Here is a 55098-nt window from a genome sequence, read left to right as displayed (position 1 = left end):
CCAGCACATCGCCGCGCTGGAGCGCGGCCTCGGCCACCCGGTGGCGGAGCGCAGCACCCGCGGGGTCACCCTCACCGAGGCGGGCCGCCTGCTGGTGGAGACGGCCGAGACCATCACGGCCGAGCTGGACCTGGTCCGCGCGCGGATCGACCGGCTGGCCGCCGGCCGCCCGCGCCTGACGGTCGCCACCTTCACCAGCGGGGGCCGCCACCTGCTGCCGGCGGCGCTGGCCGCTTTCGTCGCCGCGCATCCCGAGGTGGAGCTGACGGTCCTGGAGGCCGAGCCCGAGGCCTCGCTGCCGATGGTCCGGGCCGGGGCCGCGGACCTGGCGCTGGCCTACCACTTCGACGGCCCGCTCCCCTGGGGGGCCGGGCTGTCCTGGCTCCCGCTGCTGGAGGACCCCCTGTACGCGGTTCTGCCGGCCGGACACCGGCTGGCCGGGCGGGCGGCGGTCGAACCGGCCGAGCTGGCGGCCGACCGCTGGGTCATGGGGTGCCTCAAGACGCAGGCCTTCCTGCGCCGCTACGCGGACCGGGCCGGGTTCGAGCTGCGCACCGCCGCGTCCACCACCGACTACTTCTTCGCACAGACCCTGGTCGGCGCCGGTGTCGGCGTCGCGCTCGTCCCGCACATCGCCCTGGCCCCGCCGCCCGGCACCGCCGTGGTCCCACTCGCACCGCCCCGTCCGGCCCGCCACCTCGGCGTCGCCGCTCCCCTGCGCTCCCCGCAGCCGTACGCGACCGCCCTCGTGGAGGCCCTGCGGACCTCGGTGGCCGAGGGCGCCGAACACGGGACAGAGGGCCCCGCCGCGTAGGAGCATGGAGCCGGCGGCCGGGGCGGCGGCGGAGGGGGCCGGGGTGTTCGTCGAATACGTGGTCGGCGAGGGGCGCTGGGCGCTGTGGCTGGTCTGCGCCTGCTACCTCGTGGTCGTCTACATCACCAGTCGCGGGCTGATCGCGGCCCCTCGCTACCGGATGCTCCAGGCGCGCCTGCATGGCTGCCGGGCACGGGCGGCGGTGTGCGCGGCGTCCGCTGCCCGGGACGGGGCGGACGCGGCCGTCACGACCGCCGCGCTGAAGACGGTCACCGACCGGCTGGACCGCCTGGAACGCAACGGGCAGGTCGCCTGGCGGCTGCTGCCCCGGCGCTGGGTGGTGGCCATCCCGCTGTCCAAACTGGCCGCGGCCTGGAGGGTGTTGCACGAGGCCGAGGCACAGCTGATGCGCCTGGAGGGCCCGGAGGAGACCGCCCTGCGCGCCCGGGCGCTGCGACTGCGGCTGGAGGAGGGCGGGGAGCCCGACGGCGCGGCCCTCGCGAAGGAGCTCGCCGCGCACACCGGCGGGCCGGCCGACGCGCGGGCCGCGCTGATCGCCGTCACCGAGCGGCTGGCCGAGCGCGAGGACGCCGCCTTCGAGCGTGAGTACGAGCTCCAGCGCATCGCGCTGTGGCTGGCGCTCATCGGCATCGGGGCGGTGCTGCTGATCGGGCTGGTCCTCGACCACCGTCTCTCGCTGCTGCTGGGCGGCCTGGGCGGGTTCCTGTCCCCGCTGATCGGCGTCCTGCGCGCCCAGCGGCCCGCCTCCTGGGGCGTCCTCGTGCTGGCGCCGGTCGGCGGGGCGCTGGCGGCGCCGGGCGGGCTGCTGCTCGTGAGGATGCTCGCGGACCCCGAACTGAACCTGCTGGGCCAGGTGTTCCTGGACAACTCCTGGGGCTCCCCCGCCCAGCCCATCTCCCTGGCCATCGCCCTCCTCTTCGGCTTCTCGGGAACCCTGTTCTCCCGCCTCGCGCTGGCCGCCACCGGCCAGCTGATGCCCGCGGGCCGGGGCACCGGGCGCCCGGAACCGGCCACCCGGCCGCCCACCGGCCCGTGACACACCGTGACCCCGGTCGGCGAACAGCGGGAGACCGTCGAGCGCGTCATGTCGCCGTCGGCGTGCGGGACGCCGCCCGGGTCTGACCGGCTCCGGCCATCGGGCGGGGCGGTCGGCGGATCCGCCCCGCCGAAGGCGGGTCCGCGGACGGCGGTCGCGGACGAGGGGTGTCGCGACTAGGTTCTGACCTCATGCAACGACGACCGCTCGCACTGGTTCTCGACGTCCTCCTCATGCTGGTCGGCGCCCTGCTCGGGATCGCGACCAACTACGCCACCAGTGTGGAGGGCGAGGTGCCGCTCCCGCTGCGGCTGCTGCGCCAGTGGTCGATACCCCTCGTGGGGGTCGGGCTCCTCGCCCTGGTCGGCGGCCAGTTGTGGCTGCGCTGGCTGGAGCGGCGGCCGGTGACGGCCCCCGTGGCGTGGACGGCCGGGCAGCCGCCGTACCCGGGACTGGAGGCCTTCGGGGAGGAGGACGCGGCCGTGTTCTTCGGGCGGGAGCGGGAGACCGCCGCGCTCGTGGCCCGGCTGCACCCGGCGGCGCCGGCCCGGGCGCACCGGTTCGTGACGGTGGTCGGGCCCTCCGGCTCCGGCAAGTCCTCACTGGTCCGTGCCGGGCTGCTGCCCGCGCTGACCGGGCGCCGCACGCGCTGGACCGCGTACCCGCCCCTCACCCCCGGCACCGACCCGGTCGGCGCGCTGCGGCGGGCCCTGGACGGCCCGGCGGCCGACGGGCGGCCGCGGGTGCTGGTGGTGGACCAACTGGAGGAGCTGCTGATCCTGTCGGGGCCGCGCGAGCGGGCCGCGTTCGCCGCCGCCGTGCGGGAGGAGCTGGCACGGCAGCCGAGGCTGTGGCTGGTGGGCACCCTGCGCTCGGACTTCCTGACCGGGTTCCTGGAGGCCGAACTGGCTTTCCTCGTACGGGACCCGGTGGTGATCGGCACCCTGGAGCGGGAGGCGCTGCACGAGGTCGTGGCCCGGCCGGGCGCGGCCGCCGGGGTCTCCTTCGAGGCGGGCCTGGTGTCCCGGATCGTCGACGACTGCGGGGGCGGCGACGCGCTGCCCCTGCTCGCCTACACCCTCCAGGAGCTGTACCGGCTTGCGGGCGGCCCCGGATCGGTGATCGGGTACGCCCACTACCGGCAGGTCGGCGGGGTCTCGGGGGCGCTCGTCGGGCAGGCCGACCGGATCCGCGCCGAGCTGCTGGGCGCCGGCGGGGGCGGGACGCAGGATCCGGACCCGGTGGTGCGGACCCTGCTGCGGCTGGTCACCGTGCAGCGCGAGGAACCCGTCCGCAGGCGCGTGGCCCGGTCCGAACTGGCGCCCGCCGAAAGGGAGATCGCCGACGCCTTCGTCGCCGGCCGGCTCCTGACCTCCGACGCGGGGGTCCTCGACCTGGCCCACGAGGCGCTGCTGCGCCGCTGGCCGCCCCTGCGGCGGGCCGTCGAGGAGCACGTGGAACAGCTGCGGCGGCGCGGCACGTGGGAACGCTGGGCCCAGGAGTGGGAGTTCGCGGGCCGGGGCGAGGCCTTCCTGCTGACCGGGGAGCGGCTGGCGGCAGCCCTTGCCTGGCAGGAGCACGCCCCCGCCGGGCTGGAGGTGTCGGCGCTGGTGGCGGAGTACGTGGAGCGCAGCGCCCGGGCGGACGGGGCGGCCCGGGCACGGACGGCGGACGCGGTGGCGGCGCGGGTGCTGGAGAGCCGCGAGCCGGAGACGGCCGTCGCGGTCGCCCTCGCGGCGGTCACCGAGTGGGCTCCGACCCCGGCCGCCCTCCAGGCGCTGCGGACCGCGCTGGACGGGTCCCTGCTGCGGGCGGTGCGCGGCGGCTTCGGCGCGGCGGTGACCGGCGCGGCCTGGTCGCCCGACGGGGCGCGGCTCGCCGCCTGTTCGGGGGACGGCCGGGTGCGGGTCTGGACGGCGCACGGCCTGGAGGAGGGTCCGCAGGACGCGGACGGGCCCGGGGAGGCGGCGCCGGTCGTCCTCGACGTGCCGGGCGAGGCGCCCCGTACGGTGGCCTGGTCGCCCGACGGCGCCCTGCTGGCCTGCGTCGGCCGGGACGCCCGGCTCACCGTCTGGGACACCGCCGCCTGGCGGCCGGTGGCCGTGCTGCGGCAGCCCGGCGCCGAGGGCGGGCGCTGCGAGGGGCCCGCCGCGCTGGCGTTCTCCCCGGACGGCCGCCGGCTGGTGTCGGCCGGGTCCGGCGGGGGGCTGCGGCTGTGGGACACCGCCCCGTTCGCCCCGGCCGGCACGCTGGAGGCCCCGCCGGGGGCACTGGGGAGCGCGGCCTGGTCGCCCGACGGCGCGCGGATCGCCGCCGCCGGGGAGGACGGGGCCGTACGGATCTGGACGGCGGCCGGTGGCGGGCCCGTGACGGCCGGCGCCGCCCATGGGGGTGCCGTGACGTCCCTGTGCTGGTCCCCCGACGGCGCCCTGCTGGCCTCCGCTGCCGCGGACCGCACCGTGGTGCTGCGGGACGCGGCCACGGGCCGGGCGGTGCGCGTCCTGTCGAGCATGGACGGGGTCGACTGCCTGGCGTGGTCCCCGGACGGGACCCGGCTCGCCGCAGGCGACCGGCACCGCAACGTCCGGATCTGGGACCTGGAGGCCGCGGCCGGAACCGGCGGGGAGGGCCCGGCCCTCTGGCTCACCGGGCACCTGGACACCGTGCACGCGATCGACTGGACCCCCGACGGGCGTCGGCTGGCCACCGCGTCCGAGGACGGGATGCTGGCCGTCTGGGAGCCGGCCGCGCCGCCCACCGTGCTGCACGGGCACACCGAATCGGTGTGGCAGACGGCCTGGTCTCCGGACGGCGGCTGCGTGGCCAGCGCCTCGGAGGACGGGACCGTACGGCTGTGGCACGCCCCGGAGTTCGGGCCCGCGCAGGTGCTGGAGACCGGGCAGTGCGGGGACCTCTCCTGGGCCCCGGACGGGTCGCGGCTCGCGGTGGGCCGCCGCGACGGCATGGCCGCGCTGTGGCTGCGCGACGGGACCCCCGCGGCCGAACTGCCGGGCGGACACGGCGCGGAGGTGTCGGCGGTGTGCTGGTCCCCGGACGGCACCCGGCTGGCGACGGCCGCGCGCGACGGCCTCGTCCACATCAGGGACGCGGACGGCCGGGGGCCCACCCGGGTGCTGCGCGGCCACGGGGACTGGGTCACGGGGGCCGACTGGTCGCCGGACGGCAGGCTGCTGGCCACCTGCGGGACGGACCGGACGGTCATCGTCTGGGACGCCCGGACGGGCGAGCGGCTGCGGACCCTGGAGGGACACGACGACCAGGTGTGGGAGGTGGCGTGGTCGCCGGACGGGCACCGGCTGGCGACCGGGTCCCGGGACCGCACCGTCCGCCTGTGGGACCCCGAGGCCGGCGGGCCGACCGGGGCGCTCGCCGTGCTGGCCGGGCACGACGACCGGGTCCAGTGCGTCGCCTGGTCCCCGGACGGCACCCGGCTCGCGTCCGTCTCCCGCGACCGGACGGTGCGGCTGTGGGACCCGGTCGCGGCCGGGCCCGTCGCCGTCGTCGGGCTGCACGCCGACTGGGTCAACGGGCTGACCTGGTCCCCCGACGGCAGCCGCATCGCCACCTCCTCGCGTGACCGCACCGTCCGCCTGTGGACCCCGGCCGCCCCGGACGGCGCCGGGCCGCTGCTGCGCCTGGCGGCGGGGCGCGTCCTGCACCCACCGACGCCGGAGCAGCGCCGCAGCCACCAGCTTCCGCCGGGCCGGACGGTTCCGCCGCCACGCGGGTGAAGTGCGCCCCCGCACCGGTTCCCGGCCGGGGGACGGCCCGTTGGAGGGGCGTGAACACCCCCATAGACCCGATAGACGGCCCCCTGCCGCTCCTGGCCGGCACCCCCCTCCGGGCCCTGCGGGCCCTCCCGCCCCGGGGTTTCCCGGCTGCCCCGCCCCCACCCGGCCTCCCGACGGAGCCGGCCGGTCCGCCGGCTCCCCGCATCCTCTCCTGCCTCGACGGCGGGGTCCTCTCCGTCGGCCTGGCCGGGGAGTTCGACCACCACGGCTGTCTCCCCCTGCGGGCCCTCCTCGACGACGGCGCCGCCCTCGGCGCCCGCCGCCTCGTGCTCGAAGCGGCCCGCGTCACCTTCTGCGACTCCGCCCTGGCGCGCCTCCTGGACCGGTGGTCCGGCACCGGCCGCTCCTGGGAGCTCGCCTCCGCCTCGCGCGCCGTCCGGCTCCTGCTGGACCTCTGGGCCCGGCTGGGGAGGGCCGCCGGGCCGCCCTGACCGGCCGCCGGACCGTGCCGCGGAGGGGAGCGGGGGCGAGGGCGTCACTTCCGCGGTCCGGGTGTCGTTAGGCGCTCGGGGCTGATTCGGGGGACGAAGGGATGGCGTGAATGCGGCAGTTTCCGCTGGAGATGCACCACGTGGCACCGGGGCGCCTGGTCGAGTGGCGGTTGCGCTCCACGACCGCTCCGGGCGCGGCGGACCGGAGGGCTTCGTTCAACCAGGACAAGCACTTCACCGTCGCCGAGGAGAGCCGCGCCGACGGCGACCGGGTCGCCTCGTGGGTGGCCGTCACCTTCGAGGTCGAGGGCGCCCTGGACGAACCGGCGCTGGCACGGGCCCTGCTGGGCTTCGTCCAGCGGCACGAGGTGCTGCGGTGCGAGTTCCTGCGGCTGGCCGGGGAGGTGTCCTGCGCTCCCCTGTCGGCGGACGAACTCGCCCTGGAGGCCGAGGAGGTCGCCGCGCACGGATCGGCCGACCGGCTGGGGGCGTTCCTCTCGGAGCGGTTCCAGCGGAGCATCGACACCCTGTCCTGGCCGCTGTTCGTGATGGGTGCCGTGGTCCGCCCCGACTCCGCGACCGTGTACCTCGCGTTCGACCACATCGTCTGCGACGGCATGTCGATGCCGGTCGTCGCCCACCAGGTGCTCACCTCGTACGAGGCGCTGCTGCGCGGCGAGGAGCCCGAACTGCCGCCGGCGCCGAGCTATCTCGACTTCGCCGACGAGCAGCGCCGCCGCTACCTCTCCTTCGGCGCGGACGACGAGCGCCTCGGCTACTGGAAGTCGTTCATCGAGCGCAACGGGGAGTTCTTCCCCCGCTGCCCGCTGGACCTGGGCGTCGAGCCGGGGCGCATGTACCCGATCGTCAACGAGGCGTCCTGGCTGCTGGACGCCGCGGAGGCCGAGGTGTTCGAGAAGGTGTGCCGGGAGACGGGCGGCAAGCCCTTCATGGGGCTGCTGGCCTCCGTCGCCGTGTGCCTGCGCGAGGCCGGCGGTCCCGGGGTCTACCGGGGGTTCATGCCGGTCAGCGAGCGCGGCCGCGAGACGTGGGCCAACTCGGTGGGGTGGTTCGTCAACACGCTGCCGATCGAGTTCGACGCCTCTCCCGGCAAGGACTTCGCCCAGGTGGTGGCCGGGGTCGGGGAGGGGTTCCGGGAGATGATGCGGCACCTGGACGTGCCGTTCGTCCGGGCCTGGGAGCTGCTGGCCCCGGAGGAGTTCGCCCTGCGCTCCTGGCCGTACGCGGTGAACTTCTTCTCGTACATCGACATGCGCCGCTGTCCGGGTGCCGAGCGGCACGAGGAGTGGCGGCCGACCACGCACGTGTGGTCGGCGACGGGCAACGGGACCTGCTCGTGGTTCCAGCGGGACGCGGACGGGCTGCACATGAACTCCCTGTACGTGGACACCCCGGCGGCGCGGCGCACGATGGACGACTTCCAGGAGGCGCTGCGCCGGACGGTGCAGAGCGTGGCCCGCACGGGCGGGTTCCGCAGGCCCGTCGGGCTGACGGCCCCCCGGCGGCCCGAGCCCGACCGGGCGCGGGCCGCGGGGGTCAGGGGCTGACGCCGGGGAGGGCGGCGGCCCGGGCGAGCAGCAGGTCCCGTTCGCGGGCGTTGCGGGTGAGGGAGGCCGCCCTCCCGAACTCGGCGCGGGCCTCCTCCGCGCGCCCGAGCCGCTCCAGCAGGTCCCCCCGTACGCTCGGCAGCAGGTGGTAGGAGCGCAGGGCGGGCTCCCCCGCCAGGGCGTCGACCAGCGGCAGGGCCACCTCGGGGCCCTCGGCCATGGAGACGGCGACGGCCCGGTTCAGTTCGACCACAGGTGAGGGGACCAGCTGTACGAGGCGCCCGTAGAGGGCGGCGATGGCCGCCCAGTCGGTGTCCTCGTAGCGGACGGCCGCCGCGTGGCAGCCGGCGATGGCGGCCTGGAGGGAATAGGGCCCGGTGCCGGCGCGCCGCAGGGCGTCGACTCCGCGGTGGATCAGGAGCCGGTTCCACCGGGACCGGTTCTGGTCGGCGAGCAGGACCGGTTCGCCGTCGGGGCCGGTGCGGGCGGCGGTGCGGGAGGCCTGGAACTCCAGCAGGGCGGCGAGGCCGTGCACCTCGGGCTCGTCCGGCATCAGCGCGGTGAGCTGCCGGGCCAGGCGCAGGGCGTCCTCGCAGAGGGCGGGGCGCAGGAGGTCGTCGCCGGCGGTGGCGGAGTAGCCCTCGTTGAAGATCAGGTAGATGACCTCCAGGACGGAGGCCAGGCGCTGCTCGCGGTCGGCACCGTACGGGACCTCGAAGGGGACACCGGCCTTGGCCAGGGCCCGCTTGGCCCGGACGACGCGCTGGGCGACGGTGGGTTCGGAGGCCAGGAAGGCGCGGGCGATCTCCCCGGTGGTGAGCCCGCCCACCAGGCGCAGGGTCAGCGCGATCCTGGCCTCGGTCGCGAGGACCGGGTGGCAGGCGGTGAACACGAGCCGGAGCAGGTCGTCGTCGATGTCGTCCGGCTCGGCGGGCTCGGGCGGCGGCGGTACGTCCTCCAGGGCGCGGCCGACCTCGGCGAGCTTGCGGGCGTACGTCTCCTTGCGGCGCACGAGGTCGACGGCCCGGTGCCTGGCGGTGGCCATGAGCCAGGCACCGGGCCGGTCGGGGATCCCGGAGGCGGGCCACTGTTCGAGGGCGGCCACCAGGGCGTCCTGGGCGAGCTCTTCGGCGATGGCGACGTCCCGCACGATCCGGGCGACACCGGCGATGATCCGCGCGGACTCCATCCTGAACACCGTCTCGACCGCACGGGCCGTGGTCACTGCCGTCACGGGCACCCATCAGAGCAGCCGCTCCCCGGCGGTGCAAACGCGGCACGGGAGGCGGCCGGAGCCGCCTCCCGCCCCCGGTCACATCTCCTGGATCTCACGGACCTCGGCGCCGACGTGCCAGGACGTCGGGTGGGTCTCCAGGAACCGCTTGGTCCACTCCAGGGCCTCGGCCTTGTCCTTGCACTGGAGGAGGGCGTATCCGCCGACGACCTCCTTGGTCTCGGTGAAGGGGCCGTCGGTGACGCTGATCGCCCCCGCGGACCAGTCGAGGCGGGTGGCCTGGGCGGTGGGGAGCAGTCCGGCGGTGTCCAACATGACCCCGGCCTTGGTGACCTCCTCCAGGAGGGCGCCCATGCGCTGCTCGAACTCCGGCGGGAAGTCCTTCGGGGGGAGGTCCTGCTCGTTGATACGGATGAGCGTCAGGAAGCGCGGCATGGTGACTCCTCGGTCGGGAGGGCGGGGGCTTTCCCCGCCTCTCACCCCTGCGTCGAACGGGGCGGGCCCGGATCGACGCCTCCCGGAAGAATTCCTCGAGGAATTTTTCCGGGAGGCCGCCGGACGGGCGCGGGACCCGGCCGCCGGGCGGGCAGGAGGCGGCCGACGGAAGGCAGGAGGCGGGCCGTCAGGCGCACCAGAAGAACATCGTGTCCTGCTGGGCACGCCGGTCCTCCCGGGCGGCCGCCCATTCCTCGGCCTCCAGGCGGACGGCCTTGAGGAAGACCTCGACGGTCTCCCGGACCTCCGGGTCCACCCGGTCCAGCACCGCCTCGTGCGCGGCGACGAACTCGGCGGCCAGCTCGGTCGGGAAGGTCCCCATCCAGGGGGTGGTGTCGCCGGCGGGCGGCAGCCGGACGGGCGGGCCGGACATGAGGATCTGGGAGATGGCGAGGCGGGCCGGGAGGCCGACGCGCGCCAGCTCCTCGTCCACCGTCCAGAACCAGGACTGGCGCGGCCAGTCCCCGAGGTCGTGGGTGTCGGAGAAGTACGAGGAGATCAGCGCATGCAGGGCGTAGTGGTAGGCGGGGCCCTCCGTCGCGCTGACGGCGCCGTCCAGAAGCTCCTCCAGGGCCTGGGCCACGGAGACGTCGAGGTCGATGCCCTGGCCGTGCAGCCGCCCGTCCACGGTCCGGCATTTCTCACGGACGGTGACGAGCGTCCGCTCCTGTTCGGGGGTGCGCTCCACGGCGGTGAGCAGCCGCATCGCTTCGCGCATGCTGCCGGTGCTCATGACTAGGTGCCCCACGGCCACTTCCTTCCCCAGGCGATGTCTCATGATCTCCGAACCGGGCGATTCGCGCGAAACCGGCGGGCTGGCCCCTACCGGCTGTCCCCCGACCAGTCCCAGCGGTCCGGGTCGGCGGCGCGGCGCCGGTAGTGGGCGCGACCGCCGGGCCCGTAGCGGCCTATCTCGGTGGGCAGGCGGGCTTCCTCGGCGAGCCGGGCGGGGCTCCAGCCGGTGACGTCGAGGAGCAGCCCGTCCAGGGGGCCGCCGACGAGCTCGCCGTAGGCGTGGCCGGGGCGCGGGCCCGGATCGGGATCGTCGTGGTCGGCGCCGTAGACCCTCCGGCGCGGTGTGCTGAGGTCCATGCCCACAGGATCACAGGCGCCACTGACAACGGGCCCCGGTGCCGCGCCGCTTAGGCTGGGCGGCGAACAGAATCGCGAGGAGGAGAACACCGCCCATGACCCGTGGGGTACACCGGCCCCTGGAGGACCGGGAATTCGACTTCATCACCGGCATGGCAGAGGGGATCCCGGTGCTGGCCTACTTCACCGGCACCTGGCCGAAGGCCGTCGAGGCCTCCCGGGCGATGGACGCCGTCGTCGCGGAGGTGGCACGGGAGTACGGCGCCCGGCTGACGGCCGTCCGCACCGACATCACCCGCTGCCCGGCCACGACCCGGCGCTACGGGGTGACGGGCGCGCCGACCGTGGTCCTGCTGCGCTCGGGCGAGGCGGTGGCGACCCACGCCGGCCCGCTGACGGCGTCCGGACTGCGGGGCCTCCTGGAGGAGGCGGGAGTCTAGGACGGTGCGCGGGCGGGGCGCCGCGCCCGCCCGAGTGTGAACTCGGGCAGACTGGCCGAAAGTGACATGGGTAAGATAGGTGCCTGAGGCATGTAATGGATGCGGTGCACGACGGAACCATCCCTTGCGAGGTGTTGTTCTCCATGTCCGAAACCCTCTCCGGCGCCCCGTCCGGCGCTCTCGCCTTCCCGCAGGACCGCACCTGCCCCTACCACCCGCCGGCCGCCTACCAGCCCCTGCGGGACACCCGGCCGCTGAGCCGGGTCACCCTCTTCGACGGCCGCCCCGTCTGGGTGGTGACCGGCCACCCCGAGGCCCGGTCCCTCCTCGCGGACGGGCGGCTGTCCACCGACCGGACCCACGAGGCGTTCCCCCTCCCCAGCGCGCGCTTCAAGGGGATCACCCGGCAGCGGACCGCGCTCCTCGGGGAGGACGACCCCGTCCACAACACCCAGCGCCGGATGCTGATCCCCAGCTTCTCGGTCAAACGGGCCGCCGCCCTGCGGCCCCGGATCCAGGAGACCGTCGACCGGCTGATCGACGCGATGGTGGCGAAGGGCCCGCGGGCCGAGCTGGTCGGCGCCTTCGCCCTGCCGGTGCCGTCCATGGTCATCTGTGCCCTGCTGGGGGTCCCCTACGAGGACCACGAGTTCTTCGAGGCCCAGTCGCGCAGGCTGCTGCGCGGCCCCGCGCCCGCCGACGTCGACGACGCCCGCAAACGGCTCCAGGACTACCTGCGGGAGCTGATCCTGCGCAAGCGCACCGAACCGGGCGAGGGCCTGCTGGACGAGCTGGTCCACACCCGGCTGGAGACCGGGGAGACCGATGTCGACGAGCTGGTCTCGCTGGCGGCGATCCTGCTGATCGCCGGGCACGAGACCACGGCCAACATGATCTCCCTCGGCACCTTCACCCTGCTGCGCCACCCCGAGCAGCTGGCGGAGCTGCGGGCCGACCCCTCGCTGCTGTCCGGGGCGGTGGAGGAGCTGATGCGGTTCCTGTCGATCGCGGACGCGATGCTGCGGTTCGCCACCGAGGAGATCGAGGTCGGCGGGGTCACGATCCGGCCGGGCGACGGGGTGGTCTTCTCCACCTCCGTGATCAACCGCGACGACGCCGTGTTCCCGGCCCCCGACGTGCTGGACTGGCACCGGCCGGCCAACCGCCACCTGGCCTTCGGCTTCGGCATCCACCAGTGCCTGGGACAGAACCTGGCCCGGGCCGAGATGGAGATCGCGCTCGGCACCCTGTTCGACCGGCTGCCCGGGCTGCGCCTGGACGCCGACCCGGACACGATCCCGTTCAAACCCGGGGACACCGTCCAGGGCATGGTCGAACTCCCCGTGGCGTGGTGAGCGCCGTACGGATCTCCGTGGACCGGGACGTCTGCATCGGCGCCGGCCAGTGCGTACTGGCCGCGCCCCAGGTGTTCACCCAGGACGACGACGGGCTCAGCGAGGTGCTGCCCGGCCGCGAGGACGGCCACAGCCCGATGGTCCGGGAGGCTGCCCGCGCCTGCCCGGTGTCGGCGATCACCGTCCGGGAGACGGCGGAGCGGGAGTGACGCGGCGGCCCCCGCCGGCCGGACCTGCTGGGGGCCGCTGCCACACACGCGCACGGGGTGCGCGGAGGGCGGTCAGATGGGCCGCACCATCTCCGCCTGGGGGCCCTTGGTCCCCTGGGTGACCTCGTACTCGACCAGGGCGTTCTCGTCGAGGGACTTGTAGCCCTGCGCCTGAATGGCGGAGAAGTGCACGAACACGTCGGGGCCGCCGTCGTCCTGCTGGATGAACCCGAACCCCTTTTCCGCGTTGAACCACTTCACGGTGCCAGTTGCCATCGGTACTGATCCTTACTCGACGTTCCACTCGGGCCGCCTGCGCGGCCGTCTCGATACTGCCCACCCGTCCCGCACGCCACACTCGGAGCACCGCCAACCGGGCGCTTCGAACATCCGACCGACCCGGCGCAGCGCCCGGTCCCGCCGGGTCGGCGGCGCCGCCCCGGCCCGCGGCGGCCCGCTGGTAAAATGGGCGGAAGACTTCAGGCGCGGGGCGCTTTCGCCCGGTGCGGACGCGTACGACGAGCCGGGGACCGTACCGAGGGGTACGGACCCCGGCTCGTCGCCGTTCAGGACCCCGTTCCCCACCCCGCTCGGTTCTCCTCACGGAAGGTTCTGCATGAAGAACCCGTCAGCTCACGGGCGTTTCGGCATCAAGGCCGCGGCGTCGGCAGGCTCCCGCTCCAAGGGCGGGGGCGGCGCCGGCAAGGCCCCGCGGACCCTGGGCCCGCAGGGCGAGTTCACCCTGCCCCGGACGGCCACACCGGCCCTGCCCCCGGTGGCCTCGTTCGACGAACTCGCACTGCCCGCCGAGCTGGTGGAGACCCTGGCCGAGCAGCAGGTGCGGGAGCCGTTCCCGATCCAGGCGGCCACCCTGCCGAACTCCCTCGCCGGCCGTGACATCCTCGGCCGGGGCCGTACCGGCTCCGGCAAGACCCTCGCCTTCGGGCTGGCCCTGCTGGCCCGCACCGCGGGCCGGCAGGCGGAGCCGAAGCGGCCGCTCGCGCTGGTCCTCGTACCCACGCGCGAGCTGGCACAGCAGGTGACCGAGGCGCTGACCCCGTACGCGCAGGCCCTGCGGCTGCGCATGGCCACCGTCGTCGGCGGGCTGTCGATCGGCCGCCAGTCGGGCGCGCTGCGCACCGGCGCCGAGGTCGTCGTGGCCACGCCGGGCCGGCTCAGCGACCTGGTCAAGCGGCGCGACGTGCACCTGGAGCGGGTGCGCATCACGGTGCTGGACGAGGCCGACCAGATGTGCGACATGGGGTTCATGCCGCAGGTCACCGAGCTCCTGGACCAGGTGCACCACGACGGGCAGCGGATGCTGTTCTCGGCCACCCTGGACCGCAACGTCGACCAGCTCGTGCGCCGCTACCTGAAGGACCCGGTCTCGCACTCCGTGGACCCCCAGTCGGCCTCGGTGGGCACGATGGACCACCACGTGCTGCACATCCACGCGGCGGACAAGGTCTCGGCCGCGACGGAGATCGCCGCCCGCGAGGGCCGGGTGATCATGTTCCTGGACACCAAGCACGGCGTCGACCAGTTCGTGAAGCACCTGCGGGCCATGGGCGTGCGGGCGGAGGGCCTGCACAGCGGGAAGTCCCAGCCGCAGCGCACGAAGACCCTCGGCCAGTTCAAGGACGGCCTGCTCACGGTCCTGGTCGCGACCAACGTCGCCGCGCGCGGCATCCACATCGACGACCTCGACCTCGTGGTCAACGTGGATCCGCCGGCCGACAGCAAGGACTACCTGCACCGCGGCGGGCGCACCGCCCGCGCGGGCGAGTCCGGCAAGGTCGTCACCCTGGTCACGCCCAACCAGCGACGCGACATGGTCCGGCTGATGGCCGACGCGAAGATCCGGCCCACCATCACCCAGGTACGCTCGGGCGAGGCGGCGCTGAGCCGGATCACCGGCGCGCGCAGGCCTTCCGGGGTTCCGCTGTCCGGGGCCCTGCCGACGGACGCCAAGGGCCGGCCGAGCGGTACGGAGCTGGGCTTCCGCGGCCTCGGCACGCGCCCGGGCCGGGCCGGCCGGGGCAAGGAGTCCCGCAAGACGATCGAGGCGCGCCAGGCCGCCGAGGCCCGCCGCGCCGCCCGGGTCCGCAAGGGGCTGTGACGGGCCGGGGGTGTCCGGCCCTGACCTGCCGGACACCCCCGGAGCTCAGGCCCGGCGGCGGCGCCGGGCGGTGACGATCGCGCGGGTGACCACCGGCGGGAGCAGGTCCTTGGCCAACCTGCGCCACCCGGCCCCCGGCCGGGGCGCGGGCTTCGGGGCGGGCGGCGGCGTCACCGGCGCGGGCGTGGCGCGCAGCGGCTGCGGGGCGGGCGGGGCGGCCACGCCGTGGTCGCCGATGCGCACCAGCGGCCGTCCGCAGACGGTGTCCACGCCGTGCCACAGGTCGGTGCGGCCGTCCAGCCAGGCACGCAGGGCCGCCTGGTGGGGCTCCGGGTCGTCCCAGGTCGCGTACAGCTTCGCGGCGGACACGGCGATCACCTTCAGTCCGCCGACGGCCACCGCCTCCCAGACCGCGGCCGCGACGCCGGGACAGTGGGCGGAGCGGTAGTCGTCGAAGACCACGACGGCCCCGGGGGCCGCGACGGTCTTCGAGGAGGCGATGTCCATGACGACGTGCTCGTGCAGGTGCGAGGCGTCGACGTGGACGAAGCGGCAGCTGCCCGGGCGCACCCGGTCGGCCACGACGGAGGTCGGCGCCTGTATGACGGTCGGCAGCTCCTCGTGGAACGCCAGGTAGTTGGCCTCGAAGCCACGCCGGGTCAGGGTGGGGTAGGAGTCCCGTACCTCTTCGAGATTGCTGTCGTCGGGCGCGGGCGAGTCGAACAGGTCGACGACGGTGAACTCCTCGCCCTCCCGCAGGTAGCGAGCGAGGAAGATCGCGCTCTTGCCCATGAAGGCGCCCAGTTCGAGGAGGTCGCCCTTCGCGTCGGCGCTGTCGTTCCGGCGGGCCAGGAACCAGTCGAAGAGCACCTGGTCATACGCCGAGAACCAACCCTTCACCTCGTCGAACGAGCGGGGTGCGGGCAGTGCGGGCTCGGTGTCGGGGGTGGTGACGGGAGCCTGTGAAACGTGCGACACGGAGAGTCATCCTCCAGCGGAATGGCATCGGTTCAACGCTGACACCCGGCCGGGTACGCCGACCTTAAACCCCCGAACAGCCGTATGGCGAGCACTCCGTGGGATTGATCATTCCGCGCGAGGGGCCGCGCGCCGGTGCAGCCGCCGTGCGGCGGCGTTGCGTACGCGGCGTGTCCGGGCGGAGGCGGCCAGCAGGGCCAGCGCCTCGTCGGAGGCGGGCGACTGGACGGCGGTGCGCTGGCACCAGTCGGAGGCGGCGGCGAGCTCGGCCGCGGACCAACTCCCGCCGCTCGCCATCGCCTTGAGCAGGGTCCACTCGCGCAGCCGGCGGGCCGGGAACGGATGCCCCTCGAGGACGGAGCCCAGCGCGCGGGCCCAGTCGCGGAAGCCGGCGCCGGGCAGCAGCCGTACGGCCCGGCGGTCGATGTGGGTGACCACGGCGCTCTGCGCCATGACCGGGTCGGGGTCGCGCAGGACGGCGGCCACCGCCCCGGCCTCGTCCGCCCCGCCGGCCGCCCCCGCGGCGGTGGCGAGTTGGTCGAGGTGGCGGGCGTAGCGCCAGCGGTCGGGGGCGGCGCGCACCGCCGGCGGTGCGGCCTCCTGCCGCCCGGCGGGCTCCCGGTCCTCCCCCGGCGCGGGCGGTGCGGCCGGAGTCTCCCGGGTACCCCCCGGCGTCCCGCTCTTCTGTATCTCGCTGGTCCCCATGCCCCCATTCCACACGACCGCCCGGCCCGCCCGGGGGCCGGGGGGCGGTGTCGGGCCCGGAGGCCGCGGCTCCGGCCGGGGCGGGGGCGGGCGGGCCCCTCACCAGCGCAGGCCCTGCTCCGGGAGCTCGGTGGGCGGGATGCGGGGCGGGACCGGGAGGCCGAGCTGGGTGCGGGCCGCGTGCACCGCAGCCAGCTCCTGCCGGCCCGCGGGGCCCCAGTCGCTGAGCTCCCGGACCTGTTCCGGGGTGGCCAGCAGGCGGGCGTACGCCGGGTCCCCGGCCGGGGCGAGCCCCGTGAGGCGGGCCGCCGTACGGGCCAGCGCGGCCCGGTCGGCGTACCGGTAACCGAGCGGCAGGGCCCCCCCGGCGGGCTCCGCCTTCGGGGCGGGGAGGTGCGCGCTGCCGGTGGCGCGGGCCACGAGCAGCAGGACCCGCCCGTCGGGGGCGAAGAGCCAGCCGGAGTGTCCGCGGACGGGCAGGTGCACGGGGACGGGGCCGGGGTGCCAGGTGCCGTGCTGCGGGACGCGGCGGGTGCGCAGGACCCCCAGCCGGTCGAGGACGGTGGGGCTGGTGGGGCGGCCGTCCTCCAGCAGGGCGGGCCCGGAGCCGCCGATCCGGGCCCGGAGGGCGGCCAGGGCGCGGCGGGCGTCGCCGGGCTCCATCAGGGCGGGCAGGTCGGCGGGCTCGACGAAGTCGATGCCGGTGATCTCCTGGGCGGGCAGGCGGATGGACCCGATGCGGTCGGGGGTCCAGGTGCCGCCGTCGTACACGTGCAGGATCTCGCCGGGGAAGCACATCTCGGGCGGGAACCCGGGGGTGTCGGCGGGGATCCAGTCCACGGCGAGGCCGCGCGGGTAGTGGCCGTCGACCCCGAGCTCCTCGCGCACCTCGCGGGCCGCCGCCGCCGCGGGCGCCTCGCCGGCGTCCACCGCACCGCCGGGCAGCAGCCGGTCGGGGCGGTAGTCGACACTCTGCACGAGGACCCGCCCGTCGGTGTCGGTGACGAGGACGACCGCTCCGGTCCACACGGCGGCGCGCGAGGCCCCGTACTCCGCCGGGGTCATCCAGGTGCCCTTCCGTCCGGGGTCGTCGGTCAGCTGGGGCATGGGCACTCCGTTCACCGTGGGTGGGTCCGCCGCCTGTGCAACAGCGGGCGCGACCGTCGGGTTACGGCGGGCGGCGGGTGGTCGGGGCCCTCACGGCTCTGCCGGCCGCATACCTTCCAGACCCTCCTTATTGCCCGATTATGTCGATCTTGATACGGTCCGTGGTGCGGGCTGGCGGCGTGAAAGTCGCTGGTCCGACCACGTATGCGACCCCGCACTCACCCGTCCGTGTGAGCGGGGGCGCCGGGCGGTGCCCCGGTACGGCAGGGTGGGCGGATGCCGTCGCGCCTCCCCCTCCCGCTCTGGGTCCCCGTCCTCCTGCTGGCCGCCGGGTGTGTGACCGTACGGCCGCCGGCAGCCGTCGAGGCTCCCCGGCAGGAGCCCGCCGCGGTCCGGACCGCATGGACGCCCCGGCCGCCCGCGGCGGAGGGGCTGCCGCTGGGGCCCGCCCCGGAGCAGCAGAGCGCGCCTGCGCCCGCCGAGGAGGTGACCCCCGCCCGGGCCCCGGACCCGGAAGCCGCGCCGCAGTGGCCCGCACCCGTCGCGCCGCGCCGCTCCGACGGCAGTCCCCCGCACCGCGCCTCCCCGGCCCGGCCGACCCACCGCGCCCCCGCCGGCAAGCCGCGCGCACGGCAGCCCTCGCGCCCCGCCCCCCGGCCCGCGCCCCGGCGTTCGTACGACATGTCCGCGCTGTGCGAGGCGGCCAGCGGGCGGGTGGACCCCGCGATCGTGGCCCTGTGCCGGTAGCGGGGCGGACGCTGCCGGGGCCCGTGGCCGGTGGCCCGGTGCACCGCATGAACGAGCACGTGCACGGCGCCGCGCTGACCGACCGGGTGATCGATCCGCTCCACCGCCGGATCCACGCGGACGTGGCCGGGGCGGCGGGCGTGGCGTCGCGACGTGTGCGGGTTGCCGGGCGATGATGGCGCGGTGCGACTTGACCACGTGTCCTACGCGGTGGCCCGCGACAGCTTCGTCTCGACCGTCCAGTGGATCGGATCGGCCCTCGGCGCCGGGTTCGTCGACGGGGGCGTGCACCCGCGGTTCGGCACCCGCAACTTCGTTCTCCCCCTGAGCGGCGGCACCTACGTCGAGGTCGTCACCACACTCGACCACCCCGCCGCCGACCGAGCACCCTTCGGCCGGGCGGTCGCGCGCCGCGCCGCCGAGGGCGGCGGCTGGCTCGGCTGGGTGGTCTCCGTCGACGACATCGCCCCGGTCGAAGCCCGCCTCGGCCGCACCTCGGCCGAGGGCCACCGTGTCCGCCCCGACGGGTTCGACCTGAGGTGGAAGCAGATCGGCCTGCTGGAACTGATGGAGGACCCGCAACTGCCCTACTTCCTCCAGTGGCTGGTCCCCAGCGAGGAGCGCCCGAGCGCCGCCCCCCGCACCTCCACCACCATCCACGGGCTCTCCATCGCCGGCGACGCCGCCTCCATCGCCGAATTCCTCGGCGAACCGGCCGACCACCCCCTCGACCAGATCGAGGTCACCTGGGTCGAGGACGAGGAACCGGGCCTGGTCTCGGTCGAGTTCGCCACCGCCCACGGCCCGGTCACGATCTGACCAGGGCCGGACCGGACCTCCAGCAGCGCCCTTCAGGGCCGCACACGCGGGAATTGGGTGGATGCGCCCGCCCCGGCTACCTACAGTGACGGGACACCCCGTCCCCCTGAGCAGGAGCCGACCATGCGCACGCACTACCCCCGTACCGCGCACCTGCCGTGGTCCCCGGGCGCCACGGCGGACGACGTGCGCGCCGGGGGCACTGCGGCGCTGGCCGGGCGGGAGGTGGTGGTCACCGAGAAGCTCGACGGGGAGAACACCACCCTGTACCCGGACGGGCTGCACGCCCGCTCCCTCGACTCCGGCCACCACCCCTCCCGCACCTGGGTCAAGGGCCTCCAGGGACGGATCGGGGCGCGGATCCCGGCCGGCCGGCGGATCTGCGGGGAGAACCTGTACGCCCGTCACTCCCTCGGCTACGGGGAACTCGACAGCTGGTTCTACGGGTTCTCGGTGTGGGACGGCGACCACTGCCTGGACTGGGACCGCACCGTGCGGTTCCTGCGCGGCCTCGGCGTCCCGGTGCCCCGGGTGCTCTGGCGCGGGGTCTACGACGAGCGCGCGCTGCGCAGGCTGCGCGTCGACACCGCCCGGCAGGAGGGGTACGTCGTCCGTACGACGGCCGGCTTCGACCGCGCGGACTTCGGGCGCTACGTGGCCAAGTGGGTGCGCGGCGGGCACGTGCGGACCGACGCGCACTGGATGTACGCGCCCGTGGTGGTGAACGGGCTCGGCCCCGCCGCCCCCCTGTGGGCCGTCCGCTCCGGATCCGAACCCGACCTCGGCGGGCTGCTGTCCGCCCTCGGCACCGGCGTTCCGGTCCGCCCGGAGGACGAACGGGCCGTCGCCGCCGTCACCGCGCGGCTCGACGGCGCCGGCCGCACCGGGGAGGCCCGGCTGGCCGGGGTGCTGGCCGCCGCGCTGCACCGCGAGCCCCGGGCCGCCCTCGCGTCGCGGCTCGCCGCGGGGCCGCTCGGGATGCGGACGGCGCGGCGGGTCGCGGACCTGGTGGGGCTCCACCCCGCGCTGCGCAGGCCCTACCCGGACGAGGAGCGGCGGGCCGGGCTCGTCCGGCTGGCGGCCGCCGCCGACCTGGGAGTGCTGCACGCGCTGGCGTCGGCCCTTCCGGACGCGACGGCCGAGGAGGCCGACTGCGCGGAGTGGTCCGCGCTGTGCGCGGAGGAGGCCGGGCTGCTCGGCCCCGACCCGCTGGGCCCCCTACGGGCCGGGCTGCGCGAGGCCCTCGGCGGGCTCGACGCCGACGCCGCCGACCGCTGCTGGGCCGAGGCCCGCGAAGCCTTCGGCCGGGGTGCGCTCTCCACCGCGCAGGAGGCCGCCGCCGCGACCTGGCGGTGGCGCGACCCGGCGGCGTACCCGCGGCTGGTCCAGCTCTGCGGGCCCTCGGGCAGCGGGAAGAGTACCTTCGCGCGCGGCCTGGCCGGGGTGGACGCGTACATCGCCCTGGACGACCTGCGCGAGGCCCGGGGCGCGCGGTCCGACCAGCGGGCCAACCCGGAGGTGCTGCGCGAGGGCCTGGACCGGCTCGACCGCGCCCTGGCCGCCGGCGGCACCGTGGTGTGGGACGCCACCTCCCTGACGGAGCGCCAGCGCGGCCTGGCCGGGGCGGTCGCCCGGCGGCGGGACGCGCTGGTGACCCGGGTCGTGGTGCTGGTCGGGGAGGCCGAGCTGCTGCGGCGCAACGCGGTCCGCCCGCATCCGGTGCCGGATCCCGTACTGGCCGCGCAGCTGCGCCGGTTCAGCCCGCCCCACCCCGGGCAGGCGCACCGGACGTGGTACGTCGGGGCGGACGGAGACGTAGGGGACAGGGCCGGCTCCCTGGGGGCGGCCGACGAGGGGGAGGACCTCTGATGCGCACCAGTGAGCAGCTCTACCACCAGGTCCGCTGGGACCCCCGGTTCGATCCGGCGCGGTTCACGCTCGGCCTGCGCCGGCGCGGGGCCGCCCCCAAGCGGGTGCCGCTGCCCTCCTTCGTGCCCGGCGGGGACATCCCGTGGCACCGGGTGCTGTTCGTCGAGGCCGACGGCGAGCTGGTGTGGGACCGGGCGACCGGACTGGACCGGATCGACACGACGCGGGCCGGGCGGGTGCGCGGCCGGCGGCTGCTGGGCGGGCCGTTCTTCACGGCGCGGACCCCGCACGCCTGGGACCCGGCGGACGGCGGCGCCTGGCGGCCCGTCCAGGCCGGTCCCGCCGCGCACCCGCCGGCGCGGGTGCGGCTGCTGACCTGGAACACCCTGTGGGACCGCTACGACGCCCCGCGCATCGCCACGGCCCGGCGCAGGCCGATGCTGCTGGCGGACCTGGCGGTGGCCGACGCCGACGTGATCGCCCTCCAGGAGGTCGAACCGGCCCTGCTGGCCCTGCTGATGGCGGAGCCCTGGGTGCGGGCCGGGTACGCGCTGGGCACCGATCCGCACGGTGCGGACGTGGCGGACAGCGGGCTGCTGGTGCTGAGCCGGCTGCCGGTGCGGGAGGCGGGCCTGCACGTGCTCGGCCCGCACAAGGCGGTCTCCGCCGTCACCGTGGACACCGCCGGCGGCCCCCTGGTCGTCGCCGCGACGCACCTCACCAGCGATCACACCGAGGGCGGGGCCGGGCGGCGGACCACCGAACTGGCGCGGCTGGCGGAGGGGCTGGGCGGGATCGACGCCGGGCTCGCGCTGCTGGGCGACTTCAACGACGGCCGTTCCGGGGCCGAGGGGCCGGCCGCCGCGCTGGGGCTGCGGGACGCCTGGAACGACGTGCACGGCCCCGCCGACGACACGCCCACCTTCGACCCCGGGGCCAATCCGCTGGCCGCGGTCGGCTCGCTGACGGGGCGGGCGGGCCGGCTGGACCGGATCCTGCTGTCCTGCGCCAGCGGGGCACGCGTACGGGGCGCGGCACTGCGGGGCGACTCCCCCGCGCCGGACGGGCTCTTCCCCTCCGACCACTTCGGGGTGGAGGCCACGGTGGAGTACGGGGCGCGGGACGCGGCCGAGGTGCTGCTCGGCGTACCGGCGACCGCGCGGACGGCGGTGGCCTGGCTGCCGCCGTACGATCCGGCGGTCGCGGAGCTGCGCCGGGCGCACGACCCCGCGGTGGAGCGCTGGCCGGCGCACGTCAACCTGCTGTTCGGCTTCGTACCGGAGTCCTCCTTCGCCCGGGCGCTGCCGCTGCTGGCCGGGGCCGCGGCGGCGGTGCGGTCGTTCACCGCCCGGCTGGACGGGGTGCACTCCTTCGGCCGTCGCGAGGACGCGACGCTGTGGCTGGACCCGGCGGCGGGCGAGGGCGGTGACGCGCCCTGGCAGGAGCTGCGGCGGGCCCTCACCGACCGGTTCCCGGGCTGCCGGGGGCGCTCCGGAGGCTGGACCCCGCACCTGACGCTGGGCCGGAGCGGGGATCCGCAGTGGGCGGAGCGGGAGTGCGCGCAGCGGCTCGGGGCGGGTCCGCGTACGGCGCACGTCGGGGAGCTGGCGGTGCTGTCACGGCGCGGGGACGGGCCGATGCGGGTGCGGGCGGTGGTGGAACTCGGCACCGGCGCCTGGCGGTGGACCGACCCGGAGCGGCCCGGGGAGCCGATGGGGGCGAGGAGGGACTCCGGTACCCGAGCGCCGGGTGCGGGAGTCGAGGTGCCGGGAGCCGACGGGAGGGTCACGGCGCGGATCGCGGCGGCGCTGCCCGAGGCGGTGGTGCGTCCGGCCGGATCCCGTGCGATGGGCTGCGCCCTGCCGGGGGCCGACCTGGACCTGGTGGCGGTGGTGCCGGGGACGGCCGACGCCGGGGCGCTGCGGGCGCGGGTGGCGGCCGCGCTGCCGGAGGCGGAGCGGCTGCGGGAGGTGACGGGGGCGCGGGTGCCGGGGCTGCGGCTGCGCGCGTCGGGGCTGGACGTGGACCTGGTGGTGGTCGGAGCCGGCGGGCTGAACCCGGCGCGGGCCGTGGAGCGGCGGGCGGAGCTCGGCGAGTCCGAGGCGGTGGCGCTGAGCGCGCTCTCCGACGCGGAGGCCGTCCGGGAGGCGGTGGGGGCGGAGCACTCCGCCTTCGCCCGGCTCGCCCGGGAGGTCAAGGTCTGGGCGCGGGCCCGGGGCCTGGACTCGGCGCCCTTCGGGGGCCTGCCGGGCCTGGCCTGGTCCGTGCTGGCGGCCCGGACGGTACGGGAGGCCGGGGACCGTTCGCCCGCGGCGCTGCGGCGGGAGTTCTTCGGGACCTGGGCCGCCTGGGACTGGAGCCGGCCGGTGTCCCTGGACCCGGCATCCGGCACCGGTGCGGGTACGGACCAGGTCACCGTCCTGACCCCCTCGGCGCCGGTCCGCAGCTGCACGGCCCAGGTCGGGGCGGGCCTGCGGGACCTGCTGCTGCGGGAGCTGTACGAGTCCTGGGAGCGGCTGGAGGAGCAACCCGAGGAGCTCGACGGGATCCTGACGGCGCCCCCGCCGCACCGCCGGCACGCGGCCTGGGCGGTGGTGACCGTACGGGGGGATTCCGCGCGGGAGTTCGAGGAGAACCTGGGCCGGGCGCGGGGCCGGATGCGCGCCCTGCTCGCCGCCCTGGAGGAGACCGGGCTCACGGAGGCCCACGCCTGGCCCCGCCCCTTCGAGCGCTCCGCGACCCTGGCCCGCTACGCGGTCGGTCTGGGCTCCGCCCCGCCGGACGCCGCCGCCCTGACCGCCGTCACGGGCCCCTGGGCGGCGGGCCTGCCGGGGGTGGAGGCGGCCCGGGCGGACGGCGGCGAGGTCCCGGACCTTTTCTAGGGCTGTCGTCGAAGTCCTGTCGTCGCCCTGAGGGCGGCCCCGCGGCCTCTGGTGCGTGCTCTCGGCGTGCCGGGCGCAAGGCCTCGTACCGGGCGTACCCACTGCGTGCCGGCCGCCACGCGCAGGTACCCCCGTCGTCGCGGACGTGGTCCCGCGACGACGGGGCCGGTCGCGGCCGGTCCGAAGGGCTCGGACCGGGCCTGCAGGCCCGTCCGGCGACCGGGGGCGGCAGCGCCCGGAGGGTGGCGCGATGCCGTGCCCGGGTGCCCGGCCGGGCGGCTCAGAGTTCGATCACGATCTTTCCGGCGGTGTGGCCGGCCTGGCTGAGGGCGAAGGCGTCGGCGAGGCGGGAGAGGGGGAAGGTCTCGGCGACCGTGACCGTCAGGCGGCCCTCGTCGGCGAGCCGGGCCAGGGCCGTGAGGTCCTCGCCGAGGGGGCGGACCCACATCCACTGGCCGCCGGCCCCGAGGACCGTGTGGTCGGCGATGGAGGCGTGCCGGCCGCCGGCGGCGAGCACGGCGGTGGTGACGTCCAGGACTCCGCCGACGAAGTCCGCGACGACGGTCACGCCGTCGGGGGCGAGGGCGCGGACCCGCTCGGTGAGGCCCTCCCCGTAGGCGACGGGTTCGCAGCCCAGGCCGCGCAGCCGGTCGTGGTTGCGGGGCGAGGCGGTGCCGATGACGCGGGCGCCGAGGGAGCGGGCGATCTGCACGCCGAGCGAGCCCACCCCGCCCGCGGCGCCGTGGACGAGGACGGTGTCGTCCGCGCCCGTGCCGAGGCGGGTCAGCAGCTGGTAGGCGGTGAGCCCGGCCAGCGGCAGGCCGGCCGCCTCCCGCCAGTCGAGCGAGACGGGCTTGCGCGCGAGGGCCCGTACGGGGACGGAGACGAACTCGGCGAAGGTGCCGCCGTGCACGTAGTCCTTGCGGGCGTAGGCGATGACCTCGTCGCCCTCCGCGAACTCGGGGACGTCGATGCCGACCCGCTCGACGGTGCCGGCCACGTCCCAGCCCGGCACCACCGGGTACACGACGTCCATCAGGCCGTCGAGCCCGCCCGCCATGATCTTCCAGTCGACCGGGTTGACCGCCGCGTAGCGTACGCGCACGAGGACCTCGCCGGGGGCGACCTTGGGGACCGGGAGCCTGGTCTCGGCCAGGACCTCCGGTCCGCCGTACGTCTCGTAGGCCATCGCCCTCATGGTGGGCCTGGGGTCCTGCGGCATGGGTGTGCCCTCTCGGTGAACCGGTGTGACCACCCCGTCCCCCATCCCACCACGAACCCGCGCGGTGCGCCCCGGCGCAACGCGGGCGACGGCCGAACCCGCGGCCTCACTCGTACTCGGTGCCGCCCTTGCGCGTCAGGTAGGCGGGGCTGACCGCCTTCGCGATGGCGCGGCCGCCGACGACCGGGCTATGGCCGCGGTGACGCGCAGGGTGGACACGGGCGGCTCCTCGGATCGGCCGGATGACGACCGGACCACTGTCGGGTCCTCCATTTCCGATGGTCCACCGGATATCGGGGTGTTAGCCTGCGCCGCGCCCGGCAACCCGGAGCACGGCCGTACGACTTGGAGGAACCCGTGGAGCGTCGCCCCGTCACCGTCGTCACCGGAGGCAGCCGGGGCATCGGCGCGGCGGCCTGTGTCCGGCTCGCCGCCGAGGGCCACGATCTGGTGCTGGGCTACGCGAGCGACGAGAAGGCCGCCCACGCCGTGGCGGAGCGCGTACGGGCGGCGGGCGCGCGGTGCGTGGCGGTGCGCGGCGACACCTCGCGGGAGCGGGACGTGGAGCGGCTCTTCGACGTGGCCGGAGCCGAACTGGGTCCGGTCACCGGGCTGGTGAACAACGCGGGGGTGACCGGTCCGCTGGGCCGGCTCGCCGAGGCGCGGACCGAGGACCTGCGCCGGGTGGTGGAGGTGAACCTGCTCGGCTACCTGCTCTGCTGCCGGCGGGCCGCCCGGGACATGGCGCGGACGGGCGGCGGGGCCATCGTGAACGTCTCCTCCGCGGCCGCCACCCTGGGCAGCCCGGGAGAGTACGTGCACTACGCGGCGACCAAGGCGGCCGTCGATGCCCTCACGACGGGCCTGTCCAAGGAGCTGGGGCCGGACCGCATCCGGGTCAACTGCGTGGCGCCGGGCGTCATCGAGACCGGCATGCACGCCGCGATGGGCGACCCGGACCGTCCCGCCCGGGCGGCCGGCACCATCCCGCTGGGCCGGCCCGGGCAGCCGGAGGAGGTCGCCGGGGCCATCGCCTGGCTGCTGTCGCGGGACGCCTCGTACACGACCGGGGCGGTGGTGCGGGTCTCCGGCGGCCGGTGAGCCGGCCCGGGTCGCGGGGTCAGCCGAAGGCCGCCTGGGTGGCCGGGCCGTAGACGCCGTTCGGGTCGCCCTTGATGTCGCGGTCCCGCTGGAGCTGGGAGACGCCGCGCTTGGTCTGGCCGTCGTAGACCCCGGTCGGGCGGACGTATGTGAAACCCTGCTCGTACAGCCGCTCCTGGAGGGCCCTGACCTCGGGCCCCCTGTCGCCCGGGCGCAGGGTTCCGGAACCTGTGGGCGGCTGCTTCACGGGCTTGTCCGGTGCGGTGGTGGGGCTCGTCGCGGGCTTCGCGGAGGTGGCGGGCGCCGAGGGCGTGCGCGTGGCGGCGGAGGGCTTCGCGGTGGCGGCCTGGCTGCGCACCTCGGGTTCCCCGGCGCCCGGGCTGCGGGCGGGCAGCGCCGGCAGGGCCAGGTCCGGGCGGGCCGGGGCGGTCTCCGGTTCGGACCCGTCCGGCAGGAGCAGCAGCGTGCCGGCTCCGGCCAGCGCCACCAGGGCGAGGGCGGCCAGGGGCAGTCGGCTCCGCCGCCGCTCGGGCGCGCGGCGGCGGGACGCCGTCGCCGCCGGGCGGGCCGGGGGCGCGGACGGTACGCGCGGCAGGGGTTCGGTCGGCTCCTCCACCGGTTCCGGGAGCGTCGGCCAGGCGGGGTACGCGGAGGCGGACGGGTCCTCGGGGACGGCGATGTAGGGGCGGACGAACAGGCGGTCGTCGGGCTCGGGCCCGCTCTCGTCGGGGTGTGGGGACACGGTCGTCTCCCGGCTCGTCCGGGTCAGGCCCTGCGCCGCCGGACGGCCGGGATCCGGCCCGCTCCGATGGCCGGCACGGTGAGCGGGGAGCGGGCGGATATCGGCATCTGGGGCAACTCCGAGGTGCGGCTCATGCGGTCGTTATGGAGCGGACTCTTTCCGTCCGGGACCACTCCGGTCAAGCCGGGTGTCCGATCCGTCCCATCCATCCGCTCTCGGTCCTTCCGGCCGCGGCTGAGGTGGACCGCCACCGTGAGTGCGGCCGCCGGCGTCAGGGCGGCTCCGGTTCCGCGGCCGTCGGGGCCCTTTCCGGCCGGCCCTGTGGAGAATCGGTTCACCAGGGTGGTCGGGCCGTTCCCCTCCGCCTCCTCCATCACCCGGAAGCGTGAGCTTCGCGGCCGGGCGGCCCCGGACTGCGGCATGGTGGTCGGGTGCTGTTACGCCGCGCCGCCTTCCCTCTCTCCCTCCTGGCCCTCCTGGCGAGCGCCGGCTGCGTCTCCGTCGGCCCGGAGCCCGGCGCCCCGGGCCCCGCCCGGGGTTCCGCACCGCCTGTCGGCGCCCCGGATCCCGTACGCCCCCCGCCGGCCCCGCCGGAGCTGCCGCTCCCCCTGGGCGAGGTTCCGGAACCGAGCACCGCACCCGACCCGGACCCGGCCCCCGCAGCGCCCGCACCCACGGTCCGGCCGCCCGCCGAGCGCCCGGCGAAGCCCGCCCCGCCCCGCCGTGCCCGGCCTCCCAAACCCGCGCCCCCGCGCCGCGCGGCGCGGCCGCTCCCGCGCGGGGAGGAGCTGTGCGAGGCGGCGGAGGGGACGGTCCCGCCGGCTGTCGTCGACCTGTGCGTCCGCCAGTACGGCCGCTGACCCGCGCGCAAGGGCGGCGCCGGGCCGCCCGGCGGACCGGAACCCGGGGCGGCCGGTCAGCGGGGCACCCGGACCGGCCGCCTCCTGAGGGCCCCGCAGCGGCTGCGGACCGTCCGGCGGGCCGTCCGCAGCCGGCGCACCGCGCCGTGGCCGCGCCGGCTCCACTCGGCGCGCGGCAGCCCAACGCGCCGGCCGCCTCCGGTGATCAGGGCGTTGACGGGGGCATGAGGGTCGGCGCCCAGGCCCTTGGCGGCCAGGACCCCGACCACGAGCGGTACGAGGGCCACGGCGAGGGCGGAACCGGCGCAGGTCACCCGGCGCAGGTGCGGGCGGGAGGTCGTCGAGGTCATGCCGTCATTCCAGCAGCGGCGCCGCGCCGGGGAATCGGCGCGGGTACTCAGGCCGTTGACCCGGGGTACTCAGATCGCGGAGGGCGGGCGTGGTGGCGGATCCGCAGGAGTGGGGCTTCGAGCCCGCGACGGGCGACGGTCCACGGCCGCCGGAGGCCGGGCGGGCCGCCGAGCTGCGCACGGCGTACGAGGGGATGGTGCAGATCCGCCGCCTGCTGACCGGCAGTGCCCGCGCGCCCGCCCCGTGGGAGCTGCGGAGGGCGCCGCGGGCGGTGGCCCTCGTGCTGGAGGCGGCCGGTTTCCCGCCGTCGGCGGTGGACGCCGGCGGCCGGCGCAGCCGCACCGGCTACCGGGTGTCGGCCGGGACGGACGCGCCGGCGGAGGTCGGCTGGGTGGGCCCGCCCGGAAGCGGGGCGGCCGGGGAGGAACAGGAGCGGCTGACGGCGTGCGCGGCGGAGCTGGAGCGCCACGGCTGGGACTGCCTGCTGTACCGGGGCCCGCGCGGGCGCCGGTTCCTGGAGGTGCGCGCGCCTCACCCCGCGGGGTGAGGCGCGCCCGCCGGGGCGCCGCGGCTCAGGCCGCGTCGCCGTGGCGCGACAGGCGCAGGGCGTCGGCGGCCATGAGGAGGGTGGAGCCTCGTGGACCAGGACCGCCGGTCCGATGCCCGGACCGAGGGCGGTGGCGGGGACGAGGACGGCCATGGCCCGGTAGAAGCCGTCGGCGAAGGGCTCGCCGGTGAGGGCCCCTGCCGGCGGCCGATCGCGGCGGCGCCGGCGGCGAGCATCCGCAGGTCCGTGCAGCGCCTCGCCTCGCCCGCCCGGATCCGCGTCCTGGCCCGGTTGCCGGAGGCGCCGTGTCCGGTCGGGGAGCCGGCCGGGGCACTCCGCCTCGGCCGGCCCACCGTCTCCGACCGCCTGCACCCGCTACGCCGCCTCGACCTCGTGGCCGGCCGGCGCGACGGGCGCAGCGTGGTCTACGAGCTGCGCGACGAGCACGTCACCGCCCTGCTGCGGCAGGTGCCGGAGCCCGTGCACCACGGCCGCCGGGCGTGGCTCACGGCGCCCCGAAGGTGAGCGTCAGCCGCGGCGTCGCCTCGCCGGCCGCCGCCTCCGAGGACCACAGCCACAGGGCGTCGGTCCCCGCGCTGGTCAGCGCCAGGCTGTACGGGCCGCCCAGGGCGCCCGCGACGGCCGCCGTGTCCAGCCCGGCGGTGTGGACCGCCGAGCCGTCCGGGATCCCGGGGAAGGCGCCGAGGGCCGGAACGCCCGTGCCCGGGCGGTTGTCGTACGTGGTCCCGGCCTCCGTCCACGCGCCGGTGACCGGGACGACCGAGACGGTGTCCGTGGTGCCGGCACCGGCCATGGTGCTCGTCTTCACGCTGAGCGTGGCCGACTTGAGGACCTTGCCCGCCGGGGCGGCCGGCAGGCCGAAGCGCAGGTAGCTCGTGTACAGGGAGGTCCCGCGGACCGCCAGGGAACCGGAGGTGCCGTAGTTGGTGCCCGGGGCGCCCGCGTTGGCGTACGTGTCCTCCGCCGCGGTGACCTGGACGACCGAGTCGGCCGGGGCGGAGGCCAGGGCGAAGTGGTTCTGCACCTGGGCCGCGCTCAGGACGGTCGGGTAGATCGCGGTCTCGTCGAGCAGGCCCGCCCAGTGCTCGCTCGTCGGCCGGTCCGGCCAGCCGCCGAGCCCGTCGAAACCGGCGCGCCAGTAGCCCGCGAAGTTCTCGTGGGTGGTGACGCCCAGGGTGCCCCGCTGAAGGCCGTCCACGTACAGGGCCATCCCGCCGGGCCCCTGGGTGGCGACGACGTGGTGCCACTTGTCGTCGTTGAACGCGGCGGCCGTGGTGATGGTGCGCGTGGCACCCGTGTAGACGCCGTAGACCAGCCGGCCGTCATCGGTCATGTAGACGTGCTTGTCGTACTGGCTGCTGCCGTTGGTCTGCTGGTTGCCGAACCCGATGAGCTTGCCGCCCCGGGTGGTGCCGGTCCTGAACCAGGTCTCGATGCTGTAGGTGCTGCCCACCGTCTGGCGGCGGTCCGCGTAGACGTGCGCGTCGGTGCCGTTGAAGCCGATCGCCGTGCTCGGGCCGGTCACCGCACCCGGGCTCTGGCGCAGGGCCGGGGCGTGGTGGTGCACGCCCGCCTGGTTGCCGCCGTCCGAGGAGTCCGCGACGTACGGCAGCACCGTGTCGTCGTAGCGCCAGTAGAGCTGGGCGCCGTCCGCGCGGACCTGGTTCGCGTAGGCCTCCGCCGAGGTGGGGACGGTCACGCCCGCCGGGGCGGAGAGGGCGCTGGTGTTGCCCGCCGCGTCGGTGGCCGTCACCCGGTAGGTGTACGACTGTCCCGGCTGGGCGGTGGTGTCGGTCCAGGAGGCCTGCGGGCGCTTGAAGAACAGCGAGTCCGCGGTGACCGTCCCGATCGGGGAGGCCGCGCCGTTGCGGTAGATCCGGTAGGTGAGCGCGCTGTCGTCCAGGTCGAGGCTGGTGCGCCAGCGCACCTGGACCTCGCCCGGCCTGACGCTCGCCGCGCTGGCGACGGGGACCGTCGGCGCGCCCGTGTCGCCGGTGGAGGAGAAACGGGTCAGGCTCTGCTGCGCCGCCCCGTTGACGGTGGTGAACTCACCGCCGACCCACAGGTACGGCGTGCCGTCCTTGGAGCCGACGGTCATCACGCGCGGGCCGATGCCCTCGCCGACGCCGTCGTTGGTGTCGGGCGCCCAGCCCAGCTTGCCGACGCTGGTGGTGGGCTGGGCCAGCAGGTGGTGGCGCTGGCCGTCGGGGTACTCGCCGACGCTGGAGCAGTCGTGCGCGTGCGAAGCGCTGTAGAGCACGTTCCGGTACGGCAGCACGGCCTGGGTGGCGCCCAGGCAGGTGTCGCGCCAGCGCTGGTTGAAGTCGGAGAGGTTCAGGGCGATGCGTCCGTCGAAGACTCCGCCGCCGGTGCCCTCGTTGGCGGTGTAGAAGCCCGTGGCGTCGGTCGCGATGTCCTTGACCACGGAGTGGGTCTCGATGAAACCGGGATAGCCCTTCGTCAGGGCGCCGCTGGCGGCGTCGACGACGGCCAGCGCGTGCGTGTTCGTCCCGTTCACGGTGAAGAAGTCGCCGCCGAGCAGGACGTTCCCGCCGTCCGGGGTGACCTCGACGGCTCGGCCGGGCTCGTCGGCGTCGGCCCGGAAGGGGCGCACCGCCCCGTCCGCGGCGGCGACGGCGGCGAAGCGCTGCCGGGGCCGGCCGCTCACGGTGAGGAAGTCGCCGCCCGCGTAGACCGTGTCGCCGGTGACGGCGATGGCCCGCACGGTGGCCGCGAAGGCGGGGCGGAAGGAGGGCTTGACGGTGCAGGTCGCCACGTCGATGGCGGCCATGCTGGAGACCGGGGTGCCGTTGACCGCGCCGAAGTAGCCGCCCGCGTAGAGCGTCTTCTTGTCCGGCGACAGGGTGAGCGCGCGGACGGTCGCGGTGCCGCTGCCGATGGTGAAGGACAGGGTGCAGGAGGTCGGGGCGCCGGTCGCCGCGTCGAGGGCGGCGAAGTTCACGGCCTGCTGCTCGCCGCCCGCCCCGCCAGCGGGCGGGCGCACGGCGGAGAAGGTCCCGCCGACGAAGACGGTGCCCCCGGCCTCGGCCAGGGCCCAGACGATGCCGTTGGGCTGCCAGGTGGGCAGCGCGTCGGCGGTGAAGGCCACGGGCGGGGTGATGGCGGCGGCCTGTGGGACGGGCCCGAGCCCCAGGAACGCGCCGGTACCGGCCAGGCACAGGGCGAGAGCGGCTGCCGGCCCTCTGGATCTACGCATGAACCCCCCAGTTCGGTGTCCGTTGTCCGTACGGGCGCACCCTAGGTCGGATTGCCCCCGCGGTCACCAGGGCCGACCGGACGAATACCGAACGGCTGCCGGGCCGGGGGGAGGTCCGCGCCCCTCCCCCGGGCTCCGGGCGCCTCAGCCCGCGGGCAGCGCCCGGCAGAGCAGGGACGCCGGGGAGGGGCGGAACCCGGCCCGTCCGGTGAAGGCGATGCCCGCCGCGTACTCGGTGGGCAGGCACTGGCCCTTGTAGTGGCCGGAGGCGAAGTCGGCGCCCGGGTTCCCGGCAGGGCGGTCGTCGCCCCGGTCGAACCAGACCGTACGGCCGGCACCCGCGAGCGGGAGCCGCGAGGGGGCGCACAGGGCGGCCGAGACCCGGTCGCCGCGCAGGCTGTAACCGATGAGGAACTGCCCGGCCGGGCACTGGAGTTTCGTGTAGCCGGTGGCCCAGTCGCCGCCCGGCGGCACGTACGACTCGTCGCGGACCACCGTCTGGGAGCCGCCCGGGGCCCGCAGGTCCGAGGTGGAGCACAGCCCGCGCCCGCCGGTGTGGCTCAGGCCCGCCAGGCGGGCGCCGTCGGGGCAGACCGCCTTGCGGGCGCCGGCTTCCCAGTCCCCGGCGGCCCGGCTGAGCAGCGAGGCGTTGTGGTCGCGGTGGTCGGTGCTGAGCTGGTACCAGGAGGGGGTGGCGGGGACCGGGCCGGTGCGGCCGACGGCGGCGGTCAGCGCGGTCCAGGGGGCGGTGCGCCAGTCGGCGGGATCCAGGACCCCCCAGCGCCGGCCGGTGTTGTCGTAGCGGAGCATCGCCCAGCTGTCGCCGCCGGGGGCGCCCTGGGCGGTGGTGCTCCAGCCGACGAGCGGCCAGTACGCGAAGTCGGCGTCGGAGGAGGCCAGGTAGCCGGTCATGTTCTGGAACCAGGCGCGCGGCGCGGCTCCGTTCTCGTCGGCGCCGATGCCGAACTCGCTGATCCACACCGGCGCGGTGAAGTGCGCGCCCGTCTCGGCGGAGACGAAGAAGGCCTGGTCGTAGAGGGTCTGTTCGAGCTGGGCCCGGCTCATGTCCTGGTAGCGGGGGTCATGGGTCTCGCCGAGGCCCGTCGCGCCGCTGTGGTGGGGGCCGGTGTAGCCGTAGAAGTGGGCCGAATAGACCAGCTTGTTCGAGACGACCAGGGTGTGGGAGAGGGTGCGGACGGGCGTGAGGGTCGGGCGGCCGTGCGGGAGTCCGTCGACCGGGATCCCCGTCCAGTTGATGCCCTCGACGACGATGAGCAGGTTCGGGTTGGCCTCGGTCAGGATCCGGTCGGCGGCCTCCTGCGAGGCGGCTTGCCAGTCGTGTCCGTCGCCCAGGCCCCAGTTGGGGTCGTCCCAGGTGTCGCGGCGGACCTCGTTGTAGAGGTCGGCGCCGACCACGCGGGGGTTGTCGCGGTAGCGGCGGGCCAGGAAGACCCAGTCGTCGGCCCACTGGGCGGTGGAACGCGTGCTGTTCCAGCGTTCGTTGCCGTCGAGCCCGCAGCACCAGCGGGTGGTTCCGGTGTGGTTGTTGAGGATGACCGCGAAGCCCGCGTCGGTGAGGGCGGCGACAACGGCGTCGTAGACCTGGAGCGGGGTGCGGCCGCGCAGCGCCGGGTTGGCGGCGACCGCCGCGTCCGGGACGGGGGCGGTGGTGTGGAGCATCTCGTTGGAGAAGGGGAGCCGGATGCTGTTCAGCCCGAGCGCGCGGAAGTCGGCGAGCAGCGTGGGCAGCGCGACCCGGTCCAGGCCGAGGGGGATGCCGTGGGAGTCCTGGCCCGCGTGGTGGGTGGCGGGGTCGCTGCGGTCGCCGGAGCCGCTCCAGGAGCCCTGAGCGCCGTCCCAGTTGCCGGAGCGCAGCCGGAAGCGGTTGCCCTGCGCGTCGACGACGTACCGGCCCCGGGTGGACAGCGGGGGCGTCCACGGCGCGGGCTCGGCGGACTGCGGGGCCGGCGGCGCGGCCGGTACGGCGGCCAGGGCGGGGGCGGCGGCCGGAAGAATACCGCCGCCCGCCAGGAGCAGCACGCTCAACAGCACCCGTACAAGGCTTTTCATCTGGCTCCCACCCGTTTCGGCCGCCCCGTCCGGGCGGCTGCGGCGCACAAGTTACCGGCCGGTCGTACCGGAGGGAAGGCACCTGGGCACCCCGGTACCGCGGGCCCCGGCGGTCCGCTACCGCACCGCCCCTCCCCCCGGCGGCCCGGCGCCCGTCCCCGGCCGCGCCCGGCCGACGCAGCCGCCTCCCCGTGCTGTGCGGCGATCCGGCCCCGGTCGGCGACACTGGGGGGAGCAGAAGGTTGCGGGGGGTCCTGAACGGAGGCCGTCGTGAGCACACCTTCCCCCATCCGGATCGCCGCCGCACTGTCCGCCGAACACCGCGGCCGGCTGATGTCCTACGCACGTGAGGTCAATTTCCCCGAGGGCGCGCGGATCTTCGAAGAGGGCGGCCGGGCGGAGGCCTTCTGGATCGTGCGCTCGGGCACGGTGACCCTGGAGATCCCGCTCCCCTCGGGCGGCCCCCGGGGCGCCGTGCCCGTCGAGAGCCTCGGACCCGGGGAGCTCGTCGGCTGGTCCTGGCTGTTCCCGCCGTACACCTGGCAACTGAGCGCCGAGGCGATGACACCGGTACGGGCCTACGAGTTCGACGGGCCGGCCGTCCGGATGCTCATGGACGCCGACCCGGCCTTCGGCTCGGCGGTCGGCCACTGGGTCGCACGGATCCTCGCGGTACGGCTCCAGCAGACCCGCACGCGCCTCCTCGACCTCTACGCCCCCCGCACCACGGCCACCCGCTGACCCCGGCGGCGCCCGCCGGGCCGCCGCGACCCCCCGGCCCGAACCCGTGGCACGCCCCCTGACCCGCCCCCGCACCCCGCTCCGTCGCCGTGCGGGGGCGTGTTCGGCCGATTCCGGGAACGCCTCCCCCACAGGTCACGGCGGCGGGGGCCACTGCGTACTGCACTCATACGCTCACGATCAGTGACGAGAAATGGCGGTACGAACGGGCGTTCCCGCTCCGGATGGGCAAGACTCGCGTCCGCTATCCGAAACACCGACCCGAGGAGTGTTCGAAATGCGGTCCATCACCAGGAGTCTGGGACTGGCTTCCGGAGCAATGGCGCTCACTGCCCTCACCGCCCTGGCCGGGACCGGAGCCGCCGACGCGGCACCGACCGGAACACAGAGCCTGTACGCCCCGTCCGCGCTCGTGGTCAGCGTGACGGCCGGTCAGAACGCCACCGACGGAACGGTGCTGCGCGCCGTGACCCTCGTGTGCGCCCCGCGCCCGGGCGGCACGCACCCGTCGCCGGCCGCGGCCTGCGCGGAGCTGAAGGCGAACGGGCGCTCGCTGGACGCACTCGCCGCCCCGCGCCCCGACACGGTCTGCACCCGGGAGTGGAACCCGGTGACGGTCACCGCCGACGGGGTGTGGCAGGGCCGCCGGATGAGCTACACGTACACCTTCGGCAACCCCTGCGGGCTGCGCAGCAGCACCGGCGTGCTCTTCGGCATCTGAGGCCGCCGCACGTGGGCGGGTCCCCCGCGGAGCGGCCGGGCGGCGCCGCCGACCGCCGCCCGGCCCCGCGGGCCCGGCCCGTCAGCCCAGTTCGAGGCTGGTGACCCCGTACAGCCCGGCCAGGTCCAGCTCCGGCGCCGGGCCGGTGTACATGCGGGCGGTCTCGAAGGCCGGGGCCAGCCCCAGCCCGGTCGCCACCGCGGCCGCGGCCGGATTCACGTCGGGCACGTCCACCGCCACCTCCCCGTCGGGGGCGTGCCCGGCGAGCCGCCGCACCAGGGCGGCCGCCACCTCCGGGGAGGCCGCGTACAGGGGGCCGATCCGGGAGGCGGAGCTGCAGGGGCGGATCACGCCGAGGCCCTCGATCCGCCCGTCGCGAACGGCCGCGAGGGCGGTCCGGCCGGGCAGCGCGGTCCAGGCGGAGAGGAAGGCGTCGCGGGCCTCCGGGAAGAACCGGCGATCGTAGGCGGCGAGCCGGGCGAAGGGCAGCGAGGCCGCGTCCACGATCTCCACCCCGGTGTCGTCGCCGGGCCGCGGGACACCCGAGCAGCGCATGTTCGTCCAGGCGGAGCGGAACCCGGACTTGCGGTAGTTGTCCTGCTGTTCGACCACGCCGTCCAGCCCGACGAGCCGCCCGTCGAGCCGCTCCATCCCGGCCCGCCACAGCCGGATGCCGTAGCCCTGGCCGCGCACGTCGGGGCGGGTGATGTAGAAGCCGATGAACCCGAAGCCCCCGCCGTAGCGCACGGCGGAGATGCAGGCGACGGGTTCGCCGTCGAGCCGGCCGACGAGGAAGCCCTCCGGGTCGGCGACCGCGAAGGCGTAGCGGTCGCTGTCCCCCGGGTTCCAGCCCTCCTCGTCGGCCCAGGTGCGCAGCATCTCCATGTCGGCGGCGCTCGCGCCGGTGATCTCGAATCGCGTCATGCCGGGTGTTCTACCCCGGAAATCACCCCGCGCAGATCACGTCGTCGAGTGTGATCGGACGCGAGTCCGTGCGGACGTACGCGGTGAAGGTGTCCGTGGCCCCGGAGGCCCAGGTGGTGGTGACGGTGGCCCAGCCGACGAACGCGGCCGGCATGGCCGTGGCCGGGCCGACGGTGATGGACTGCGGCGTGCCCGGGTGGCAGAGCAGTACGTCGGTCTCCGGGGCGTGCTCCTGTTTGTCCCGGAGCAGCTGCGAGACCCGCTGGACCCGGTCCTGTTCCGAGGGGCCGTGGCTGCCGTAGAAGCTCCGCAGGAAGCGGGTGATCTCCTCCGTGGTGTGCCTCTGGTACCAGCGGGGCTGGGGGTCGGCGAGGGTGTGCCGGTGGTGCCGGACGGGGTGGGGGTCGGCGAGGGCGGCCGCCGGTGCCGACGACGCGACCAGGGGGATCAGGGCGGACACGGCGGCGACCAGCAGGGCGCCGGAGCGGTGCGGGGTGAGCGTCATGTCGGGTTTGTAACCGGCGGCCCCGGTGGTCTGCCGGGGCGCGGCGCGTTCTCACTCCGGTGGACGTGGAGATTCACCGCAGGAACGCCCCTCCGCTTGCGCCGACCGGCCCCGGGTGCGTCGCCGGGGCCGCGGCGGAATTCGTTCGCCGGCCGGTGCGGGTTCCGCCTAGGGTCGGCGCATGGGGAAGCAGCTTGTCGCAGTGTTCAGCGGGGCCGGGATGTCCACCGATTCCGGGATCCCGGACTACCGGGGGCCACAGGGGCTGTGGCGGCGCGACCCGGAGGCCGAGAAGCTCGTGACGTACGAGCACTACATGGCCGATCCGGAGATCCGCCGCCGCTCCTGGCTCATGCGCGCCGAGATCGGGGCGCTCGCGGCCCGGCCCAACGCGGCGCACCTGGCCGTGGCCGGGCTGGAGCGCGGCGGCACCCCGGTTCGGGTGATCACCCAGAACGTGGACGGGCTGCACCAGCTGGCCGGGATGCCCGAGCGGAAGGTGTTCGAGCTGCACGGGACGGCCCGGTCGGTGGTGTGCACCGGCTGCCACGCCCGCTCGCCGATGGACGGTGCCCTGGCCCGCGTCGCCGCCGGGGAGCCCGATCCGGCCTGCCTGGCCTGCGGCGGGATCCTCAAGGCGGCGACCGTGATGTTCGGGGAGCGGCTGGATCCGCAGGTGCTCGCCCAGGCGGTGGCCGTGGCCAAGGGGTGCCAGGTGTTCATCGCCGTCGGGACGACCCTCCAGGTGCAGCCCGCCGCCTCACTCGCCGGGATGGCGGCCGAGGCCGGGGCGCGGCTGATCATCGTCAACGCGGAGGAGACCCCGTACGACTCCCTGGCCGACGAGCTGGTCCGCGAGCCGATCGGCACCGCACTCCCGGCTCTGCTGGCCCGCTTCGCCTAGCCAGGCGTCCCCTCGTCGTCGGCCGCGCGGCGCATGGCCGCCACGTCGAGCTTCTTCATCCGCATCATCGCGGCGGTGGCCCGGGCGGCCCGGCCCGGGTCCGGGTCGGTGATCAGGTCGATGGCGCCCGGCGGGATGACCTGCCAGGACACCCCGAACCGGTCCTTGACCCAGCCGCAGGCCGACTCCTGGCCCCCGCCGCGGGTCAGTGCGTCGTAGTAGTAGTCCGCCTCCGGCTCGTCCGCGCAGTGGATCTGGAACGAGATGGCCTCGGTGAAGGGGAACTGGGGGCCGCCGTTGAGGCCGATGAACCGCTGGCCGTTGATCTCGAACTCGACGACCATCACCTCGCCGGCCGGGCCGGGGCCCGCATCCGTGTAGCGGCCGGTGCGCAGGATCCGGCCGTCCTTGAAGACGGAGAGGTAGTAGTCGGCGGCGGCCTCCGCGTCGCCGTCGAACCACAGGCACGTGGTGAAGCCGTTGCTGGTCATGGCCGCTGCCTCCAGGCGGTGGGTGAGGGGCGCCGGGTGGCCGTCCCTCCCCTACTGACCGGCCCCGCGCCCGAAACTCGTCGGTGGGCGCGGGGCCGGTCCGTACTCTTCACCCGATCGGGCTACAGGGTCACTTCTGGAGCATACGGTCGACGACCCGCTCGGCGGCGCGGCCGTCGTCCAGGTCGCAGAACTCGGCGCGGAACGCCGCCCGCGCCTCCGCGAACCGGGCGCCGACGGCGTCGGCGTCGCGGACGGCCGCGATCAGGCTCGCGGAGTCCCCCAGCAGCGGGCCGGGGGCCTTCTCCTCCAGGTCGAAGGTGAAGCCGCGCAGGGTGTCGCGGTAGTGCTCCAGGTCGTACGTGAACAGCAGGATCGGCTTGTCGGTCAGCGCGAAGTCGAACAGCGCGGACGAGTAGTCCGAGATCAGCACGTCGGCGACGAGCAGCAGGTCCGTGGTGTCGGGCCAGCGGGACACGTCCACGACGAAGCCGTCGCGCACGCCGTCGCGGACCTGCTCCGTCACCAGGTGGTGGCCGCGGACGAGCAGGACGTGGTCCTCGCCGAGCTCGCGGCGGGCCTCGCCCAGGTCGATCCGCAGGTCGAGCTTGTAGCCGCCGCTCCAGCCCTCGCGGTTCTCGCGCCAGGTCGGCAGGTAGAGGACGACCTTCTTGCCCTCGGGCAGGCCGAGCCGCCGGCGGACCTCCGCGATCCGCTCCGCGTCGGGGCGTACCAGGGCGTCGGTGCGCGGGCTGCCGGACTCGACGACCTCGCCCTCGTAGCCCAGGGCCCGCTTGAGAATGGGCGTGGCGTACGAGCTCGGGGAGGCGAGCAGCGTCCACTGGGCGCTGTCGTGGGCCAGGCCCTCCAGGACCTCGGGGCTGGTGTAGTAGTCGTGGACGAAGTCGTAGCCGATCTGCTTGAGCGGCGTGCCGTGCCAGGTCTGGACGACCATCTGGCCGGGGCGGCGGCGGAAGGTCGACGGGACGCTGTCGTTGACGACGTAGTAGCGGGCGCGGGCCAGGACGTCCCAGGCCTCCAGGCTGCCGTACTGGACGGCCCGGGCGGTCGGCGGGATCTCGGCGCGGCCGTCGCGGACCAGCCAGACGTGCTCCAGCTCCTCGCCCCGGCGCAGCAGTTCCTCGTGGATGGCGCGGGGGGCGTCGCCGGCGCCGCTGCCCTGGAAGGTGTCGTAGACGACCAGGTCCTTGACCGGGAGCCGGCGCTGCTCCGGGTAGGTCACGTCGCGGGCGATGCGCTGGGCGAAGCGGGAGCGGTCGTGCGGGCTCAGCAGCGGGTCGCTGACCAGGGCCATCCGGTCGTGGTGGCGGGCCTCGACGCGCATGCGGCGGCCCAGCACGGTGACCGGGTGGGGTCCGGCGTTCAGGGCGGGGCCGACGAGCTGGACGGGGGCACCGCGGTCGACGCCGAGCAGGCCGGCGGTGGTGCCGCCCTGGCTCACCGGGCGCAGGGTGGGCCACCAGCGGCCCTGCGGCAGGCTGGTGCGGCCGGCGTACGGCTCGGGGAGCACGGGCTCGAAGGAGGCCGCGAAGCGGTCCCCGTCGCGGGTGACGGGGTAGCTGAACTCGGTGCCGTGCTGGTCGTGCAGGACCAGCTCGTAGGGCTCGTCGGCGCTGTCCGCGGGGGCGTGGAAGCTGCCGCGCAGGGTCAGCGTGCCGGCCTCCGCGGAGACGGCGTCGACGAGCGGCGGGGAGGGCTGGACGGAGAGGACGAGGTGGCCGCTCTTGGCGCGCTTGGCGAAGACGGCGAGGTCCGTGTCGTCGCCGGGCAGGGGTGCGGCCAGGCCGGCGAAGCCGCCGCGCTCGTCGTGGGCCAGGGGGTGGCGGGTGCCGTCGGGGCGGACCGCGGTCAGTGTCCACACCTGGGGGCTCCACTCGCCGGGCTCCCGGACGGCGGGCGCGATGGCGCCGAGTCCGGCGAGGGGGACGACGGCGGTGAAGGGGATGCGGCCGCCCGCCGGGGCGGTGCCCAGGGTGAGCGGGATCTCGAAGCCCCTGCCGCTGGCGGTGTGCTCGGCGCGCAGGGTGACGCCCTCGCCGGCTCCGGCGGCCAGCTCGCCGGTGAGCTCCAGGGCGTCGTCGCCCGAGCGGCGGACGTCCAGGACGCGGGCGCGGACGATCTCGACCTGGACGGTGAGGGCGCCGGCGACGGTCGGCAGGATGCGGACGTCGGGGGTGACCCAGTGGGCGGGCGGGTTCATGCCGCTGTCGTGGTCGCCGCCCTTGAGGCGGGCCCGGTGCAGGCCGCCGGGGCCGGTGACGGCGATGGAGGTGGTCCATATGCCCTCACGCCACTTGCCCCCCGTCTGGAAGACGGTGGGTTCGACGACGGCGGTGAAACCGGCCCAGTCGGCGTGCCGCAGGGCGAGGTGCGGGGAGAGCACGGTGGCCATCGGGGAGGCCACCGTGCGGGTGGGTACGACGGTGCGGCGGCGCTTGCCCTGCTCGCGGAAGACGAGCATCTTGCGGGAGCCCAGACGGCTCTCGGCCCCCATGTGCCCCGGGAGGGCGTAGCCGCGCAGCAGCAGCTTGCCGTCGCTCCAGACGGCCTGCTCCAGCCGGCTGACGACGCGGCGCTCGCGCGGGCCGAGGGTCAGCAGCTTCGGCGGGACCGGGGCCCTGAGGAAGGGGTAGTCGGCCTGCGGGCGGGCCAGGCCCTTGACCGGCACGCTGTAGGAGAAGTCCCGCTGGTGGTGGAGGAGGGCGATGAACTCCTCGACGCGGCCCTCGCGGGCCAGGTACGCCTTGAGCCGGTCGGCGACCGTGAGGTCGGTCCAGGGGTCGGTGCCGATCTCACGGATGAGGCCGCCGACCTCCTTGACGAAGGCGGCGCGGAAGTCGTCCCCGCCCTCGGCGACGTACTTGTAGATGAGCGGGAGCTCCTCGCTCAGCACGTTGTGGTCGTAGTCCCGCAGGTAGCGGGCGTACTTCTCGCCGGTCTTGCCGAGCAGGGCCTCGCGGACCAGGCGTACGGAGGTGACGCGGTCGATGACGGAGACCGGGTCGGTGGAGCGCTGGGTGATGGAGCGCTCGCCCGTCTCGCGGACGCGCCAGTGGTAGACGACGTCGCTGATCACGTCGACGCTCTTGGCGAAGTAGTGCGCGGGGACGCTGACGGGGGCGTCCTCGTAGAGGATGCCCTCGGGGTACTGGAACCCGTGCTCCTCCCAGAAGTCGCGCCGGTAGACCTTGTTCCAGGCGGTGCGGTCGGTGACCAGCGCCGGGAACTTGGAGATGTGGGTCTTCAGCCGGGTGTTCGCGAACGCGACGCGGTGGCCCCAGGACTGCTGCGCGCCGACGGAGCGGAAGCGCTTGACGTTGCCGGCGGCGAAATCGGAGCCGGTGGTGTCGAGGGCCTCGATCAGCTTCTGGTAGGCGTCGGCCGGCATGGTGTCGTCGCTGTCGACGAACGCCAGGTACTCGGTACCCGGCGAGGCGTGCCGGAAGCCTACGTTCCGTGCGGCGCCGAGACCGGCGTTGTCCTGGAGGACCACCCGGAAGCGCTTGTCACGCTCGGCGAAGGCCTTCGCAAGGACCGCACTGCTGTCCGTGGACCCGTCGTCGACGATGACGACCTCGAAGTCGTCGAACGTCTGAGCCGCTAGGGATTCGAGGCACTCGTCGAGGTAGAGCTCGACGTTGAACACGGGTACGACGATGCTCAGGCGCGGGGGCATGGGTGACGGGTTCTCCAGCGTATTTATCTTTGTCGACCGGGTTGATGATCAGCCAATTACAGCATCTTACTCGGTAACAGGATGATAAAGCTGACCCATCTCGGACATACCGCTCGGTCCGCCGGGGCGGACGGCAAAGAATTCAGCCGCCCGCCACCGCGCCGTCGCGAGCCCCGCGGGGCCGCCGTGAGGACCGTCAGACCTCCAGACTCTCCTCGATCTTCTTCAGCTGATGGCGCGCCATGGCCAGGTTGGCCCGGCCCCGGTCGAGCGCGAGGTAGAGGAAGAACCCCTCGCTGTTGCGTCCCTTCATCAGCCTGATCAGGTGGTACTGGCCACCGAGAGTGATCAGGATGTCCTCGATCTCGTCCTTCAGGCCAAGCATCTCCATGGTGCGGACCTTGGCCCGGACCACGTCGGTGTTCCCGGCCGCGGCGACCGTCAGGTCCAGGTCCTTGCCGCCGCCGACGTGGCCGAGCGCCATGCCGCTGCCGTAGTCGACGAGGGCCGCGCCGATCGCGCCTTCGATGCTGGTGGTGGCTTCCTTCAGGGCGGTTTCCACGTTGACCATGAGTCTTCCTTTGCAGTCGTTTGCGATTGGCTTGATCTGTCGTTTCCGTCAGGGGCGGTCGGGCCCGTCCGGCGGCGGCGCCGCGGGACCGGAGCGGCGCCCCAGGCTGTGCTCGATGAGTTCGGTGATCCGGACGCTGGAGCGGCGGGCCTCCAGGTGGAGGCGGCCGACGTTGACGCGTGGCTCGGCGATCAGGGTGAGGACGGCCGCCTCCCCCGCGGCGTACGTGGCGATGTAGCCGTGCTCGCCGCGTACGAGCAGCTCGCGGAAGCCGCCCTGGCCGGTGCAGTCGCTGAGCCGCTGGGCCACCCCGAGGGCGGCGGCGGTCAGGGCGGCGAGGGACTCGACCTCGGTGGCGGCGCTGTCCTGGGCCAGGACCAGGCCGTCGACGCTCGCGGCGAGGGCCCCGCTCAGCTGGGGGACCCGGGCCCGCAGCCGACGGAGCTCGGCGAGTATCTCGGCCTCGGCCTCGGCGGGCACCATCACGGTGTTCAAGTCGGCCTTCCTCCCTTCGGGCGGCCTCCGCTCGGAGCGGTCGGCTCGCAGAACCGGTCGCAGCGGGAGCCTCACAGGCTTGCCTCCAGTGCGTCGCGTAAGCGGCGGAGCAGCGCCACGTCCGGGGATTGGGCCTGGATCATCCAGTCGGGCAGGGGTGCGGCCGGCGGCGGGGCCGGCGGGTTGTGCGGTGTCTCGACGAGTCCGGCCGCCGCCAGTCTTCGGACGTCGAGCAGGGTGTGGAAGGCGGGCCGTCCGAGTACCCAGGCCAGGTCGGCGGGGGTCCGTACGCCGTCCGCCTGCGCCAGGAGGGCGCGCTGGCGGGCGGTGACGATCTGCCCGGGCGCGGCCGGCCGGGGCACGACCGGGGCGGTGTCGAGCCTCGGGTACGGCCAGACCGCGTCGAGCAGCTCGCGGCGGCGGCGGGTCTCACGCTCCACGGCGGCCGCGGGGACGGAGCGGACGGAGCCGATCCAGTGGGTGGCTCCGCGGCGGAACCGGGAGGGGCCGCTGCCCGGGGAGAGGGCGAAGAAGGCGGCGTCGAAGATCGCGGCTATGTGGCAGATCTCCAGCTCCCCGCCGGCCAGGCCCCCGCTGTCCACGAGGAACCGCGCGACCTGGCGGGTGGCCCCGGCCTCGCTGACGGCCTCGTTCCAGCGCTCGGGGGCCAGGCCGCCGCCGGTGGTGAGCAGGACGTCCAGCCCCGGGGTGGAGGGGCTCTCGGCGTGTACGACGCGGCCGTCCTCGAGGAACAGGGTGCCGCGGTCGCGCAGCAGGGCACCGGTGGCGCGCTCGGCGGCCAGCCGGGTCAGCAGGGGCGAGACGGCGGCCAGGCCCTGGACGGGAGCGGCGGTCACCGGAGCACCAGCCCTTCGGCGAGGGTGCGGAGTCTGATCCGGGCCAGCGCGAGGTTGCCCTCCGCCCGGTCGAGCCACAGATGGAGGAAGACACTGCTGTCGAAGCTGGTCTCGACGAAACGGAGCACGTGGTAGCCGGTCCGGGTGGTGACGATCAGGTCCTCGACGGGCGGGCCCGCGGGTCCCGCACCCACCGGGAGCGCCACGGGGGCGGGCTGGGCGAAGGACTCGTACTCGGCGGCCGCCCGGGCCAGTTCGGCGGTCTCGGCGGCGGTGGTCTCGTGGTCGCCGACGGGGGACTCCCCGGCGGTGCCCAGCGCCAGTCCGCTGCTCCAGTCGACCAGCGCGGCCCCCCGCGCACCCGGCAGGGCCATGGCTTCGAGCAGGCATTCGTCGATCCCGGGCACGCGGGCTCCCCTCCCGGCCGGACGTGCTGGGCGCACGGTCGTCGTACGGCGTGACAGGAGGGAACTTACTCAAGTTCCACACTGTGGACGGGTGTTCTGGCATTTTCCGCTGGAACATGCGCGGTCGCGCGTGGCAGCTTGGCCGGAACCCGTTTGTTTTTGATCAAGAATGTCGTCGCGTGCCCGTCAACCGCACCGGAAGGGGAACGTCCGGCCCGAACGCCCGTCTCCTGGCCGTACCCACGGCCGTTCCGGTCATGCCTCGGGCCCCTCCGGGAGCAGGCGCTCCACCATCACTCCGAGGAGCGGTTCGACCGGGTGGGCGTCGAGCAGCGCGGGCACGGTGAGGTCGTCCACGATCAGGCCCTGCATCGCGAAGTAGAGCAGTTCCACGCCCTGCCGGTCCCCGGGCAGCCCCGCCTCCAGGTGCCCGGCGATGTTCGCCTCCAGCTCGGCGGCCAGGAACGCGGACAGCTCCTCGCGGAGTTCGGGCCGGCGCGTGGCCTCCAGGCGGAGCTCCAGAACGGCGATCTGCACGCTGGGCTCGCGCCGCAGCCGGCCCAGGAGCCGGCGCAGCAGCTCCACGGTGTCGAGCGGGCCGGCGAGTTCGGCGGGGTCCGGGGCGAGACGCTCGCGGGTACGGCGCAGGATCTGCGCCAGCAGCTGGCCGCGGTGCGCGAAGTAGTTGGAGGCGGTGCCGGTCGGGACCCCGGCCTCCTTGTCCACGGCGCGCAGGGTCAGCCCCCGGGAGCCCTCGCGGGCCAGGACCTCGATGGCGGCGTCGAGCAGCGCGGCCCGGCGTTCCGGATTCTGGCGCATGGCGGTTCCCCTGGGGTCGGGCGGCGGGCGTGGTGTGACCACTGCGGGTGCAGTGCTCACACCACGCTAGCGGACCCGCCCGATCCGGGCCCTCCCCACCGCCCCCTCCCCCGTGTCACCCTGCCCGTCATGGAGCGGATCATCGAGGAGATACGCGAGGACCTGAACCGCCGGATCGCCGTCGCGGCGGACCGGCTCACGGACCGGACCCTGACCGAGGACCCCGCCTACGCCGCCCTGCTCGGCCGGGCCGAGCTGCGCGAGCGGATCCACCACACCCTGCACCAGGCCGTCGACGGCCTGGTGCGCACCTCCCGCGGGGAGCCGGTGGAGCTGGCGGACGCCCGGGCCACGGGCGCGCTGCGGGCCGGGCAGGGTCTGCCGTTCGCCTCCCTGCGGCGCGCCTACCGCCGCGGCGGGAGGCTGGTGTGGCAGTGCCTGACCGAGGCGGTGGCGGCGCACGACCGGGCGGCGCTGCCCGGGCTGCTGGCCGGGGCGGGCGCGCTGTGGGACGTACTGGACCAGCTGGCGGACGCCGCGTCGGAGGCGTACCACCGCGCCGGGGCCGAGCAGGGGGAACGGGAGCGCGAGCGGCGCACGGCCCTGCTGGACGCACTGCTCGACGACTCCGCGGCGGCCGCGCGGACCCCGGAGACGGTGGCCTCCGCCGCCGCACGGCTGGGCCTGCCGGAACGCGGCCGCTTCGCGGTCGTGGTGCTGGGCCCTGGCGGCTCCGGCGGCGTGACCGGGGCGGGGCCGGACGCCCCGCGGGTGCTGTGGCGGATCCGGGCCGACGGGGAGACCGGCCTCGCCGAGCTGGGCCACCACCCGCTGGAGGCCCTGGGGGCCCTGCTCTCCCCGCTCGCGGTGCGCGCCGGGATCAGCCCGGTGGTCGGGTCCCCGGGCGAGCTGGGCGGGGCCCGCCGGCTGGCGGCGCTCGCGCTGCGGGCCGCGCCGCCCCCGTCCGGGGCCGGAGTCGCGCTGCTCGACGAGCGGATCCCGGCGGCGCTGGTCGCGGCCGACCCGGAACTCGCGGCCCGGCTGCGGGAGGTGGTGCTGGGCCCGGTGCTGGCGCTGCCGCCGCAGGAGGCGCGGGTGCTGCTGCTCACCCTGGGCACCTGGCTGGCCTGCCAGGGCTCGACCACGTACGCCGCGCAGCGGCTCTACTGCCACCGCAACACCGTCTCCAACCGGCTGCGGCGCCTGGAGCAGCTCACCGGCCGCGCCCTGTCGGACCCGGCTCACGTGGTGGAACTGGCTCTGGCGCACGCGGCGGTGGCCCAGCGCGCTACGGCCGCGGCGCCCGGGCCGCCGGCTGCGGGTGGCGGGCCGACTCCAGCAGGTACGGCACGTCGATCACCGCGATCCCCGGGGTGAACAGCAGCCGCGCCTTGAGCCGCAGCGCGTTCTGGTTGTGCAGGGGCTGCTCCCACCAGTGCCCGACGACGTACTCGGGGATGACCACCGAGAGCATGTCGGTGCCCTCGGCGGCCGCGGCCTCCTCCACGTAGGCCACCACCGGGCCGACCACCTCCCGGTAGGGCGAGTGGAGCACCTTCAGCGGCATGCCCGGGTCGATCTCGGCCCAGGCCTCGCGCAGCCCCCGCGCCTCCTGCTCGTCGGCGGCCACGGAGAGCGCTCCGAGGGTGTCGGGCCGCAGCCCCTGGGCGTAGCCGAGGGCCTTGAGCGTCGGTGCCTGCACGTTCGCGACGAGGACGACGACGTGGTGGCGGGCCGGTTTGCGCGGCCGCTCGCCGGGGGCGACGGCCACCTGCCCGGCCACCCGGTCGTAGTGGCGGCGGACACCCTTCATCCCGAGGAAGAGGACGGGCATGGCGATCACGACCAGCCAGGCGCCGTGCGTGAACTTGGTGGTCAGGACGATGACCAGGACCACGGCGGTCATGACCGCGCCGACCGCGTTGATGGCGAGCCGGCGGTGGATGTGGACCCGCCCGGCGCGAGGGGTGCCCGGGGAGGCGAGCTCGCGCCGCCAGTGCCGGACCATGCCGGCCTGGGAGAGGGTGAAGGAGACGAAGACGCCGATGATGTAGAGCTGGATGAGGCGGGTCAGTTCGGCGTCGAAGGCGACGATGAGGGCGATGGCGGCGAGGGCGAGCAGGACGACGCCGTTGGAGTAGACGAGCCGGTCGCCCCGGTTGTACAGCTGGCGCGGGGCGTAGTGGTCCTTGGCGAGGATCGAGGCCAGCATCGGGAAGCCGTTGAAGGCGGTGTTCGCGGCGAGGATCAGCACCCCGGCGGTGGCGGCCTGGAGCAGGTAGAAGAGGAGGTGCCAGTCCCCGAAGGTGGCCCGGCCGATCTGGGCGAGGGCGGTGGACATCGGGGTGCCCGGGGGCAGGCCGAGCTCGGTGGGGTCGGCGGCGACGTGCACCCGGTAGACCATGGCGAGGGCGGTGATGCCGGCGAACATGGTCACGGACAGCGCGCCCATCGCGGCGAGGGTGGCCGCCGCGTTCCTGGCCTTGGGCTTGCGGAAGGCGGGCACGCCGTTGCTGATGGCCTCGACGCCGGTGAGGGCGGTGCAGCCGGAGGCGAAGGCGCGCAGGGCGAGGAAGACGACGGCGATGCCGGTGTAGGTGCCGGTCGCTTCGATCGGCAGGTGGGCGGACTCGGCGCGGATGGTGGCGCCGGTGCCCAGACGGACGGCGGCGACGGCGAACATGACGTAGACGACCAGCACGAACCCGTAGGTGGGGACGGCGAAGACGCGCCCCGACTCCCGCACCCCGCGCAGGTTCATGACGGTGAGCAGCACCACGAAGGCGACGGACAGGGCGACTTGGTGGTCGCTGAGGGAGGGGATGGCCGAGGTGATGGCGGCGACCCCGGAGACCACGGACACGGCGACGGTCATCACGTAGTCGACGAGCAGGGCGCTGGCGGCCGTGAGGGCGGCGGTGGCGCCCAGGTTCTCGGAGCTGACGACGTACGCGCCCCCGCCGCCGGGGTAGGCGTGGCAGGTCTGCCGGTAGGAGGCGACGACGACCACCATCAGGAAGACGATGGCGGCGGCCGCGTACCAGGCGAGGTGGAGCAGGGCGACTCCGCCGAGGGCGAGGATCAGCAGGATCTCCTCGGTGGCGTAGGCCACCGAGGAGAGCGGGTCGCTGCAGAAGATGGGCAGGGCGAGCCGTTTGGGGAGCAGCGTCTCGCCCAGGCGCGCGGTGTCGAGGGGCTCACCGACCAGCAGCCGTTTCGCATTGATTCGCCTCATTCCGCGAGGGATATCAATGTCCCGCGGATTTCGGGCGTCCACGCGCGGTACTCCGCCGGGCCGGCGTCGCCCGTACGGCCCAGGGGCGGTCCCGGACGGCCCCTACGGGAGGGAGCCCTGCTCCCGCATCCGGGCGGCGGCGCCGTGGATGGCCTCGCGGATGCGGAAGTACGTGCCGCAGCGGCAGATGTTGGCGATGGCGTCGATGTCCTCGTCCGTGGGTTCGGCGGTCCGACGGAGCAGGGCCACGGCGGCCATGATCTGCCCGGGCTGGCAGAAACCGCACTGGGCGACGTCCTGTTCGAGCCAGGACTCCTGGACGGGGTGCAGCCGGTCGCCGTCCGCGAGCCCCTCGATGGTGGTGACCCGCCGGCCCGCGCAGGCCGACACCGGCACCACGCAGGGGCGGACGTCGACTCCGTCGAGGTGGCTGGTGCAGGCCTCGCAGACGTCCACCCCGCAGCCGTACTTGGGGCCGGTGATCCCCAGCATGTCGCGGAGCACCCACAGCAGGGGCAGGTTGTCGGGCGCGTCGACGGTGACGCTCCGTCCGTTGACGGTGAAGGTGTGCGAGGGCACGGCGGGGTACTCCGGTGGTCAGCGCGGGTAGGGGTGAAGTCGACGTCGAAGTCGAGGGGGAAGCTGCGGGGCTTGGAACCGGTCGCCCGGGCCCAGGCGTTGGCGATGGCTCCCACGGCGGCGGGCACGCCGAGCTCCCCCGCACCGCCCGGCTCGGTGCCGGTCGCCGGGAGCACGAAGACCCGTACGTCCTGCGGGGTGTCGCGCTGCTTCGCCCAGTGGAACTGGCTGTAGCTGCCCTCCAGCGGCAACCCCCTGTCCAGGTGCAGCCCGGCGCGCAGGGTGGTGGAGATCGCGTCGGTGAGCCCGCCGATCATCTGGGCCTCCAGCCCGCGCGGGTTGACGGGCAGGCCCACGTCGACGGAGATGACCGCCCGGGTGACGCGGACGTGATCCGGGTCGCGGGTGTCGATCTCCACCAGGCAGGCGGTGCGCGACTTGTACTCCTCGTGGAAGGCGATGCCCTGGGCGCAGCCGGCCGGCAGGGCGCGCCCCCACTGCCCTTCGGTGGCCGCCTTGGCTCGTTACCGACACGTAGGGTAGCGATCGCCGGGTGGGCCGGGAAGCGGAAGTGACGGACGGGGTCCTTCGTTCGGGTGGGCACCGTCCTGCCTTCCGGGTGGCCGCGCAGGCCCCGGGCCCTCGCTCACCTCGCCCGTACGATCGAGCCGCCCCGCCCGGAAGGCCGATTTCCGGCCGCGGGCGGACGATGGAAGCAGATCCGTACCCGTTTGCGATCTACGAGGAGGTGTACGGAGATGGGCCAGTTCATGGATGTCCACCACGGCATGAAGGGCATCACCGCGGACCAGTTGATGGAAGCCCACCGGGCGGACCTCGCGATCCAGTCGGAGGAGAAGGTCACGTTCCAGCGCGCCTGGGCCGACCCCGCGTCCGGCGAGGTCTACTGCCTGTCCGAGGCGCCTTCGGCGGCGGCGGTCCAGAAGGTCCACGAGCGGGCGGGACACCCGGCCGACGAGATCCACCCGGTGCCGCTGAGCGTCTGACGGCCGGCACTCCGGCACGCGCGGCGACCGGGAACGGGAGGGCGGGGCGGCCGGCCGCCGCGGGAGCGGCCTCCGCGGCCGGCCGGAAATGTTCGCACGGACGGGAGACGGCCGGAAGGCCTTCGGCATATGCCGTATGCAAGCACGTTACGGATGTTGCCAAACGCCTTACAGGCCGTCTCCCGCTGTGCCACAGTCGTGAGCGGTCCTTCCTTCAGACCTGGCCGTGCCGAGCCCGTATCGCCGCGCCTGTATCGGAGTGCTCATGCCGTCCCACCTGTACGCGGACCGTTCCGCGCAGCCGCCCGAGCCGGGATCCGTGGACGCGCTGATCTCGCAGACCCGCCGGCTGCGCGGGGAGGTGGACGCGGTCCGCCGCGACACCGTCGTGGACGACGACGACGCCCAGGGCCGCTGGCAGCGCGCGCTGTGCGACCTCGCGGTGCACCACCTCGACGACCTGGGCCAGCACCTGGGCCAGCTCAAGGAGGGGCTGCCGCCCACCCCCGACGACGACGAGCTCCCCGCGGCCCCCCCGGAGGCCGCGCCCGAGGACCGCCCGACCCGCGTCGGCAGCGCCGAGTGGAACCTGTTGACGGACGAGGTCACCTGGTCCGACGAGCTCTTCCAGATCTTCGGCCGCTCCCCCGAGGCGGGCCCGCTCCCCCTCGACGAGCTGGGCTCCACCCTGTTCTCCGAGGACCAGCCGCTGCTGACCGCGATGGTCACCGACTGCCTGGTCGACGGCAAGCCGATAGACGGCGAGTTCCGCATCGTCCGGGCCGACGGCCGCGTCCGGACGCTGCACATGAGGGGCGAGCCGGTACTCGACGCCGACGGCTGCACGGCCTCGATGTGGGCCCTGCTGCGGGACGTCAGCGAACTGCGCCGGAGCCAGCGGGCGGAGCGCGAGTCCCGTGACTCGCTCCTGCGCCGGCGGGAGATCGCGCAGACCGAGCACCGGCTGGCGGTCGAGCTGCAGGAAGCCGTGCTCCCCCCGTGGCGCGGCTCCCTGCGGTTCCCGCACGACAACGCCGGCGCGATGGACGTGGCCGCGCACTACCTGCCCTCCGCGACCAGCACGCTGATCGGAGGCGACTGGTACGACGCGCTCGAACTGGGCGACGGACGCTCGCTGCTGACGGTCGGCGACCTGACCGGGCACGGGGTGAGCGCCACCTCCGGCATGGCCATGCTGCTGGGCGCCCTGCGCGGGATGGCCATGGCCGGCATCGAGCCGGGCCCGCTGATGGGCTGGCTCAACCAGCTGCTGGAGACCTCCGCGCAGCCGGCCCTCGGCTCGGCCGTCTGCTGCCGCTACGACCCCGACCGCCGGCTGTTGTCCTGGGCGCAGGCCGGGCACCCCGCACCCCTGCTCTTCCGCCGCGGCCGGGGGCGTGCGCTCCAGCCGCCGGAGGGGGTGCTGCTGGGGGCCACCTCGGGGGCCGTCTACGGGCAGGCCGAGGAACCCCTCGAACCGGGTGACGTGCTCGTCCTGTACACCGACGGACTGACCCCGCGCGGCGTCGGGTTCAGCCGGGCCGACGGGACCGAGCGGCTGCTGGCGCTGGCGCCGCGGTTCTCGGCCGCGCCGTCGGCGCGCGACTGCGTGCGGATGGTGACGCAGGAGTTCGGCGGGAGCCCGCGTGAGGACGACGCCTGCGTGCTGGTGGCCCGCATCGGCGGCTGACCACCGCCCCACCCCATCGGTCGGAGGGGCCGCGCCCGAGGCGCGGCCCCGTTCGTCCTCTGCTCCCGCCCCGTCCGTCGACACGGTCCGCGACACCGGCCTCCTAGACGCCGGTACCGCGGGCGGCGCGCGGGGCGGGGCTGTCGGGGAGCACCTGCTCGATCTCCTCGCGCAGGTCCTCGATGCGCGCGTACCCGGCGTACTGCCCGGTGAGCCGGTACATCTCGCGGAGCCGGTCCCACGTCCGGTGCGAGGAGGTCTCGTTCATCGAGACCAGGGCCAGGCGGGCGTAGCGGTCGGCCTGTTCGGGCTCGTCCGCGATGAAGCAGGCGGAGGCCATGGAGATGTAGTCGAAGATCTGCGAGCGCTGGTAGCCGTCGCCGCGCAGCCGCAGCGCCTCCCGCGCGTGCCGTGCGGCGACCGGCGCCGCCGAGGCGTCGTGGTCGGCGAGCGTGCGATAGGCCAGCGCCTGCATCCCGTGCAGGTCGGCCTCGTCGAAGTGCTGCATCCACGACGGCGGCGGTACGTCGCCCTTGTCGGACACGAACAGGTCCTCCGCCTCGCCCAGGGTGCGGCGCATGGCCTGGCCCTTGCCCATGGCGGCCTGGGCCCAGGCCTCGATGGTGTGCAACATGGCGCGGGTGCGCGGCAGGGTCTGGTCCCCGGAGCCGGCCTGGGCCAGCTTCATCAGGTCCAGGGCCTCGTTGGGCTTGCCGAGGTGGACCATCTGCCGGGCGGCCCGCGACAGCGCCTCGCCGGCGCGTGGGCGGTCCCCGCCCTCGCGGGCCGCGTGCGCCGCGATGACGAAGTACTTCTGCGCGGTGGGCTCCAGCCCGACGTCGTGCGACATCCAGCCGGCCAGGACCGCCAGGTTGGCCGCCACCCCCCACAGCCTGCGCTGGAGGTGGTCGGGGTGGTGGTAGGCGAGCATGCCGCCGACCTCGTTCAGCTGGCCGACGACGGCCTTGCGCTGGAGTCCGCCGCCTCTGGAGGCGTCCCAGGCCCGGAAGACCTCGACCGAGCGCTCCAGGGCCTCGATCTCCTGCGAGCCGATGGGGGCGGCCTCGTAGCGGTCGTAGCCCGCCGGATCGGCCTGGTAGGGGTCGCCGAAGCGCAGCGGGTCCTTGGCGGTGGCGGGATCGCCTTGCAGCCAGTCGTACATGGCGTTGCTGAGGGCTGAGCCGGCGGTGAGCGCGGCTCCCGCGCCCATCAGGCCGCGACGGTTGAGCATGAGGTCCATTCCCGTGAATTCGGTGAGGACCGCGGCTGTGCGTTCGGGCGCCCAGGGCACTCCGTCGGGGTTCTCCTTCGCCCCGTCGGGCTGCCGTCTGGTGGTACGCCGCTGCCGTACGAACCCGAGGTCCTCGATGGTCACGACACGACCGAGCCGCTCGGTGAACAGTGCTGCCAGTACCGTGGGCACCGGTTCGCGCGGGGTCTCCCCCATGTCGATCCAGCGCCTCACCCGCGAGGTGTCGGTGGCCAGTTGGTGGTGGCCCATCGCGGCCGCCTGCCGGTTGACCATCCTCGCGAGTTCGCCCTTCGACCAGCCGGCCAGGCCGAACAGGTCGTTCAGACGGGTGTTTGGACCCTTGCTCACGTCAAGCCCCCAGGTTCTCGGCTGAGTTGACAGTAGCCCCCTGTCAGTTCCCCGTGGACTATTCGCCAGGGTTCGCCAGGGCACGCCCCGTGGTTCGCCACCTGCCGCCGGGTGTCAGGTAGGAATGCGCCTCCCCGACCCGGTTCACCGGCGGAGCTCCCCAGGGTGAAGTACGGGATCCGGCGGGGCGGCGTACGCAACTCGTCGGCGCACGAAGGGAACCGTAAACGCCATGTACGCAGCCACGTCCTCCGTGTCCGCCCCGGTCCGCCCCCACCGCACCCTTCAGGCGGGGGGCGGTGGCATCCCCCTCGAAACCGGCCGCCAGCCGGTCCCGGCGCAGGGCGCCGTGCGGGCGCGGCGGCTGCCGGCGGCCGGATCGCAGCCGCTCAGCGGAAGAATCGACCTGTCCGGGCCGCAGGGGGCGCAGCTGCGCGCCGCGCTCGCGTCGGTGCAGCGGATCTGTCCCGAGTTCGCTCCGGTCCAGGTGCTGCGGCGCAGCGGCCGGTCGGTCCTCCTGGTCGGGACGACGGGGCGGATGACCGCGGTCGCGAAGGTTTTACTGGACCACTCGCCCGAGTGGCGCGAGCGGTACCGGCACGAAATAGCGACGTACCGGACCTTCGTCCGGCACCGCCCGCCGGTCCGGGTGCCCCGCCTGATCGCCGCCGACCCGGAGAACTGCGTCCTGGTCGTCGAGCGGATGGCCGGCCGGGTCGCCGCCCTCCAGCGGCACCCGGTGGAGGCGCCTCCGAGGGCCGACGTGCGGGCGGCGCTGGGCGCGGTGTGCCGGGTCAACCAGTGGCGTCCGTCGGCCGACCTGTTCGGGCACCCGGTGGACTACGCGCGGCGGATCTCGCGGGACCACGACCTGGGGCTGCTGACCGACCGGGACTTCGGCGATCTGCAGAAGCTGCTGCACGGGCTGCGGCCGGCGGGGATCCCGTGGCAGTTCAACCACGGTGACGCGCTGCTGTCGAACCTGCTCCTGTCCCCGGCCGGGCCGGTGATGCTGGACTGGGAGCACGCGGGCTGGTACCTGCCGGGCTACGATCTGGCCACGCTGTGGGCGGTGCTGGGCGACGCCCCCGCGGCGCGCAGCCAGATCAGCCGGCTCGCGCAGTCGGCGGGCGCGGCCTCCCGGGACGCCTTCCTGGTGAACCTGATGCTGGTGCTGACCAGGGAGATCCGGATGTGCGAGACGGCCGTGCAGCGGTCGATGCTGGCGTCCCCGGCGAGCCAGCCGCTGCCCGCGGGGGCCCTGTCGTCCGGGGAGGAGCAGCGCCTGCTGCTGCGCCGCCTCCACGACGACGCGGGCATGGCCCGCAGAGCGGTCCGGGCGGCGGTCGGCACCCGCTGACCCCGCTCACACCCCTTCGGCCGAATCCCGTGGCCCCTCCTCCTGGTGGTGGGACCACGGGATTCGGCCTGTCCGGGGCGGATCGCCCGGGTGCGCGTGCCTTGACATCACATGATCCCCCGAACACCTTTTCTGACTCAGCATCAGACGTCCGGAGCCCGCCCCTTCCACACCCCTGGAGCCCGCCCATGACCGAGGCCGTGTCCATACCCGCGAGCGTCGACGCCGCACGTCCCGCCCCGCCTTCCCGCCGGACGGTCCTCGCCGGGGCGGGGGCCGGGGTGCTCGCCGCCTCCGTACTGCCGGGGGCCGCCGCCCGGGCCGAGGGGGCCGCGTTCGGCGAGTACGACGTGGTGGTGGTCGGGTCGGGGGCGGCGGGGATGACCGCCGCCCTCACCGCCGCCGGGCGGGGGCTGAGCGTGCTGGTGGTGGAGAAGGCCCCGACCTTCGGCGGTTCGGCGGCCCGCTCGGGGGCCGGGATCTGGCTGCCGAACAACTCGGTGATCCTGGGCGCGGGGGTGCCGGACACCCCGGAGAAGGCGGCGGCGTACCTGTCGGCGGTGGTGGGGCCCGACGTGCCGGCCGACCGGCAGCGGGCGTTCCTGGCCAACGGCCCGCGGATGCTGGACTT

The 55098-nt window shown here is 75.2% G+C and carries 52 protein-coding genes and 1 pseudogene (2 of these 53 running past the window's edge); 27 read left to right on the top strand and 26 right to left on the bottom strand.

What is annotated here, in order from left to right:
- From ACFY15_RS18820 to ACFY15_RS18800, 5 genes are all read left to right on the top strand, one after another.
- Positions 1-814, top strand: the 3' portion of a protein-coding gene (locus tag ACFY15_RS18820) for a LysR family transcriptional regulator (protein WP_390686491.1). It extends 101 nt beyond the left edge of the window; the window shows 814 of its 915 coding nt (coding positions 102-915); the start codon falls outside the window, past its left edge; it ends in the stop codon at positions 812-814.
- A gap of 4 nt (positions 815-818) precedes the next feature.
- Positions 819-1871 (top strand): hypothetical protein, encoded by a 1053-nt coding sequence (locus tag ACFY15_RS18815; RefSeq protein ID WP_390686492.1) that lies wholly within the window; start codon positions 819-821, stop codon positions 1869-1871.
- Between the two features lie 191 nt (positions 1872-2062).
- Positions 2063-5623, top strand: coding sequence for an AAA family ATPase (locus ACFY15_RS18810; RefSeq protein ID WP_390686493.1), 3561 nt, complete (start codon positions 2063-2065; stop codon positions 5621-5623).
- A 50-nt stretch (positions 5624-5673) separates the two neighbouring features.
- Positions 5674-6114, top strand: a complete 441-nt coding sequence (locus ACFY15_RS18805) for an STAS domain-containing protein (protein WP_390825802.1) — start codon at positions 5674-5676, stop codon at positions 6112-6114.
- 110 nt (positions 6115-6224) lie between these two features.
- Positions 6225-7682, top strand: a complete 1458-nt coding sequence (locus ACFY15_RS18800) for a condensation domain-containing protein (protein ID WP_390686495.1) — start codon at positions 6225-6227, stop codon at positions 7680-7682.
- Here ACFY15_RS18800 and ACFY15_RS18795 read toward each other — a convergent pair.
- The 4 genes from ACFY15_RS18795 to ACFY15_RS18780 form a co-directional block, all read right to left on the bottom strand.
- A complete protein-coding gene (locus ACFY15_RS18795) occupies positions 7672-8907 on the bottom strand; it encodes an RNA polymerase sigma factor (RefSeq protein WP_390686718.1) in 1236 nt (411 codons plus the stop codon). The genes ACFY15_RS18800 and ACFY15_RS18795 overlap by 11 nt on opposite strands.
- A gap of 87 nt (positions 8908-8994) precedes the next feature.
- Entirely contained in the window at positions 8995-9351 is a 357-nt protein-coding gene (locus ACFY15_RS18790) for a YciI family protein (RefSeq protein ID WP_390686496.1), read from the bottom strand.
- Positions 9352-9538: 187 nt separating this feature from the next.
- Positions 9539-10144 carry a hypothetical protein gene (locus tag ACFY15_RS18785; protein ID WP_390686497.1) on the bottom strand — a complete coding sequence of 202 codons (606 nt, stop codon included), beginning with the start codon at positions 10142-10144 and terminating at the stop codon, positions 9539-9541.
- 89 nt (positions 10145-10233) lie between these two features.
- A complete protein-coding gene (locus tag ACFY15_RS18780; RefSeq protein ID WP_042813840.1) occupies positions 10234-10503 on the bottom strand; it encodes a hypothetical protein in 270 nt (89 codons plus the stop codon).
- 95 nt (positions 10504-10598) lie between these two features.
- Between ACFY15_RS18780 and ACFY15_RS18775 the strand changes: the two genes are divergently transcribed.
- The 3 genes from ACFY15_RS18775 to ACFY15_RS18765 all read left to right on the top strand — a co-directional run bounded on the left by ACFY15_RS18775 (position 10599) and on the right by ACFY15_RS18765 (position 12507).
- Positions 10599-10943: a thioredoxin family protein gene (locus tag ACFY15_RS18775; protein WP_390686498.1), complete on the top strand. Its 345-nt coding sequence runs from the start codon at positions 10599-10601 to the stop codon at positions 10941-10943.
- Positions 10944-11086: 143 nt separating this feature from the next.
- The gene (locus ACFY15_RS18770) at positions 11087-12298 is read left to right on the top strand and encodes a cytochrome P450 (protein ID WP_390686499.1); all 1212 of its coding nucleotides are present in this window, start codon (positions 11087-11089) and stop codon (positions 12296-12298) included.
- Complete coding sequence (locus ACFY15_RS18765; protein ID WP_390825801.1) at positions 12295-12507, top strand: ferredoxin; 213 nt, start codon at positions 12295-12297, stop codon at positions 12505-12507. Before ACFY15_RS18770 ends, ACFY15_RS18765 begins: the two co-directional genes overlap by 4 nt.
- Before the next feature lie 72 nt (positions 12508-12579).
- Here the strand turns inward: ACFY15_RS18765 and ACFY15_RS18760 are convergent, their stop codons facing one another.
- Positions 12580-12783, bottom strand: coding sequence for a cold-shock protein (locus ACFY15_RS18760; protein WP_390686501.1), 204 nt, complete (start codon positions 12781-12783; stop codon positions 12580-12582).
- Positions 12784-13123: 340 nt separating this feature from the next.
- On the opposite strand from ACFY15_RS18760, the gene ACFY15_RS18755 reads away from it, so the two are divergent.
- Positions 13124-14626 (top strand): DEAD/DEAH box helicase, encoded by a 1503-nt coding sequence (locus tag ACFY15_RS18755; RefSeq protein WP_390686502.1) that lies wholly within the window; start codon positions 13124-13126, stop codon positions 14624-14626.
- Between the two features lie 45 nt (positions 14627-14671).
- Here the strand turns inward: ACFY15_RS18755 and ACFY15_RS18750 are convergent, their stop codons facing one another.
- The 3 genes from ACFY15_RS18750 to ACFY15_RS18740 form a co-directional block, all read right to left on the bottom strand.
- Positions 14672-15604, bottom strand: coding sequence for a class I SAM-dependent methyltransferase (locus ACFY15_RS18750; RefSeq protein WP_390825800.1), 933 nt, complete (start codon positions 15602-15604; stop codon positions 14672-14674).
- Between the two features lie 108 nt (positions 15605-15712).
- Positions 15713-16309 (bottom strand): hypothetical protein, encoded by a 597-nt coding sequence (locus tag ACFY15_RS18745; protein WP_390686504.1) that lies wholly within the window; start codon positions 16307-16309, stop codon positions 15713-15715.
- A gap of 99 nt (positions 16310-16408) precedes the next feature.
- Positions 16409-17416: an NUDIX domain-containing protein gene (locus tag ACFY15_RS18740; protein WP_390686505.1), complete on the bottom strand. Its 1008-nt coding sequence runs from the start codon at positions 17414-17416 to the stop codon at positions 16409-16411.
- A gap of 276 nt (positions 17417-17692) precedes the next feature.
- Here ACFY15_RS18740 and ACFY15_RS18735 point away from each other — a divergent pair, with 276 nt between their 5' ends.
- From ACFY15_RS18735 to ACFY15_RS18715, 5 genes are all read left to right on the top strand, one after another.
- A complete protein-coding gene (locus ACFY15_RS18735) occupies positions 17693-18163 on the top strand; it encodes a hypothetical protein (protein WP_390686506.1) in 471 nt (156 codons plus the stop codon).
- A gap of 47 nt (positions 18164-18210) precedes the next feature.
- A complete protein-coding gene (locus ACFY15_RS18730; RefSeq protein ID WP_390686507.1) occupies positions 18211-18339 on the top strand; it encodes a hypothetical protein in 129 nt (42 codons plus the stop codon).
- Positions 18340-18346: 7 nt separating this feature from the next.
- A complete protein-coding gene (locus ACFY15_RS18725; protein WP_390686508.1) occupies positions 18347-18982 on the top strand; it encodes a VOC family protein in 636 nt (211 codons plus the stop codon).
- Positions 18983-19105: 123 nt separating this feature from the next.
- Positions 19106-20851, top strand: coding sequence for an RNA ligase family protein (locus ACFY15_RS18720; protein ID WP_390686509.1), 1746 nt, complete (start codon positions 19106-19108; stop codon positions 20849-20851).
- A complete protein-coding gene (locus ACFY15_RS18715) occupies positions 20851-23733 on the top strand; it encodes a poly(A) polymerase (RefSeq protein WP_390686510.1) in 2883 nt (960 codons plus the stop codon). Before ACFY15_RS18720 ends, ACFY15_RS18715 begins: the two co-directional genes overlap by 1 nt.
- Before the next feature lie 280 nt (positions 23734-24013).
- On the opposite strand, the gene ACFY15_RS18710 is transcribed toward ACFY15_RS18715, so the two are convergent.
- Entirely contained in the window at positions 24014-24931 is a 918-nt protein-coding gene (locus tag ACFY15_RS18710; protein WP_390686719.1) for an NADP-dependent oxidoreductase, read from the bottom strand.
- A 381-nt stretch (positions 24932-25312) separates the two neighbouring features.
- Between ACFY15_RS18710 and ACFY15_RS18705 the strand changes: the two genes are divergently transcribed.
- Complete coding sequence (locus tag ACFY15_RS18705) at positions 25313-26056, top strand: SDR family NAD(P)-dependent oxidoreductase (protein WP_390686511.1); 744 nt, start codon at positions 25313-25315, stop codon at positions 26054-26056.
- Positions 26057-26075: 19 nt separating this feature from the next.
- Here the strand turns inward: ACFY15_RS18705 and ACFY15_RS18700 are convergent, their stop codons facing one another.
- Positions 26076-26798: a peptidoglycan-binding protein gene (locus ACFY15_RS18700; protein WP_390686512.1), complete on the bottom strand. Its 723-nt coding sequence runs from the start codon at positions 26796-26798 to the stop codon at positions 26076-26078.
- A gap of 431 nt (positions 26799-27229) precedes the next feature.
- Here ACFY15_RS18700 and ACFY15_RS18695 point away from each other — a divergent pair, with 431 nt between their 5' ends.
- A complete protein-coding gene (locus ACFY15_RS18695; protein ID WP_390686513.1) occupies positions 27230-27658 on the top strand; it encodes a hypothetical protein in 429 nt (142 codons plus the stop codon).
- Positions 27659-27714: 56 nt separating this feature from the next.
- Here the strand turns inward: ACFY15_RS18695 and ACFY15_RS18690 are convergent, their stop codons facing one another.
- Positions 27715-28008 (bottom strand): hypothetical protein, encoded by a 294-nt coding sequence (locus ACFY15_RS18690; protein ID WP_390686514.1) that lies wholly within the window; start codon positions 28006-28008, stop codon positions 27715-27717.
- Positions 28009-28100: 92 nt separating this feature from the next.
- Between ACFY15_RS18690 and ACFY15_RS18685 the strand changes: the two genes are divergently transcribed.
- Positions 28101-28556 carry a hypothetical protein gene (locus ACFY15_RS18685; RefSeq protein WP_390686720.1) on the top strand — a complete coding sequence of 152 codons (456 nt, stop codon included), beginning with the start codon at positions 28101-28103 and terminating at the stop codon, positions 28554-28556.
- Between the two features lie 90 nt (positions 28557-28646).
- Positions 28647-29081, top strand: a complete 435-nt coding sequence (locus ACFY15_RS18680) for an ArsR/SmtB family transcription factor (protein ID WP_390825799.1) — start codon at positions 28647-28649, stop codon at positions 29079-29081.
- Here the strand turns inward: ACFY15_RS18680 and ACFY15_RS18675 are convergent.
- Both ACFY15_RS18675 and ACFY15_RS18670 read right to left on the bottom strand, forming a co-directional pair.
- Positions 29062-31794, bottom strand: coding sequence for a DNRLRE domain-containing protein (locus ACFY15_RS18675; RefSeq protein ID WP_390686516.1), 2733 nt, complete (start codon positions 31792-31794; stop codon positions 29062-29064). The two genes, ACFY15_RS18680 and ACFY15_RS18675, sit on opposite strands and share 20 nt — an antisense overlap.
- A gap of 144 nt (positions 31795-31938) precedes the next feature.
- Complete coding sequence (locus ACFY15_RS18670) at positions 31939-33864, bottom strand: glycoside hydrolase family 5 protein (protein WP_390825798.1); 1926 nt, start codon at positions 33862-33864, stop codon at positions 31939-31941.
- A 270-nt stretch (positions 33865-34134) separates the two neighbouring features.
- On the opposite strand from ACFY15_RS18670, the gene ACFY15_RS18665 reads away from it, so the two are divergent.
- Together ACFY15_RS18665 and ACFY15_RS18660 are read left to right on the top strand one after the other, a co-directional pair.
- On the top strand, positions 34135-34605 hold the full coding sequence (locus tag ACFY15_RS18665; RefSeq protein WP_390686518.1) for a Crp/Fnr family transcriptional regulator: 471 nt from the start codon (positions 34135-34137) through the stop codon (positions 34603-34605).
- Positions 34606-34924: 319 nt separating this feature from the next.
- Positions 34925-35326 (top strand): subtilase-type protease inhibitor, encoded by a 402-nt coding sequence (locus ACFY15_RS18660; RefSeq protein ID WP_390686519.1) that lies wholly within the window; start codon positions 34925-34927, stop codon positions 35324-35326.
- A gap of 81 nt (positions 35327-35407) precedes the next feature.
- On the opposite strand, the gene ACFY15_RS18655 is transcribed toward ACFY15_RS18660, so the two are convergent.
- Both ACFY15_RS18655 and ACFY15_RS18650 read right to left on the bottom strand, forming a co-directional pair.
- Positions 35408-36250, bottom strand: a complete 843-nt coding sequence (locus ACFY15_RS18655; RefSeq protein ID WP_390686520.1) for a GNAT family N-acetyltransferase — start codon at positions 36248-36250, stop codon at positions 35408-35410.
- Between the two features lie 22 nt (positions 36251-36272).
- Positions 36273-36755, bottom strand: a complete 483-nt coding sequence (locus ACFY15_RS18650) for a hypothetical protein (RefSeq protein WP_390686521.1) — start codon at positions 36753-36755, stop codon at positions 36273-36275.
- Positions 36756-36936: 181 nt separating this feature from the next.
- On the opposite strand from ACFY15_RS18650, the gene ACFY15_RS18645 reads away from it, so the two are divergent.
- Complete coding sequence (locus ACFY15_RS18645; protein WP_390686522.1) at positions 36937-37659, top strand: NAD-dependent deacetylase; 723 nt, start codon at positions 36937-36939, stop codon at positions 37657-37659.
- On the opposite strand, the gene ACFY15_RS18640 is transcribed toward ACFY15_RS18645, so the two are convergent.
- The 7 genes from ACFY15_RS18640 to ACFY15_RS18610 form a co-directional block, all read right to left on the bottom strand.
- Positions 37656-38150 (bottom strand): VOC family protein, encoded by a 495-nt coding sequence (locus ACFY15_RS18640; RefSeq protein ID WP_390686523.1) that lies wholly within the window; start codon positions 38148-38150, stop codon positions 37656-37658. The two genes, ACFY15_RS18645 and ACFY15_RS18640, sit on opposite strands and share 4 nt — an antisense overlap.
- A 130-nt stretch (positions 38151-38280) precedes the next feature.
- Positions 38281-41847, bottom strand: coding sequence for a CDP-glycerol glycerophosphotransferase family protein (locus ACFY15_RS18635; protein WP_390686524.1), 3567 nt, complete (start codon positions 41845-41847; stop codon positions 38281-38283).
- A 196-nt stretch (positions 41848-42043) separates the two neighbouring features.
- A complete protein-coding gene (locus ACFY15_RS18630) occupies positions 42044-42418 on the bottom strand; it encodes a hypothetical protein (protein WP_390686525.1) in 375 nt (124 codons plus the stop codon).
- A gap of 48 nt (positions 42419-42466) precedes the next feature.
- On the bottom strand, positions 42467-42901 hold the full coding sequence (locus ACFY15_RS18625; RefSeq protein ID WP_390686721.1) for a roadblock/LC7 domain-containing protein: 435 nt from the start codon (positions 42899-42901) through the stop codon (positions 42467-42469).
- Positions 42902-42984: 83 nt separating this feature from the next.
- A complete protein-coding gene (locus tag ACFY15_RS18620) occupies positions 42985-43770 on the bottom strand; it encodes a transcriptional regulator (RefSeq protein WP_390686526.1) in 786 nt (261 codons plus the stop codon).
- Complete coding sequence (locus ACFY15_RS18615; protein ID WP_390686527.1) at positions 43767-44177, bottom strand: hypothetical protein; 411 nt, start codon at positions 44175-44177, stop codon at positions 43767-43769. The genes ACFY15_RS18620 and ACFY15_RS18615 overlap by 4 nt, the downstream gene beginning before the upstream one ends.
- Before the next feature lie 255 nt (positions 44178-44432).
- Positions 44433-44996 (bottom strand): TetR/AcrR family transcriptional regulator, encoded by a 564-nt coding sequence (locus ACFY15_RS18610; protein WP_390686528.1) that lies wholly within the window; start codon positions 44994-44996, stop codon positions 44433-44435.
- A 129-nt stretch (positions 44997-45125) separates the two neighbouring features.
- On the opposite strand from ACFY15_RS18610, the gene ACFY15_RS18605 reads away from it, so the two are divergent.
- On the top strand, positions 45126-46373 hold the full coding sequence (locus ACFY15_RS18605) for a helix-turn-helix domain-containing protein (protein ID WP_390686529.1): 1248 nt from the start codon (positions 45126-45128) through the stop codon (positions 46371-46373).
- Here ACFY15_RS18605 and ACFY15_RS18600 read toward each other — a convergent pair.
- Positions 46285-48231, bottom strand: coding sequence for an APC family permease (locus ACFY15_RS18600; RefSeq protein ID WP_390686530.1), 1947 nt, complete (start codon positions 48229-48231; stop codon positions 46285-46287). The genes ACFY15_RS18605 and ACFY15_RS18600 overlap by 89 nt on opposite strands.
- Before the next feature lie 102 nt (positions 48232-48333).
- Entirely contained in the window at positions 48334-48810 is a 477-nt protein-coding gene (locus tag ACFY15_RS18595; RefSeq protein WP_390686531.1) for a (2Fe-2S)-binding protein, read from the bottom strand.
- A 105-nt stretch (positions 48811-48915) separates the two neighbouring features.
- Between ACFY15_RS18595 and ACFY15_RS18590 the strand changes: the two genes are divergently transcribed.
- Entirely contained in the window at positions 48916-49044 is a 129-nt protein-coding gene (locus ACFY15_RS18590) for a hypothetical protein (RefSeq protein WP_390686532.1), read from the top strand.
- Positions 49045-49064: 20 nt separating this feature from the next.
- Here ACFY15_RS18590 and ACFY15_RS18585 read toward each other — a convergent pair.
- Positions 49065-49229, bottom strand: a pseudogene (locus ACFY15_RS18585) (molybdopterin cofactor-binding domain-containing protein); the annotation flags it as partial.
- Between the two features lie 339 nt (positions 49230-49568).
- On the opposite strand from ACFY15_RS18585, the gene ACFY15_RS18580 reads away from it, so the two are divergent.
- Positions 49569-49817, top strand: coding sequence for an SCO4226 family nickel-binding protein (locus ACFY15_RS18580; protein WP_366450539.1), 249 nt, complete (start codon positions 49569-49571; stop codon positions 49815-49817).
- A gap of 265 nt (positions 49818-50082) precedes the next feature.
- Positions 50083-51507 carry a PP2C family protein-serine/threonine phosphatase gene (locus tag ACFY15_RS18575; RefSeq protein ID WP_390686533.1) on the top strand — a complete coding sequence of 475 codons (1425 nt, stop codon included), beginning with the start codon at positions 50083-50085 and terminating at the stop codon, positions 51505-51507.
- Between the two features lie 103 nt (positions 51508-51610).
- Here ACFY15_RS18575 and ACFY15_RS18570 read toward each other — a convergent pair whose 3' ends face one another.
- Complete coding sequence (locus tag ACFY15_RS18570; RefSeq protein WP_390686534.1) at positions 51611-53107, bottom strand: hypothetical protein; 1497 nt, start codon at positions 53105-53107, stop codon at positions 51611-51613.
- A gap of 232 nt (positions 53108-53339) precedes the next feature.
- On the opposite strand from ACFY15_RS18570, the gene ACFY15_RS18565 reads away from it, so the two are divergent.
- Together ACFY15_RS18565 and kstD are read left to right on the top strand one after the other, a co-directional pair.
- Positions 53340-54467 carry an aminoglycoside phosphotransferase family protein gene (locus tag ACFY15_RS18565; protein ID WP_390686535.1) on the top strand — a complete coding sequence of 376 codons (1128 nt, stop codon included), beginning with the start codon at positions 53340-53342 and terminating at the stop codon, positions 54465-54467.
- Between the two features lie 188 nt (positions 54468-54655).
- Positions 54656-55098 carry the start of a 3-oxosteroid 1-dehydrogenase gene (kstD, locus tag ACFY15_RS18560; RefSeq protein WP_390686536.1) on the top strand. 1357 nt of this gene lie beyond the right edge of the window, so the window shows 443 of its 1800 coding nt (coding positions 1-443); its start codon is at positions 54656-54658; its stop codon lies off the right edge, out of view.

The sequence above is a fragment of the Streptomyces sp. NPDC001373 genome (assembly GCF_042895815.1).
Classification (GTDB): Bacteria; Actinomycetota; Actinomycetes; order Streptomycetales; family Streptomycetaceae; genus Streptomyces.
The sequence above is the reverse complement of the archived record's forward strand: the minus strand, read 5'-3'. Positions and strand labels throughout refer to the sequence as shown.

What these genes read in the sequence shown, in the direction of transcription:
- ACFY15_RS18815 (WP_390686492.1), top strand. Translation starts at nt 819, where the DNA reads ATGGAGCCGGCGGCCGGGGCGGCGGCGGAGGGGGCCGGGGTGTTCGTC.
- ACFY15_RS18810 (WP_390686493.1), top strand. Translation starts at nt 2,063, where the DNA reads ATGCAACGACGACCGCTCGCACTGGTTCTCGACGTCCTCCTCATGCTG.
- ACFY15_RS18800 (WP_390686495.1), top strand. Translation starts at nt 6,225, where the DNA reads ATGCGGCAGTTTCCGCTGGAGATGCACCACGTGGCACCGGGGCGCCTG.
- ACFY15_RS18790 (WP_390686496.1), bottom strand. Translation starts at nt 9,351, where the DNA reads ATGCCGCGCTTCCTGACGCTCATCCGTATCAACGAGCAGGACCTCCCC.
- ACFY15_RS18785 (WP_390686497.1), bottom strand. Translation starts at nt 10,144, where the DNA reads ATGAGCACCGGCAGCATGCGCGAAGCGATGCGGCTGCTCACCGCCGTG.
- ACFY15_RS18780 (WP_042813840.1), bottom strand. Translation starts at nt 10,503, where the DNA reads ATGGACCTCAGCACACCGCGCCGGAGGGTCTACGGCGCCGACCACGAC.
- ACFY15_RS18775 (WP_390686498.1), top strand. Translation starts at nt 10,599, where the DNA reads ATGACCCGTGGGGTACACCGGCCCCTGGAGGACCGGGAATTCGACTTC.
- ACFY15_RS18770 (WP_390686499.1), top strand. Translation starts at nt 11,087, where the DNA reads ATGTCCGAAACCCTCTCCGGCGCCCCGTCCGGCGCTCTCGCCTTCCCG.
- ACFY15_RS18760 (WP_390686501.1), bottom strand. Translation starts at nt 12,783, where the DNA reads ATGGCAACTGGCACCGTGAAGTGGTTCAACGCGGAAAAGGGGTTCGGG.
- ACFY15_RS18755 (WP_390686502.1), top strand. Translation starts at nt 13,124, where the DNA reads ATGAAGAACCCGTCAGCTCACGGGCGTTTCGGCATCAAGGCCGCGGCG.
- ACFY15_RS18745 (WP_390686504.1), bottom strand. Translation starts at nt 16,309, where the DNA reads ATGGGGACCAGCGAGATACAGAAGAGCGGGACGCCGGGGGGTACCCGG.
- ACFY15_RS18740 (WP_390686505.1), bottom strand. Translation starts at nt 17,416, where the DNA reads ATGCCCCAGCTGACCGACGACCCCGGACGGAAGGGCACCTGGATGACC.
- ACFY15_RS18735 (WP_390686506.1), top strand. Translation starts at nt 17,693, where the DNA reads ATGCCGTCGCGCCTCCCCCTCCCGCTCTGGGTCCCCGTCCTCCTGCTG.
- ACFY15_RS18730 (WP_390686507.1), top strand. Translation starts at nt 18,211, where the DNA reads ATGAACGAGCACGTGCACGGCGCCGCGCTGACCGACCGGGTGATCGAT.
- ACFY15_RS18720 (WP_390686509.1), top strand. Translation starts at nt 19,106, where the DNA reads ATGCGCACGCACTACCCCCGTACCGCGCACCTGCCGTGGTCCCCGGGC.
- ACFY15_RS18715 (WP_390686510.1), top strand. Translation starts at nt 20,851, where the DNA reads ATGCGCACCAGTGAGCAGCTCTACCACCAGGTCCGCTGGGACCCCCGG.
- ACFY15_RS18710 (WP_390686719.1), bottom strand. Translation starts at nt 24,931, where the DNA reads ATGAGGGCGATGGCCTACGAGACGTACGGCGGACCGGAGGTCCTGGCC.
- ACFY15_RS18690 (WP_390686514.1), bottom strand. Translation starts at nt 28,008, where the DNA reads ATGACCTCGACGACCTCCCGCCCGCACCTGCGCCGGGTGACCTGCGCC.
- ACFY15_RS18675 (WP_390686516.1), bottom strand. Translation starts at nt 31,794, where the DNA reads ATGCGTAGATCCAGAGGGCCGGCAGCCGCTCTCGCCCTGTGCCTGGCC.
- ACFY15_RS18670 (WP_390825798.1), bottom strand. Translation starts at nt 33,864, where the DNA reads ATGAAAAGCCTTGTACGGGTGCTGTTGAGCGTGCTGCTCCTGGCGGGC.
- ACFY15_RS18660 (WP_390686519.1), top strand. Translation starts at nt 34,925, where the DNA reads ATGGCGCTCACTGCCCTCACCGCCCTGGCCGGGACCGGAGCCGCCGAC.
- ACFY15_RS18655 (WP_390686520.1), bottom strand. Translation starts at nt 36,250, where the DNA reads ATGACGCGATTCGAGATCACCGGCGCGAGCGCCGCCGACATGGAGATG.
- ACFY15_RS18650 (WP_390686521.1), bottom strand. Translation starts at nt 36,755, where the DNA reads ATGACGCTCACCCCGCACCGCTCCGGCGCCCTGCTGGTCGCCGCCGTG.
- ACFY15_RS18645 (WP_390686522.1), top strand. Translation starts at nt 36,937, where the DNA reads ATGGGGAAGCAGCTTGTCGCAGTGTTCAGCGGGGCCGGGATGTCCACC.
- ACFY15_RS18640 (WP_390686523.1), bottom strand. Translation starts at nt 38,150, where the DNA reads ATGACCAGCAACGGCTTCACCACGTGCCTGTGGTTCGACGGCGACGCG.
- ACFY15_RS18635 (WP_390686524.1), bottom strand. Translation starts at nt 41,847, where the DNA reads ATGCCCCCGCGCCTGAGCATCGTCGTACCCGTGTTCAACGTCGAGCTC.
- ACFY15_RS18630 (WP_390686525.1), bottom strand. Translation starts at nt 42,418, where the DNA reads ATGGTCAACGTGGAAACCGCCCTGAAGGAAGCCACCACCAGCATCGAA.
- ACFY15_RS18625 (WP_390686721.1), bottom strand. Translation starts at nt 42,901, where the DNA reads ATGGTGCCCGCCGAGGCCGAGGCCGAGATACTCGCCGAGCTCCGTCGG.
- ACFY15_RS18610 (WP_390686528.1), bottom strand. Translation starts at nt 44,996, where the DNA reads ATGCGCCAGAATCCGGAACGCCGGGCCGCGCTGCTCGACGCCGCCATC.
- ACFY15_RS18605 (WP_390686529.1), top strand. Translation starts at nt 45,126, where the DNA reads ATGGAGCGGATCATCGAGGAGATACGCGAGGACCTGAACCGCCGGATC.
- ACFY15_RS18600 (WP_390686530.1), bottom strand. Translation starts at nt 48,231, where the DNA reads ATGAGGCGAATCAATGCGAAACGGCTGCTGGTCGGTGAGCCCCTCGAC.
- ACFY15_RS18590 (WP_390686532.1), top strand. Translation starts at nt 48,916, where the DNA reads ATGGCTCCCACGGCGGCGGGCACGCCGAGCTCCCCCGCACCGCCCGGC.
- ACFY15_RS18580 (WP_366450539.1), top strand. Translation starts at nt 49,569, where the DNA reads ATGGGCCAGTTCATGGATGTCCACCACGGCATGAAGGGCATCACCGCG.
- ACFY15_RS18575 (WP_390686533.1), top strand. Translation starts at nt 50,083, where the DNA reads ATGCCGTCCCACCTGTACGCGGACCGTTCCGCGCAGCCGCCCGAGCCG.
- ACFY15_RS18565 (WP_390686535.1), top strand. Translation starts at nt 53,340, where the DNA reads ATGTACGCAGCCACGTCCTCCGTGTCCGCCCCGGTCCGCCCCCACCGC.